41 protein-coding genes (1 of these 41 running past the window's edge) are annotated in these 57,671 nt (G+C 71.0%); 20 read left to right on the top strand and 21 right to left on the bottom strand.

The window, feature by feature from the left end; all coding sequences use genetic code 11:
* From HV826_RS18420 to HV826_RS18400, 5 genes are all read left to right on the top strand, one after another.
* A protein-coding gene (locus tag HV826_RS18420) for an ABC transporter permease (protein WP_176418340.1) crosses the window boundary here: on the top strand, positions 1-157 show its 3' end. 1,952 nt of this gene lie to the left of the window's left edge; 157 of the gene's 2,109 nt are visible here — the last part of the coding sequence; the start codon falls outside the window, past its left edge; its stop codon occupies positions 155-157.
* Positions 158-161: 4 nt separating this feature from the next.
* Positions 162-1,463 carry an ABC transporter permease gene (locus HV826_RS18415; protein ID WP_176418339.1) on the top strand — a complete coding sequence of 434 codons (1,302 nt, stop codon included), beginning with the start codon at positions 162-164 and terminating at the stop codon, positions 1,461-1,463.
* Between the two features lie 4 nt (positions 1,464-1,467).
* Positions 1,468-2,250 carry an outer membrane lipoprotein-sorting protein gene (locus tag HV826_RS18410; protein ID WP_176418338.1) on the top strand — a complete coding sequence of 261 codons (783 nt, stop codon included), beginning with the start codon at positions 1,468-1,470 and terminating at the stop codon, positions 2,248-2,250.
* On the top strand, positions 2,247-3,851 hold the full coding sequence (locus HV826_RS18405) for a hypothetical protein (RefSeq protein ID WP_176418337.1): 1,605 nt from the start codon (positions 2,247-2,249) through the stop codon (positions 3,849-3,851). The genes HV826_RS18410 and HV826_RS18405 overlap by 4 nt, the downstream gene beginning before the upstream one ends.
* A 180-nt stretch (positions 3,852-4,031) precedes the next feature.
* On the top strand, positions 4,032-5,582 hold the full coding sequence (locus tag HV826_RS18400; protein WP_176418336.1) for a hypothetical protein: 1,551 nt from the start codon (positions 4,032-4,034) through the stop codon (positions 5,580-5,582).
* Here the strand turns inward: HV826_RS18400 and HV826_RS18395 are convergent.
* Together HV826_RS18395 and HV826_RS18390 are read right to left on the bottom strand one after the other, a co-directional pair.
* Positions 5,572-6,666 (bottom strand): EAL domain-containing protein, encoded by a 1,095-nt coding sequence (locus HV826_RS18395; RefSeq protein WP_176418335.1) that lies wholly within the window; start codon positions 6,664-6,666, stop codon positions 5,572-5,574. The genes HV826_RS18400 and HV826_RS18395 overlap by 11 nt on opposite strands.
* A 9-nt stretch (positions 6,667-6,675) precedes the next feature.
* Complete coding sequence (locus tag HV826_RS18390; protein ID WP_176418334.1) at positions 6,676-8,127, bottom strand: LVIVD repeat-containing protein; 1,452 nt, start codon at positions 8,125-8,127, stop codon at positions 6,676-6,678.
* A gap of 183 nt (positions 8,128-8,310) precedes the next feature.
* Between HV826_RS18390 and HV826_RS18385 the strand changes: the two genes are divergently transcribed.
* Complete coding sequence (locus HV826_RS18385; protein WP_176418333.1) at positions 8,311-12,024, top strand: PD40 domain-containing protein; 3,714 nt, start codon at positions 8,311-8,313, stop codon at positions 12,022-12,024.
* Between the two features lie 7 nt (positions 12,025-12,031).
* On the opposite strand, the gene HV826_RS18380 is transcribed toward HV826_RS18385, so the two are convergent.
* Positions 12,032-12,502, bottom strand: coding sequence for a hypothetical protein (locus HV826_RS18380; protein ID WP_217917345.1), 471 nt, complete (start codon positions 12,500-12,502; stop codon positions 12,032-12,034).
* Between the two features lie 288 nt (positions 12,503-12,790).
* Between HV826_RS18380 and HV826_RS18375 the strand changes: the two genes are divergently transcribed.
* Complete coding sequence (locus tag HV826_RS18375; protein WP_176418332.1) at positions 12,791-14,599, top strand: CotH kinase family protein; 1,809 nt, start codon at positions 12,791-12,793, stop codon at positions 14,597-14,599.
* 16 nt (positions 14,600-14,615) lie between these two features.
* Here the strand turns inward: HV826_RS18375 and pbpC are convergent, their stop codons facing one another.
* A complete protein-coding gene (gene pbpC / locus HV826_RS18370) occupies positions 14,616-16,985 on the bottom strand; it encodes a penicillin-binding protein 1C (RefSeq protein ID WP_176418331.1) in 2,370 nt (789 codons plus the stop codon).
* Between the two features lie 34 nt (positions 16,986-17,019).
* Between pbpC and HV826_RS18365 the strand changes: the two genes are divergently transcribed.
* A complete protein-coding gene (locus tag HV826_RS18365; protein WP_176418330.1) occupies positions 17,020-17,703 on the top strand; it encodes a phospholipase D-like domain-containing protein in 684 nt (227 codons plus the stop codon).
* A 22-nt stretch (positions 17,704-17,725) separates the two neighbouring features.
* On the opposite strand, the gene HV826_RS18360 is transcribed toward HV826_RS18365, so the two are convergent.
* Positions 17,726-23,461 carry an alpha-2-macroglobulin gene (locus HV826_RS18360; RefSeq protein ID WP_176418329.1) on the bottom strand — a complete coding sequence of 1,912 codons (5,736 nt, stop codon included), beginning with the start codon at positions 23,459-23,461 and terminating at the stop codon, positions 17,726-17,728.
* A gap of 267 nt (positions 23,462-23,728) precedes the next feature.
* Between HV826_RS18360 and HV826_RS18355 the strand changes: the two genes are divergently transcribed.
* The gene (locus tag HV826_RS18355; protein ID WP_176418328.1) at positions 23,729-24,451 is read left to right on the top strand and encodes an RNA methyltransferase; all 723 of its coding nucleotides are present in this window, start codon (positions 23,729-23,731) and stop codon (positions 24,449-24,451) included.
* Here the strand turns inward: HV826_RS18355 and HV826_RS18350 are convergent, their stop codons facing one another.
* The gene (locus tag HV826_RS18350; RefSeq protein WP_176418327.1) at positions 24,452-24,724 is read right to left on the bottom strand and encodes a hypothetical protein; all 273 of its coding nucleotides are present in this window, start codon (positions 24,722-24,724) and stop codon (positions 24,452-24,454) included.
* 182 nt (positions 24,725-24,906) lie between these two features.
* Between HV826_RS18350 and HV826_RS18345 the strand changes: the two genes are divergently transcribed.
* Both HV826_RS18345 and sthA read left to right on the top strand, forming a co-directional pair.
* Complete coding sequence (locus tag HV826_RS18345) at positions 24,907-25,716, top strand: pseudouridine synthase (RefSeq protein WP_176418326.1); 810 nt, start codon at positions 24,907-24,909, stop codon at positions 25,714-25,716.
* A gap of 50 nt (positions 25,717-25,766) precedes the next feature.
* The gene (gene sthA, locus HV826_RS18340) at positions 25,767-27,170 is read left to right on the top strand and encodes a Si-specific NAD(P)(+) transhydrogenase (protein ID WP_176418325.1); all 1,404 of its coding nucleotides are present in this window, start codon (positions 25,767-25,769) and stop codon (positions 27,168-27,170) included.
* Here sthA and HV826_RS18335 read toward each other — a convergent pair.
* A complete protein-coding gene (locus HV826_RS18335) occupies positions 27,154-27,483 on the bottom strand; it encodes a hypothetical protein (RefSeq protein WP_176418324.1) in 330 nt (109 codons plus the stop codon). The genes sthA and HV826_RS18335 overlap by 17 nt on opposite strands.
* Positions 27,484-27,523: 40 nt before the next feature.
* Positions 27,524-27,886 (bottom strand): nuclear transport factor 2 family protein, encoded by a 363-nt coding sequence (locus tag HV826_RS18330; protein WP_176418323.1) that lies wholly within the window; start codon positions 27,884-27,886, stop codon positions 27,524-27,526.
* A gap of 158 nt (positions 27,887-28,044) precedes the next feature.
* On the opposite strand from HV826_RS18330, the gene fusA reads away from it, so the two are divergent.
* The 3 genes from fusA to HV826_RS18315 all read left to right on the top strand — a co-directional run bounded on the left by fusA (position 28,045) and on the right by HV826_RS18315 (position 33,304).
* The gene (gene fusA / locus HV826_RS18325) at positions 28,045-30,159 is read left to right on the top strand and encodes an elongation factor G (protein ID WP_176418322.1); all 2,115 of its coding nucleotides are present in this window, start codon (positions 28,045-28,047) and stop codon (positions 30,157-30,159) included.
* Positions 30,160-30,244: 85 nt separating this feature from the next.
* Positions 30,245-32,167: an ABC-F family ATP-binding cassette domain-containing protein gene (locus HV826_RS18320; protein ID WP_176418321.1), complete on the top strand. Its 1,923-nt coding sequence runs from the start codon at positions 30,245-30,247 to the stop codon at positions 32,165-32,167.
* Between the two features lie 228 nt (positions 32,168-32,395).
* The gene (locus HV826_RS18315) at positions 32,396-33,304 is read left to right on the top strand and encodes a flagellar motor protein MotB (RefSeq protein WP_217917347.1); all 909 of its coding nucleotides are present in this window, start codon (positions 32,396-32,398) and stop codon (positions 33,302-33,304) included.
* Between the two features lie 24 nt (positions 33,305-33,328).
* On the opposite strand, the gene HV826_RS18310 is transcribed toward HV826_RS18315, so the two are convergent.
* The 3 genes from HV826_RS18310 to HV826_RS18300 all read right to left on the bottom strand — a co-directional run bounded on the left by HV826_RS18310 (position 33,329) and on the right by HV826_RS18300 (position 37,161).
* Entirely contained in the window at positions 33,329-35,224 is a 1,896-nt protein-coding gene (locus HV826_RS18310; protein WP_176418320.1) for an OPT family oligopeptide transporter, read from the bottom strand.
* Positions 35,225-35,324: 100 nt separating this feature from the next.
* A complete protein-coding gene (locus HV826_RS18305; protein ID WP_176418319.1) occupies positions 35,325-35,810 on the bottom strand; it encodes a peptidylprolyl isomerase in 486 nt (161 codons plus the stop codon).
* Between the two features lie 73 nt (positions 35,811-35,883).
* Positions 35,884-37,161 carry a dicarboxylate/amino acid:cation symporter gene (locus HV826_RS18300; protein WP_176418354.1) on the bottom strand — a complete coding sequence of 426 codons (1,278 nt, stop codon included), beginning with the start codon at positions 37,159-37,161 and terminating at the stop codon, positions 35,884-35,886.
* 80 nt (positions 37,162-37,241) lie between these two features.
* Between HV826_RS18300 and HV826_RS18295 the strand changes: the two genes are divergently transcribed.
* Positions 37,242-37,880, top strand: coding sequence for a hypothetical protein (locus tag HV826_RS18295; protein WP_176418318.1), 639 nt, complete (start codon positions 37,242-37,244; stop codon positions 37,878-37,880).
* On the opposite strand, the gene HV826_RS18290 is transcribed toward HV826_RS18295, so the two are convergent.
* The 6 genes from HV826_RS18290 to HV826_RS18265 form a co-directional block, all read right to left on the bottom strand.
* Positions 37,859-38,641: a DNA methyltransferase gene (locus HV826_RS18290; protein WP_176418317.1), complete on the bottom strand. Its 783-nt coding sequence runs from the start codon at positions 38,639-38,641 to the stop codon at positions 37,859-37,861. The genes HV826_RS18295 and HV826_RS18290 overlap by 22 nt on opposite strands.
* Before the next feature lie 50 nt (positions 38,642-38,691).
* Complete coding sequence (locus HV826_RS18285; protein ID WP_176418316.1) at positions 38,692-39,606, bottom strand: DUF2381 family protein; 915 nt, start codon at positions 39,604-39,606, stop codon at positions 38,692-38,694.
* A gap of 50 nt (positions 39,607-39,656) precedes the next feature.
* Complete coding sequence (locus HV826_RS18280) at positions 39,657-41,714, bottom strand: serine/threonine protein kinase (RefSeq protein ID WP_368670948.1); 2,058 nt, start codon at positions 41,712-41,714, stop codon at positions 39,657-39,659.
* A 191-nt stretch (positions 41,715-41,905) separates the two neighbouring features.
* A complete protein-coding gene (locus tag HV826_RS18275) occupies positions 41,906-43,069 on the bottom strand; it encodes a TfuA-like protein (RefSeq protein WP_176418315.1) in 1,164 nt (387 codons plus the stop codon).
* Positions 43,066-44,235, bottom strand: coding sequence for a YcaO-like family protein (locus HV826_RS18270; protein WP_176418314.1), 1,170 nt, complete (start codon positions 44,233-44,235; stop codon positions 43,066-43,068). Before HV826_RS18270 ends, HV826_RS18275 begins: the two co-directional genes overlap by 4 nt.
* Before the next feature lie 38 nt (positions 44,236-44,273).
* A complete protein-coding gene (locus HV826_RS18265) occupies positions 44,274-44,852 on the bottom strand; it encodes a TIGR02265 family protein (protein ID WP_255217280.1) in 579 nt (192 codons plus the stop codon).
* A 171-nt stretch (positions 44,853-45,023) separates the two neighbouring features.
* Between HV826_RS18265 and HV826_RS18260 the strand changes: the two genes are divergently transcribed.
* From HV826_RS18260 to HV826_RS18245, 4 genes are all read left to right on the top strand, one after another.
* The gene (locus HV826_RS18260) at positions 45,024-45,665 is read left to right on the top strand and encodes an RNA polymerase sigma factor (RefSeq protein ID WP_176418313.1); all 642 of its coding nucleotides are present in this window, start codon (positions 45,024-45,026) and stop codon (positions 45,663-45,665) included.
* Positions 45,665-46,186, top strand: coding sequence for a zf-HC2 domain-containing protein (locus tag HV826_RS18255; RefSeq protein ID WP_176418312.1), 522 nt, complete (start codon positions 45,665-45,667; stop codon positions 46,184-46,186). The genes HV826_RS18260 and HV826_RS18255 overlap by 1 nt, the downstream gene beginning before the upstream one ends.
* Positions 46,183-46,668, top strand: coding sequence for a hypothetical protein (locus HV826_RS18250; protein WP_176418311.1), 486 nt, complete (start codon positions 46,183-46,185; stop codon positions 46,666-46,668). Before HV826_RS18255 ends, HV826_RS18250 begins: the two co-directional genes overlap by 4 nt.
* 107 nt (positions 46,669-46,775) lie before the next feature.
* Positions 46,776-47,357: a DUF4136 domain-containing protein gene (locus HV826_RS18245; protein ID WP_176418310.1), complete on the top strand. Its 582-nt coding sequence runs from the start codon at positions 46,776-46,778 to the stop codon at positions 47,355-47,357.
* Between the two features lie 52 nt (positions 47,358-47,409).
* Here the strand turns inward: HV826_RS18245 and HV826_RS18240 are convergent, their stop codons facing one another.
* From HV826_RS18240 to HV826_RS18225, 4 genes are all read right to left on the bottom strand, one after another.
* Positions 47,410-48,384: a DUF5996 family protein gene (locus HV826_RS18240; protein WP_176418309.1), complete on the bottom strand. Its 975-nt coding sequence runs from the start codon at positions 48,382-48,384 to the stop codon at positions 47,410-47,412.
* Between the two features lie 130 nt (positions 48,385-48,514).
* Positions 48,515-49,102: a glutathione peroxidase gene (locus HV826_RS18235; protein WP_176418308.1), complete on the bottom strand. Its 588-nt coding sequence runs from the start codon at positions 49,100-49,102 to the stop codon at positions 48,515-48,517.
* 35 nt (positions 49,103-49,137) lie between these two features.
* A complete protein-coding gene (gene uvrA / locus HV826_RS18230) occupies positions 49,138-54,441 on the bottom strand; it encodes an excinuclease ABC subunit UvrA (protein WP_176418307.1) in 5,304 nt (1,767 codons plus the stop codon).
* A 117-nt stretch (positions 54,442-54,558) separates the two neighbouring features.
* Positions 54,559-55,149: a DUF2378 family protein gene (locus HV826_RS18225; protein ID WP_176418306.1), complete on the bottom strand. Its 591-nt coding sequence runs from the start codon at positions 55,147-55,149 to the stop codon at positions 54,559-54,561.
* Positions 55,150-55,302: 153 nt separating this feature from the next.
* Here HV826_RS18225 and HV826_RS18220 point away from each other — a divergent pair, with 153 nt between their 5' ends.
* Positions 55,303-57,591, top strand: a complete 2,289-nt coding sequence (locus HV826_RS18220; RefSeq protein WP_176418305.1) for a PAS domain S-box protein — start codon at positions 55,303-55,305, stop codon at positions 57,589-57,591.
* The last annotated feature ends 80 nt before the right edge of the window (positions 57,592-57,671 follow it).

Below are 57,671 nucleotides of genomic sequence, written 5' to 3'. Positions count from 1 at the left end.
CTTCTTCTCCGGCCCTCGGCTGTTCCCCACGCTGAGCGCCAGCAACCTGGTGGCGGCGTTCGTGATCGTCCTGGGCGTCTCCGCCATCTCCACCCTCTATCCCGCGTTCCTCGCGACCCGGGTCTCGCCCCTCCAGGCGATGCAGACGGACGAGTGAGAACATGCTCCAGCTCTTCCTCATCGCATTCCGCAACCTCGGCAACCACCGCAAGCGCACCCTGCTGCTGGGCGGCGCCATCGCCAGCGTCACCGCGCTGCTCGTCATCCTCATGGGCCTGTCCACGGGCATGAAGGAGTCGATGCTCCGCTCCGCCACCACGCTGTCCACCGGCCACGTCAACGTGGCGGGCTTCTACAAGGTGACGGCGGGCCAGGCGGCGCCCGTCGTGACGGGCTACCCGGCCATCCTGGAGCAGATCCGCAAGGACGTGCCGGAGCTGGAGTTCGCCGTCCAGCGCGGCCGGGGCTGGCTCAAGCTCGTGAGCGAGACGTCCTCCATGCAGGTGGGCGTGGGCGGCATCGACATCCAGTCCGAGCCGGGCCTCCGCCAGGTGCTGCAGCTTCGCGCGGGCACGCTGGACGGCCTGACCGAGCCCGACACGGTGCTGCTCTTCGAGAAGCAGGCGAAGAAGCTGAACGTCCAGGTGGGTGAGTCCGTGACGCTGGCCGCCCAGACGCTGCGAGGCGCCAGCAACACGGTGGACGCGCGCGTGGTGGCCATCGCGGCGGACATGGGCATGCTGAGCGACTTCGGCATCTTCGTGCCGTCAGGCACGCTGCGCTCGCTGTACCAGTTCAAGAGCGACACCGCGGGCGCGCTGCTGCTCTACCTGAAGGACATCAAACACGTGCCGGCGGTGCAGGCCCGGCTGCGCCAGACGCTGACGGCCGCGGGGCACACGGTGATGGACCATGACCCGCGCGCGTTCTTCATGAAGTTCGAGACCGTCAACCGCGAGGCCTGGACGGGCCAGCGGCTGGACATCACGAACTGGGAGGACGAAATCTCCTTCATCACCTGGACGCTCACCGCGCTCAACAGCCTCACCGGTGTGCTCATCTTCGTGCTGATGGTCATCATCGGCGTGGGCATCATGAACACGCTGTGGATTGCCATCCGGGAGCGCACCCGGGAGATTGGCACCCTGCGCGCCATTGGCATGCAGCGCACGCGCGTGCTGCTGATGTTCGTCTTCGAGGCCCTCCTGCTGGGCACGCTGGGCACGCTGGCGGGCGCCAGCGCGGGGTTGGTGCTGTGCCTGGCCGTCAACGCCATGGCGGTGCATGTCCCGGAGGTGGTGGCGGTGTTCATCATGTCGGACACGTTGAATCTGGCCGTGCACCCGTCGTCCATCCTGGGTGCCATGGCCTTCATCACCGCGTGCACCACCGCCATTTCGCTCATTCCCTCCTTCCTCGCCGCGCGGCTCAAGCCGGTGACGGCGATGCACCACATCGGGTGAACTCATGAGCCTCAAGAACATGCTGTCCGCCGCGGCGCTGGCCGTGTCGCTGCTGGCCGCGCCGGCCGCCCTGGCCCTGGAGCAGGCCGAGCAGGTGAAGCTGCTGGCCACCATCGACGACCGCCAGCGCAACGGCGGCGACTACAAGGCGATGGTGTACCTGGAGCAGAAGGAGAAGGGGAAGGCGGACCTCGTCTACGAGCTGGTCGTCTACCGCCGCGACGAGGACGACAAGCTGATGATGCTCTTCACCAAGCCCAAGGCGGAGGCGGGCAAGGGCTACCTGCGGCTGGACAAGAACCTCTGGAACTACAACCCCAACGTGGGCCGCTGGGAGCGCCGCACCGAGCGCGAGCGCATCGCCGGCACCGACAGCCGCCGCGCGGACTTCGACGAGTCGCGGCTGGCCGAGGAGTATGACCCGTCCTACGAGGGCGAGGCGAAGCTGGGCAAGTACACGGCCCACCTGCTGTCGCTGAAGGTCAAGCCCGGCGTGGATGTGGCCTACCCCGTCCTCAAGCTCTGGGTGGACAAGGCGTCCGGCAACATCCTCAAGCGGGAGGAGTACGCCCTGTCTGGCCGGAAGATGCGCACGGCGCTCTACCCCCGCTGGAAGAAGATGTTCAGCGAGTCAAAGAAGGACGACGTCTGGATTCCTGAGGAGATGCGCATCTACGACGACATCGAGAAGGGCAACTCCACCACCATCCTCGTCAAGACGGTGGACCTGCGCTCGCTGGAAGCCAACCTCTTCACCAAGGCGTGGCTCGAGAGCAAGAGCCGATGACCCCGCGCACCCTCACCCTGGCCGCGGCGCTGTCCGCGGCCCTCACCGGCGCGCCCGCGTGGGCCCAGTCCGAGGAGCGGCCCGACGAGGACGCGCTCTTCGGAGGCGGACAGGAGGAGACGCCCGCGGGCGAGGACTCGGGCCGGCCCGACGAGGATGCCCTCTTCGGCGGTGACGGCTCGGAGCCGGCGGCGGACGTGGACCCCGGCACCACCGGAGGCGCCACGGAGCGGCAGCCGCCGCTGACCGAGCCGGCCGGGGGCCGGGACGCGGACGTGCTGAACGGCCCGGCGACCCGGAGCGCCTTCGACACCGAGGACGTGCTGGATGATCCGCTGAAGATTGGCGGTCAGTTCTACCTGCGCGGCTTCATGGCGGGCAGTGAGAACACCTCGCTCCGCCAGACGTCCTTCTCCGCCCCCACGCTGGTGGACGGCTACCTCGACGCGCGCCCGTCGGACCGGATCCGTGGCTTCGTCGTGGGGCGCTTGAACTACGACCCCGCCCTGCCGCCCCGGAGTACGCCGGACGCCCCGGCGAACCCGCGCGTGCTGCTGGACCAGGCGTGGCTGCGCTTCGACTTGGAGCACGCGGTGTTCTTCACCGTGGGCAAGCAGCACGTGAAGTGGGGCACCGGGCAGATCTGGAACCCCACCGACTTCCTGTCGCCTCAACGCAGGGATCCGCTGGCCTTCGTGGACCTGCGCACGGGCGTGTCCATGCTGAAGGTGCACGTGCCCTGGGAGTCCAAGGGCTGGAACGTGTACGGCATCCTCGTCATGGATGACCTGGGCACGGACGTGGGCGCCATCACCGACCCGAGCGGAAGCCCCACGTCCCAGGCCGGCGGCGGCGACCCGGTCAACCGGCTGGGCCGCCTGGGCGGCGCGCTGCGCGCGGAGGTCCTGCTGGGGCCCGCGGAGCTGGGCGCCAGCGCGGTGGCGCAGAACGGACGCAAGCCCCGCTTCGGGCTCGACGTGTCCTCGCCGCTGGGGCCGCTGGATGTCTACGCCGAAGTGGCGCTGAAGGAAGGCACGGACCGGCCGCTGTACCGCATCCCGGAGGGGACGACGCTCGAGGACATCGCGCAGGACGGGGTCCAGGTGGAGGCGTACATTCCATCCGGGCTCACGCCGCAGATGACGGCGGGCGCGACCTACAGCTTCCCCTACGGGGAGAACGACCTGGCCGTGCTGGGCGTGGAGTACTTCTTCAACTCCACGGGCTACACCGGCTCGTTCGGGTATCCGTACCTGCTGCTGAAGGACGCCTTCAACCCGCTCTACCTGGGACGGCACTACGGCGCCGCGTACGTCTTCCTGGACCGGCCGGGGCCGCTGGAGCGGACGTCCTTCAACCTCTTCACCCTGGGCAACCTGTCGGACCGCTCGTTCACCACGCGGCTCAACGTCATGCACCGGGCGCTCACGTATCTCACGGTGGAGGCGTACGGCTCGGTGAACTACGGACGGCGCGGCGGTGAGTTCCGGCTGGCCATTGACGTGCCGGAGGGGCTCGTCGTCGACGGGCAGCCGATTCCGGCCTTCTCCGTGCCCGCGCCGACGTTCCAGCTAGGCGCGGGGCTCCGCATCAGCCTCTAAGGCCATCCAGGCGTCCTGACGTGCCCGAGGGCCGTGCTCCCCTGCTGCTGGGAGCGCGGCCTTCGGTGTCTTCAGGGATTGAGCAGGCAGGTTCGGAGTGCCCGCCCTGCGAGCGGCCCTGCGAGCGCCGCACAGGCGGTTGGGGTGTCCGAGGCCAGACGGATGGACAGATTTCCCCCCATGCGCCTCTGGATTGCCATCGCTGCTGGGTTGGGCCTCGGCCAGTCGCCGAGCGCGCCGGTCTTGATTCCCCCCGAGGACCCCTCCATCCGGGACCCGGCCGCCGCGGCGCTCCAGGACGCGAACCAGCAGGCGGCGGAAGAGATTGAAGGGCTGCGGCCCCCGGCGGGCTACGTCTACGAGCTGCCGGAGGATGCCTCGCGGCTCGACTTCGTGCTGACGCCCGTCCTGCCTGATGGTGCGCCACCGCCGACGACGGGACAGGTCGCCGCCGAGGAGGCCGCGCAGACCTACGAGCCGCTTCCCTCGCCCCTGGAGGCGCTGCAACAGGAGCAGGCCGCGCTGGGTGGGAGCGGACAGCAGACGGTGGATGACGGCACGGCGACGGGCCAGGACACCCCGGGTGGGACGGCGACGGGTGGCTCCGGTGTGGCCGGGCAGCAGGACGTGAGTGGCACTGGCACCGTCGGCCAGCAGGGCGTTGGGACGAGTGGTTCTGGCTACGCTGGTCAGCAGGACCTGAGCGGCACGGGCACGGGCGGCGCTGGTGACGTCGGTCAGCAGGACCTGAGCGGCACGGGCACGGGCGGCGCTGGTGACGTCGGGCAACAGGACCTCAGTGGCACGGGGTCAGGTGGCTCCGGCACCGTGGGCCAGCAGGACCTCAGTGGCACAGGGACCAGCGCTGACAACATGGGCACTGTCGCGCCTCAGGACCTCAGTGGCACCGGCACGAACACCGGCACCATCGGCCAGCAGGACGTGAGCGGAACCGGCACGAGCATCGGCAGCACCGGCACAGGTGGCGGCGGCGGCACATCCAGCGCTCAGACGGCCCCTCCGCAGGGCACCACCACGGACCTGAGCGGCACAGCGCCCTCCCTCGCCCCCGTGACGCCGGCCTTCATCGGCGGCTCCGAGCCCATTGGCCGCTCCGAGCCCATTGGCCGCTCGGAGCCCATCGGCCGCTCCGAGCCCATTGGCACGCCGCCCACCGTGGCGCCCGTGAACAACCAGCCGGGCACCGGCGGCGCGGGCGCACCGGCCACAAACCCGCCGCCGCCCGCGCAGCAGTTGGAGCAACTGCGCGAGCGAATGAAGCAGATTGAAGCCCAGCTCAACGAGCGCGACGCCGACCTCACCGTGCGCAACCAGGCCGTGCAACTCCAGGTGGACACCTACGGCGACCGCGCGGTCGACGTGGAGCAGGCGCGACAGGACCGGCTGACCCAGATTCAGACCGCCAGCCAGTGGATGCTCGCGGCGGACACGGCGCTGGAGCAGGGAGAGCTGGACGTCGTCAATGCGCTCGACATCGCCGACAACGCCTTCGCCGACTTGCGTGACAGCGCGGAGGAGGACGGCCAGGGGACCGTCGTCGTCCACGCGGAGCGCCTGCGTGCGGCGCTCAATCTCGCCCGCGGCTTCGTCAACAACCGCGACGGCTACAATGCCCGGCTCGCCCTCCAGGAGGCGGGCGCCCAGTTGAGCCTCCTCCGCGCCGCCAACCTGGAGCGGCAGGCCACGGGCAACGTGCTGCTCAATCCGTGAACGACGGCGTCGCCGCCACGGGGGGACTCTGCGGCCGGGCGATGAGATAGCCCTGCACGAAGTCCACCCCGTGCGCGCGGACCCAGCGCAGCTCCTCGTGCGTCTCGATGCCCTCCGCCACCGTGCAGATGCCCAGCGTCCGCGCAATCTCCAGGAGCTTCTCCACGATGGAGCCCTTGTACGGGTCCAGGTGGACGTCACGCACCAGCTCCATGTCCAGCTTGATGATGTCCGGACGCAGCTGGTGGATGAGGTTCAGCGACGAGAAGCCCGCCCCCAGGTCGTCCAGCGCCACCTGGAACCCCGCCTTGCGGTAGAAGTCCACGATGCCGCGCAGATGCTCCGCGTCCGCCGTCTGGTCCGTCTCGATGATTTCAAACACGACACGCTCCGGCGGAATGCCCGCCGAGTGGATGGCCTCCACCGTGGAGCGAAGACAGAACGTGGCGTCGTAGATGGCCGTGGGCGTGAAGTTGATGAAGAGGTGCGTGTCCAGCCCGTGCTTCACCGCCTGCCGGATGGCCGTGGTGCGCGCCGCCAAATCCAACTGGAACAGCAGGTCCGCCTCGCGCGCCGTCTGCATCATCCGTCCGGGCGACACCAGCGCGCCGTCCGGCTCCAGACCCCGCATCAACGCCTCGTGCGCGAAGATGCGGCCGGTGTCCCGCGCATGGACGATGGGCTGGAAGTGCGTGGTGAGCCGCTCTTGGGAGAGCAGGTCCACCAGCCACCCCGCCCGCGTCCGCGTGACGAGCCGCAGGAGGGAGTCCACCCGGGGATAGTCCCCCAGCCCAGGCTCCGCCTCCCCCGGCATGAACAGCGCCCGGGTGGCCCGCGTCTCCTCCTGCGTGAGCGCGGCCAACAGGTTCGATGCCAGAGGCGACAACGCCGCCTCCGGCACCCGCACCTCGACGCAATGGGCCTCGGCGCGCACCTGGACCTCGTGCCGCGCCTCCCGGAGGAAGGACAGCAGCCGCCCCTGGCTGTGTCCCACCGGGCTCCACAGGAACAGTCGCCCGGCGCCCTCCGTGGTGGGAGGAAGCGTCTGGCACCTGCCGCAGGACCGCGTCGGGGTGTCGCTCATCCAGACAGCCTACTCCGTCGTCTCGCGGAAGATGAGCAGGCCTCGCGAGGAATCCGTCGCATACACGAAACCGTCGCCCGGCACATGCACCTTGCTCAGGCCTTCCAGGAACGCGACGCCGTGGCCCGCGTCCGTCTCCCGCCAGGTGTTGTAGTACCCCACCTGCTGGGGCGAGCCGGGGACGGACACATCCACGATGCGCAGGCCGTCCTGACCATAGGCCAGGTAGACCTTCGTCCCGGCGAACGCCACCGCGCGGATGGACACCTCCGGGCGCATCCGGAACTCCCCCGTCCGGGCCACCGTGGCCGGCGCGCTCACGTCCAGCACGCTCAGGTGCGCGCCCCAGTCCTCGCCCGCATCGAACGCGTAGGGCCGGTCTCCCACCATGCCGACCGCCGTGGCGCGCGACGGGGTGTTGGCGAAGCGGCCCAGCAGCTTCGGGCGCGACGGGGTGGTGACGTCCGAGACGGACATGCCGAAGGACCAGTTGCTCACGTAGAGCCGGCCGCCCATCGCCGCGACGTGCAAGGGCACCTCACCCGCCAGCGGCTCCGCGCCCTCGACGAAGTACCGCGTGAGCTGCTTCGGCTCCGCGGGCGTGGCGACGTCGTAGACGTACACCTCCGAGTTGGGCGCCGGAGACGCCGCGTACAGGACGGCTCCGTCCAGCGCGAGGGAGTTCACCTCCACCACGGACTCGGGGACGGAGCGCAGGCGGACGGGCACCGCCGGGTTGGTGATGTCGAACACGATGACGCCGCTGCGGCGGCTGCCCACGTAGAGCGTGCTCCCGTTCACCAGCGCGTCCGTGAAGAAGTCGTTGGACGGCTCGGACAGGCGGACCTGGCGCGGCTGCGCGGGGTCGCTCAGGTCGAACACGATGAGGCCCTTGGCCCCCGCCGTCACGTAGGCGTGGCCATGGGCCACCGCGACGTTCGTGGCCGTGGCGTCCGTCAGCTTCACCTCGCCGACCAGCGCCACGCCGGAGCGCTCCTCTTCACCCGCGCGGCGGCCCACCCGGACGGCATCGAAGGTGCCCTTCAGGTCCGCCGTCCCGTTGGCGCAGCGCCGGAAGATGCCCGACATCTGCCCGGGCCCGGTCGACGAGCACCCGGCGGCGGCGAAGCGGATCGTCAAGCCGTTGGCGTCCTGGAACTCGCTGGCCAGGAAGAACGACTCCGGGGTGCTCTGCCGCTCCGTGGCGGCGACGCCCAGCAGCATCTGGGTGTTGCTGCCCCCTCCCGACAACCGCATGGCGGCCGCGGCACCAGAGCCGTCGTTGAGGTTGATATTGAGGTTCCAGATGCCCTCGGGTTGTACGGCCGCGAGGCTTGAAAGCTGGCAGGCCGACACATCGATGGCCTCGACCTGACACTCCGCCTTGGGAGCGGACGGATTGTCATTGCCGCAAGCGGTGGCGAGCGCCAGGGTGCTGGTGAATGCGAGGAGGCGTTTCATGCCCCCTGCATATCATCCGGCGCCAGCACCCGACGAAACAGCGCGCTCCTCCGGCCTCCAAGGGAGCGATGCCCACCGCCCGTCAAGTAAACGGAAAGAAATCGTCGGGGCGCTTGTATACCCGGGCCGCTGGGAGGCAGCCTCCCAGGCAGGTGTAGTCTTGCCGGTACCCCACCCACAGAGGTGCCTTCAGTGAACCCCCGTCCCCTCGCCGCAGCCCTGCTCGTCCTGCTCTTCCCGGGGCTCGCGCTTGCCCAGTTCTACGTCGTGCCCCGACGGCCCGGGAAGACGGCGGTGAACAGCTACGTCTTCGAGTGGCGACACACGGACATCCTCGTCGGCCCGGGGGCCACGGGTCTGGCGGAGCCTGCCGAGCGGACGGCGCACGAACAACCACCGAAAAGCCCAGGCGGCGCCAACCCGGGCGCGCCCACCACCTCGCCGGACGTGGGCGACACGAAGGCGCCTCCCGCCGGTCCGCCCTCGGAGGCCACGGAGGGCCCATCCGAGCCCCAGTCCCAGACGGGGCTGCCCGGCAGCACGCCGGTGGTGATCGGGGGCGCGACCGACGCGGGCGTACCGCCCTTGACGACGGGTGAAGACGGGGGCGGCCCGGAGCGGGGCCTGGCGGCCTCGGACGCGGGGACGGAGGACGGCGGCGCCCTGGCCGCGGCCGACGCGGGGACGGCGGATGGCGGCGCCCTGGCCACGGCCGATGCGGGGGCGGCGGATGGCGGCTCGCTGGCGGCCGGTGGCACCGACGGCGGCGAGCAGGACGCGGGCGCCACCTACCTGATGGCCAGCGACCCCGATGACGGCGGGACGGTGCTGGGCGGCGGCCAGTCGGTGTTCGCGGGCGCGGACGGTGGGTTCAACTACACCTACGCGAAGTCGCTGGGGGACAAGTCGGGCGGTGTGCGCTTCTACTTCTATGAGCGTGAGCGCATGGTGGCCGAGCGCGCGGCGCCGCTCATCGAGGAGGCCTACCGGTACCTGGTGGACCAGTTCAAGTACGTGCCCACCAAGACCTTCCCCTACATCCTCTACAGCAGCTACCAGGAGTTCCTGCAGACCAACCTCTTCGCCGTGTCCGAGGGCACGCTGGGGCTCACCAGCACCGGCGAGGACCTGAAGCTGACGCTGCCGTACCTGGGTGACCACCGCCTCTTCGAGGAGGTCAGCACGCACGAACTGGCGCACCAGTTCACCATCCAGAAGGTCCGCACCGTGGCCGAGCAGGCCAAGATGTTCGGCGACCCGCTGCAGGCCATCCCGCTGTGGTTCATTGAAGGCCTCGCCGAGTTCTACGCCAAGCGCGGCATGGACCCGGAAGCGGAGATGCTGGTGCGGGACCTGCTGGTGAACCCGGACCTCTTCAAGGGCTACGCCTTCCTCGACTTCTTCTCCCCCGGGCCCTACGGCTACCTGTGGATCTACAAGGTGGGCCAGGTCCGCGTGTCCTTCCTCGAGGAGGAGTACGGCGCCGGCTTCATCCAGCGCGTGCTGGAGGAGTCGCCGCGGCTGGCGGGTGGCTCGCGCGACTCACCGTCGCTCAAGTTCGAGGAGCTGCTGGAGCGGCTCACCGGTGACAACCCCAAGCGCATCTCCGCGCGGTTCGAGAACTGGCTGAAGCGCCGGGCCTTCAAGACGTACCTGGCATCCGAGCAGTCCGCGCCGTCGCTGGACCTGCTCGACAAGGCGCCTGGCTACACCACCGCCATGGCGTCCTCCCCTTCGGGCAACGTGCTGGGGCTGCGCACCATCGTCCCGGAGACGGGTGAGAGCCGGCTGTACATCATGGACCCGCGCGTGCCGGACAAGACGGTGAAGGTGGTGGGTGACGGCGTGCCGGGCGTGGAGTCGCTGCACCCCATCTCCGGGCGCAGCTTCGCGCTGACCAACGACAAGCTGGCCTTCATCGCCGAAATCACCGGGCGCGACGTCATCTACGTGCAGGACTACACGCACAAGTCGGAGCAGCGCGGCTCGGACGTGCTGGTGCGCCGCAACGCCATCCGGACCGGCATCGACCGGGAGGTGGGCCTGGTGGTCGACCTGAGCCTGGGTGGCCGGACCGCGTACCGCATCGACAGGCACGGGCTGCTCGCGGCGTACTCGCCGGCCTTCTCGCCCGACGGCCGGTGGGTGGCGTTCATCGGCATCAACGACGCGGGTCTGCGGGACATCTACGCCATCGACCTGCAGGCGGGCCCGGACGCCCCGCCGCTGCAGCTCACCGACGACGTGTTCTCCGAGCGCGAGGTGACGTGGGGGCCCTCCGGCGTCATCTTCACGTCGGACGCGACGTCCCACCGCCAGTTCAACCTCTTCCGCGTGCGCCCGGACGCGCCCCGGCAGGTGGAGCGCCTCACCAGCGAGGAGCGGGACCACACGGCCCCGGTGGCCCTGGCGGACGGACGCCTCTTCTTCACCGCCTTCAACAACAGCAGCTCCGATTTGCACGAGCTGACGAAGGACGGCCGCATCGTGCGGCGCACGGACCTGACGACGGGCGTCTTCGAGCCCGGCCCTGGCCCGGACGGCGGCCTGTGGATGCTGTTCCACGTCTCCGGTGAGCGCCGGCCCGCGGTGCTGCGCCCGCCGCGCATGCTGGCGCTGGACGTGCCCGCCGAGCCGCCGCCGGAGCCGCCCAACCCGCTGGCGGTGCGGCCCCTCACGGACGCGCAGAACTACGAGCCCTTCACCCGGCAGAACCTGGAGTTCGGGCCCTTCTTCGGCTTCGCGGGCGCGGGCGGCGGCGGCTTCGTGGGTCAGCTGTTCGCGGCGGCCAGTGACCGCATGAAGGACCACCAGTTCCTGCTCACCCTGGCGGTGTACGGCAGCTTCGACCTGACGGACGGCTACCTGCTCTACGTCAATGACAAGTCGCGCATGACGTGGGGCGGCGGCCTCTTCCAGTCCCTGCGCTTCCGCGTGGACCGCACCTTCGAGGGCGAGGAGGGCTCGCAGAACGCCTTCTTCACGTCGGGTGAGCGCTTCTTCGGCGCGCTCGGCAGCGTGCGCTACCCGCTGAGCACCTTCCTGTTCGTGCAGGGCGACCTGGCCATCGGCGGCACCCGGTACTTCCTGGACGACTACACGGAGTTCGAGCTGTTCTTCCCCGAGCGCAACGCGGCCAACCGGGAGCTGCTGACGGAGTGGAACGCGCGCAACCGCTCCATCCGCTTCCAGACGGAGCTGAGCGGGCAGTTTGGCTATGACAGCCTGAAGTACCACTACGCCACCGGCCCGCTGTCCGGCAGCGCGGCCATGCTGGAGACCACGGTGGGCGTGCAGCCCTTCGACAACCAGGCCTACGGCAACGTGCGCGTGGACGCGGAGCGCTACTTCCCCATCTACGGCCGCGCGAACATCTTCATCCGCGGCGGCCTGGGCACCACGCTGGGAGGCCAGTACGCGCGCTCCTACTTCCTGTCCTCGTTCGACACGCTGCGCGGCGTGAACTTCGGCGACATCCAGTGGCTGCTCGGCCGACACTACGTCTACTCCACTCTGGAGGCGCAGCTGCCGCTCAACGACATCATCCGGGTGGCCTTCCTCAGCGACCTGGAGGCGATTGCCGCCATTGACGCGGGCGGCGTCGGCGAGGGCCGGGATGACCTGTGGAACCACCGCGTGGTGAACGGCGTCGTCGGCTTCAACCTCGCGCTGGGGCCGCTGCTGCTGCGGCTGCACTTCGCCCGGCCGTTCGACGTCGGCGCCGCGGCGGGCCAGCCGGACCCGGGCTGGGTGACGAACTTCTCGCTGGGCATCGCGGGCCTCAACGGCTTCTTCGACCAGGCGAACACCGGGAAGAGCGTCGGCCCGGCGCCGACGCCCATGTCACCGGCCCTGATGCCCTCCCTGGGAGGCGGCTACACCGCGCCGCGCCGCTGAGGCGGCGTCAGGACTGCGCGGCGACGAGGGCGGCGTTGGCTCGGGCCATGGGCCCTCCCTCCATGGGGATGCGCTCGAAGTCGCCGCGCAGCGCCTTGATGGCGAACTTCTCCAGGTCGATTTCCCGGCGGGTGCGCACGCCCAGCACGCGCAGCAGCTCCGACAGCGGGCTGAAGCCGGACAGGCTGTGCTGGAGCAGCATGCCCCCCGCCACCGCGGTGAGCCGCCGCCAGCGGCCGCCGTCCCGCCGGCCCAGCAGCAGGCCCAGCAGGCCCAGGGCGGACGTACCCACGGCGAGGGCGCGGTTGATGTCCCACTCGCGCTCCAGCCGGGCGAGGTAGCGCGTCATCTCCGCGCGGTCCCCCTTCTCCGCCATGTACCGGACGCAGCGCTCCACGTGCTCGTCGATGCGCCGGTTCACCACCAGCGGCGTGTGGACACGGACGGTGTCGGACGACGTCTGGTTCCACGATTCCATATGAGGCCCTCTCTCCCTGAAGCGGCGCGCCCCCTCTTCTCTAGAAGCTAGGACCGCCGCCCCACGCCGTGCACAGCCCACCCGAGGAAAGAGGCCCCGTTCAGCCCGGCCGCCTGCCCCGCCAGGGACCCCTTCGCGTCCCATTCCCTCCAGGGAGGGACAAGCAGCCAGGTTGGGTAATCCGTTTCCCTTGCACGCGACGGCGAGTGCCTGCGCGCCGCCTCGAGCGTTCACTCGCCACCAAAGGGTTGCCCAGGAGGCGGGCACAACCGTTGCTTTGGGCCAGGGGTGATGACTTCTTCTCGATTGCTGCTGTGCCTGCCGCTGCTGAGCCTGTGGGCTTGTGATGGAACCCAGGCGGAGCGGCCCCCGTCCCTCCAGGACCCTCCGGGCGTGGAGAATCCGCGCCTTCCGCCTGGCGAGGAGGAGCCGCCGCCGACGCAGCCACCGCCTCCTGTCGACCCGCCTCCTGTCGACCCGCCGCCGGTGGAGCCGCCCCCCGAGCCGCCGCCGCCCGTGCCGGAGACGGAGCGGCCCTTCGCGATGCCGCCCGCGCAGACGTCGGTGCCGCGGTACGAGCTCATCATCCCCGAAGAGACGATGCGGATGTTCGAGGCGGACCCTTGGACGCCGGAGCAGGACGGCCTCTTCAAGGCGAACGGGACGACGTACCGCGTGCAGGTGCGTCTGCGGGGCGCCTCCGCGCGCTTCTTCCCGAAGAAGAGCTGGAACGTGAGCTTCGAGGACGGCGTGCGCTTCGAGGGGCGGACGTCACTCAACCTCGTGGCCGAGTACGCGGACGCGACGCTGCTGGCGGAGAAGCTGGCCTTCGACCTGCTGGAGGCCATGCGCGTCCCCGCGTCGAAGGGCACGCTGGTGCGGCTCGACGTCAACGGCGTGTACCAGGGCGTGTTCCTGGAAATCGAGCAGGTGAACAAGGCCTTCCTGCGAGCGCACTCCTACGCTGACACGGATGCAACCATCTACCGGTGCGGCTGGAAGGACTGCGAATTCAAGATGGTGAAGGTGCCGTACCAGGGTGACTGGGCGAAGAAGACGAACGAGTCCCAGCCGGACGACAAGCTCTGGGAGATGGTGGGCGCCATCAACCACACGCCCGAGCCCCAGCTCGTCAGCGAACTGGAGAAGCGCTTCGAGCTGGAGCACTACCTGCGCGCCATGGTGATGGACGCGCTGATGTCCAACAACTTCGTGGAGGACTCGGAGAGCTACTTCATCTACGACCGCGCGGTGGCCAGGTGGTCCTACGTCCCGTGGGACCTCAACAACGTGGACTCGCGCTGGTGGTACCCCATCAGCGTGGAGGACATGAGCCAGAGCACCAGCAACATGCGCCACCCGCTGTTCAGCTTCACCCTCACCGACGCCTGGGTGGCGAAGATGTACGAGCAGCGCAAGCTGGAGACGGCCTCGTACCCCGGCTACCTGCCGGTGTTCTCCAACCTGGCCACCCGCGTGGTGATGAACCCCGTGCTGCGCGAGCGGCTGGAGGCGCGGCTGGACAAGGCGATGGAGGAGCTCTTCACCAGCGAAGTCATGGACGCGCACATCGACACGCTGCACGCGCTCATCGACCCGTACATGCGTGACGACCCCTTCATGGACTACGGCCGCTTCTCCGCGGGCCGCGCCTACCTGAAGCGCTACGTGCGCGAGCGCCGCGGCTTCATCTTCAAGGAGCTGGAGCGGCTCGCGGAGCAGCGGCCCACGCTGGTGCTGGAGGCCGTCCACCCGCGCGAGGGCTGGGTGGAGGTGGGCAACCGCACCTCGGCGCCCATCTCCCTGGCGGGCATGGTGCTGACGACGCAGCTGCGCATCAGCCTGGCGCAGAGCCCCAGCCACCTGCCCACCCAGGTGCGCGCGCCCATCGGCGCGGTGCTGCCGGCGCTGACGGTGGCCCCGGGGCAGCGCGTCCGCCTCGACACCGCGCAGCTGGGCATCCAGATGCCCGCCAACGGAGAGATTGGCCTCTTCGACGGGCGCTCCGTGGTGGGCGTGAAGGACCTGCTCTTCTACGGCGACCTGGGCGCGGGCAAGCGCTACGAGCGCGGCGCGAAGGGCTGGGAGGTGCGCTGAGCGCCGCGCGGGTGGTTCAGGGCCGCATGCGGACCTCCAACGTCCGCTTCGCGCTCAGTCCCCGGTCATCGGTGACGAGAATCTCGTGGGAGCCCACGGACGGCGTCCACCACACGCGCTCATCGGCGCGCGCCGTCCCCAGCAGGGCCCCGTCCACGAACCACGTCAGCGCCCGCTCGTGTGAGGCCTCCGCCTCCAGCGGCACCTCCTGTTGCGAGGCCGGGACGCCGGGAATCAGCACGGCCACCTGTCCCGGCGCGGGGGAGACGATGGACGGGGCCGCGCGCGCGCCACCAGGTTCGCAGCCAGGCGCGGCGGCGGGCGGCTCCGGCAGGCGCCGGTGCTGCTCCTCCAGCCAGCGGCGGATGGTGGCCGGCCACGTCACGTACACCCGCGTCTGCGTCTTCCGCCCCGTCCGGCACATGGGGCCCACCGACAGCCCCGTGGCCACGTCCACCTCCACGTGCTGGTGGTACGGGCAGCGCGCCGTGGGCACCGCCGAGCGCCGCGCGTAGACGTGCTTGCGCTGCACGCAGGCGTCCGTCGGCAGGTGCCCCGAATAGGCGCAGACCTCCACCACGGCCAGGTCCTCGGGTGCATTCATGCTCTCGTCCGGCAGGTTGAGGCCGCGCGGGCCCACGCCCTCCAGGATGTCGAACAGCACCGGCCCCGCCGCATCCGCGCCCACCAGGTGCACGCTGGGCGTGTGGTCGAAGTTCCCCAGCCAGACGACCGCCGTGTGCCGGGGCCCCGAGCCCGCCGCCCACGCGTCGCGGTGGCCAAAGCTGGTGCCCGTCTTCCAGTGCACGCGCGCCGGCATGCCCGTCAGCCGCCGGCGCGCCGGGAAGTCTGGCCGGTCCTTCAGCGACAGCGCCCGGCGTGTCAGCCACGCCGCGCCGGGGGACAGCACCTCCACCGGAGCGCCCGCCTTCTCGTCCAAGAGGAGCCGCAGCGGCGGCGCGCGCCCGTCCTCCGCGAGCGCGACGTAGATGCCCGCGAGCTCCAGCGGCGTCAACTCGATGCCGCCCACCGCCGCGGACAGGCCGTAGTAACCGGGCTCCTGTACCAGGCTGGTGACTCCCGCCGCTTGCAGCGCGCCCAGGAAGCGCTCCACGCCCACGCGCTCCAAGAGCCGCACGAAGGGCATGTTGAGCGACTGGGACAGCGCGTACTCCAGGCGCACCAGCCCCTGGAAGCGACCGTCGAAGTTGCGCGGCGCATAGCCGCCGTAGGCCGTGGGCACGTCCGCCACCAGCTGCTCTGGCCCCACCATCCCCAGGTCGATGCCCATGGCATACAGCAGGGGCTTGAGCGCCGAGCCCGGTGAGCGCGGCGTGGCGAAGCCGATAATCTGTCCGCCGTGCTTCGGGTCGAAGAAGTCGAAGTTGCCCACCAGCGCGAGCACCTCCGCCTGCTGCCGGTCCACCACCACCGCCGTCCCGTTGTGGATGCCCCGCGGCGCCAATCCCAGCGCCGCGTCCCGCATCAACCGCTCCACCATCCGCTGCGTGCCGGCCTCCAGCGTGGTGCGCAGCCGGGCCTGCACCGGGTGCTGCGTGCGCAGCCACACCGCCACGTGCGGCGCCTCGCGGGGGAAGGGCGTCAGGTCCGTGGGCACCGGCGTGTCTCGCACCTCGCGCAGCACCGTCTCCGCTGACACGCGGGCCGCCTCGGGCCCTCGGGGAAGCGCCTCCACGTCCAGCAGCCTGCGCGCCACGCCGTCCCGCGCCGACTTCAGCCGGGACGTGTTCCGCGCCGAGGGGAAGCGCCGGTTCGGGTTCTGCGGCACCGCCAGCAGCGTGGAAATCTCCGCGGGGCTCAGGTTCGCCGCGGTGTGGCCGAAGTACGCCAGCGCGGCGGCCTCCACGCCCTCCACGTTGCGCCCATACGGGACGAACTGGAGATAGGCCGCGAGCACCTCCTGCTTGGACAACCGCACCTCCAGCTGCATCGCCCGGAAGGCCTCGATGACCTTCGACGTGAAGGTGCGGGGCCGCGGCTCCAGCACGCGGACCAACTGCATCGTCAAGGTCGAGGCGCCCGACACCCGCCGCCCCGTGGACAGGTTGCGCGCCGCCGCGCGCAGCACCGCCAGCGGGTCCACGCCCGGGTGGTGGAAGAAGCGCTTGTCCTCCAGGGCCAGCAGGGCCTGGACATAGTCCGGGTCCACGCGCTCCACCTGCGTGGGGATGCGCCAGCGCTCATCCGGGGCCAGGAAGACATGGGCCGGCGTGCCGTCGCGGTACTCCATCACCACCGACGCGGGCGCGAAGAGACGGGCCGGCAGGGGCACGCGCCAGGCCGCCGCCCACGCGGCCACGGTGAGGCCCAACAGCCCCAGGCCCGCGGGCAACAGCTTCCGGATGATTCGACGGGCACGGCTCATGAGGCGATGAATCCCTGGCATATGCTACGCGCCGATGAATGCCTTTGAAATCGACGCCATCCTGACGTCCATCCTCGACGACCGGCGGCTCACACCCACCGAGCGGCAGGCATTGCAGGCCGTCCTGGCGGAGCGGCGGGCAGGCGAGGCCCTGCTCACCCTCTTCCGCTCCCGGGCCTTCGCCCTGGCGCGCGCGTCGATGAAGGACGCGCGCTCCCGGGAGGTCATCTCCTGGCTGGAGGAGACGGTGCAGGCGCTGCACGCGCCCACGCCCAAGGAGACCTCGCGCATGGAGGCGCACTTCTCTCCGGGCGAGGGCCCGCTCAACGCCATCGTCCAGCAACTCCAGTCGGCGCGCGGCTCCATCGACGTCTGCGTCTTCACTGTGACGGATGACCGCATCACCCGCGCGCTGCTGGAGGCCCACCGTCGCGGCGTGCGGGTACGAATCGTGAGTGACGATGACAAGGCCATGGACCCGGGCTCCGACATGGAGCGGCTGGGGGACGCCGGCATCCCCGTCCGCCTGGACAGGACATCCGCACACATGCACCACAAGTTCGCCGTGTTCGACCGGCTGCGGCTGGTGACGGGCAGCTACAACTGGACGCGCTCGGCCGCCGAGCACAACCACGAGAACGTCCTGGTGTCCGATGACGCGCGGCTGGTGCAGCCCTTCAGCCGCGCGTTCGACGCGCTGTGGGAGACGCTCGGCTAGGAGCGTCTCCCCACGCCGCGCGCTACAGCAGGTTGTCCTTCCACGGCCCGGACACCTGAATCGTCCGCCCCGGCTCACGCGCCCACAGGCGCGGGTCATACATGGCCTCCGCCTCCGCCGACGGCAGCGTGAAGGCGCCCGCCGTCACCGCGCGCACCGCGTAGACGACCTTCTTCGACTCGCGAGGCCCCAGGCTGCCGAACACCTCCATCCGGTCATCGCGGATGTTCACGTAGTCCGCGGACCACAGAGACGCCGGGTCCACCCAGTCGGTGGCGCCCCCCCGGCCCAGGCGCGCGTTCTCGATTTCCCAGCCCGCCGGCAGCCGGTCCACCAGGGCGATGTTCTGCACGCGCTCGGCCGTAGTGTTGCGGAGTTCCAGCTCCACGTAGACGAGGTCCGCCAGCGCCACCGGGGCCTGCCCCATGGCCAGCACCGTGCCGTCCAGCTTGCGCCAGGTGCGGGTGAGCGCCAGGCCGTCGCCGCCCGTGCGGGGCTTGCTGTCCGAGCGCACGCCCTCGCTGCTGAGCACGAGGTACAGCCGCCCCTCGTCCTTGGACGTCACCTCCAACTGGAGCCCCTGCCGCTCGCTGGCGCGGGCCAGCGCCCACGTCCGGTCCGACGCGCGCACCGTCTTGTCCTGCACCGGCGTCAGCACCTTGCCGTCCGCCTTGAGCACCGGCGCGGAGAACTGGGTGGACGTGCCCTGCAGCCGCTTGCCCAGGCCGGTGATGCCCCACACCAGCTCCTGCGTCGTGTACCAGCTGCTGTGGTGCGCCTGGAGGGACTCGGCCACCATGCGCGCCAGCGGCTCGCCCGCCGCGTCCTTGCCGAACAGGTCCTGGAAGGTGCTCAGCATGAAGCCGCGGCGGCGCCGGTCCGAATAGAAGGACCAGTTGTTCTTCCGCTCGTCGGTGACAGGCGACAGGTCGGGGCTGCGCAGCTCCTTCTCGTAGCGCCGGTCGCCCGCCAGCCACAGCGAGGCCTTGAGCATGTAGTCCCGCTCCTGCTCCTCGCCCGTGAGCGCCTTCTGCTGCGCCTGCTTCGCCAGCGCGTCCACCATCTTCTGCACGCGCGCCTTGCGGCCCTTGCCGGCCACGGAGAGGACGTAGTGCATGTAGGCCTCAGCGCTGTCCGTGTACATGGCGTCGCGGCCCTGGCGACCCTCGAGCTTGTTCAGCTCTGTGGACATCCACGTCAGGGCGTCATCCAGCCGGTCCTGCGGCACGGGGTACTTCAGCTTCTGCGCGTCCAGCAGCATGTGCGTGGCGTACGCCGAGCCCCAGCCCACCGGCTCCGTGGCGCCCGGCCAGTAGCCGAAGCCGCCCGACGGCGTCTGCATGGACAGGACGCGGTTGATGCCCGCCAGCACCATGTCTCCCACGGACGCGCCCTGGGTCAGCGTGGGGTCCACGTCATTGACCAGCTCGGACACGTACAGCAGCGGCCGAGTGGAGGACGTCGTCTGCTCCACGCAGCCGTAGGGGTATTGCACCAGGTACGAGAGGTGCTGCAGTGAGCGCGCATACGGGTTGGCCGTCACCCACAGGGTGGAGCGCTCCGTCGTGGGCACCCAGCCCTGGAGGTACTGAGAGACGTCCGTCGTCCCCTGCGCCAGCTCAAGCTGCTGCACCTGGCGCTCGCGCGGGCCCGCCGGAGACAGCGGCACGTCCAGCGACTCCCGCGAGGTGTGGCCGCCGCCCTCCACCGTCACCGACAGCCGCGCCGCGCCCACCGCCTGCACCGCGCGGGCCTGGAAGACGAAGGTGTGGGACTTGCCGTCCGCTACCCGCGCCGTGCCCTCGCTCTTGCCCAGGAGCTGAAGCGGTGACGTGGCCACCGCGGGCATCACCAGCCCCGGCACCGGCAGCGACTCCGCGTGGAGCGTCACCTTCACGTCCTGCGCCTTGCCGGACAGGTTGGTGACGAAGACGGGCACCTGGATTTCGTCGTGCTGCGTGAGGAAGCGCGGCAGCGTCGTCTGGAGCACCAGCGGATCGCGCACCAGCACCTGGGCGCTGGCGCGGCCGATGCGCTGTGGGCCCGCCGTCACCGCCATCACCCGCACCGCGCCGCGGTACTGGGGCAGCTTGAAGGGCACGCGCAGCTTGCCGTTGGCCGGCACCGGCAGCAGGCCGCTCCACAGCGCCACCGGCTTGACGGGTTGCACGCGGCCGTCCGCGCCGCCCTCGCCGTCACCGCCCGTGGAGCGGGACGCGCCCCCCGGCGGCACCAGCAGCGTCCAGCCCAGCGTCTCGTAGGTCTCCACGCCCAGCGCCCGCCGGGAGAAGAGCTGCTTGAGCGGGTCCGGGCTCTGGAAGCGCGTGAGGGAGAGGATGCCCTCGTCCACCACCGCGATGGTGGCGAAGGTGGGGCCTTCCTGCGGGCCCAGCTCCAGGTCCACCGTGAAGGTGTCGTTGGAGCGCACCTCCTTGGGCACGTTCATCGTCACCGCCTGCGTGTACGCCACCGGCTCCAGCGTGACGCTGCCCACGCCGAAGGCGCGGTCCGGCATGAAGGCCTCGGCGGACTCCAGGTGCGGGTCCTTCACCAGGAAGGCGCTCACGTACACGTTGGGCGCGAAGGCGGACGGCGTGAAGCTCCACGAAACCTCGCCGGGCTCCACCGCCACCCATTGGGAGGCGAGCACGCGGTCCGTCTCCGCGGTGAAGAGCACGCGGCCCTTGTAGGGCGACTTCAGCTTCACGGTGATGGCCTGCCCCACGCGCCCCTTCGCCGGCAGCGCCAGGTCCAGCGAGGTGGGCTTGAGCGGGCGCGGCGTCTGGTCCACGCGCGAGCCCTCGCCCCACCAGTAGTACCGGCCCTCCCCCTCCAGCTCCAGGTCCGTCTGGGCCCCGCCCGAGCGCACGCGCACGATGTAGCCCGCGGCGTTCGCGCCCGGCGTCACGTCCAGCGAGAAGCGGCCGTCCTTCACCGTCACCGTGGAGCGGCCCTCGCGCACCGGGCGCAGGTAGCGCTGGTAGCGCTCGTAGCCCTCGTCCTCGTCGTAGAAGGAGCCGTACTCCTCCTCCAGGCGCAGGAACTCCACGTCCACCGACTTGGGCGCCTTGTCCGCGGCGGCCAGCAGCTTGCCGTCCCAGTCCACCACCACGCCCTTCACCGTGAAGGGCTTGCCGGCCTTGACCTTGTCCGTGCTGCCCTGGAGGCCCACGTAGTACGCCTCCGGGTGCACGGGCACCGTCACGCTGCCCAGGGTGGAGCGGCCGCTGCCCGACTCGAAGACGCTGGCCAGCGCGCTCAGCGCCCCGGCGCCCCGCAGGGCCCCCATGGCGCCCTGCGCCGGGCAACGAAGGACGGCCTGTCCCTTCGCGTCCAGCGTGCCCTGCACCTGTCCCAGCGTGACGGGGCGGGGCTCGCTGCCGTCCTGGCGCCACAGCCCGTAGGCGTACTGCGCGTTCTCCTTCGGCTTGAAGGCGGACGGAATCAGCCGGCACGTCAGCTCCACCGGGCTGCCCTCCGCCGAGCCACCGAAGAGGTACGCGGCCTCCACGCCCACCGGGACTTCCTCGCCCTGGAGGTAGCCGGCCTGCGAGGTGCGCGCCTCCACCTTCATGCGCTCCGGGACGAACTCCTCCACGCTGATGCTGTAGATGGCCACGTCGCGGTCCGCCACCTTCAACACCACGCGGTAGCTGCCCGTGTCCTGGAACGCCTCGAAGGGCAGGTCCAGCGTCACCAGGCCCGCCTCGTTCGTCTTCAGCGACACCTTCTTCAGCTCGCGCTCGCGCGGGTCCACGACCACCAGCTCCACCGGCATGCCCGTCGGCGGCGCCTTGTCGTCCTGCCCCCGCAGCACCGCGGCGAGGTGCGCCGTGTCGCCCGGGCGGTATACGCCCCGGTCCGACCACACCGACGCGCGGTAGGCCTTCTCGGAACGGTAGGGCTCGCCATGCACGTCCGCGTTGGCGATCTCCGTCTTCAGCTCGCTGTACTTGAGGTACGTCAGCTCCTCGCCGTCACGGGCGATGAGCGCGAAGGGCGCGCTGTCGTCGATGCCGGGCGCGGGCACCTGCAGCCGGCAGCCATCCGCCGCCACCGTGGTGCAGCGGGCGACCGACTCGCCGCTCTTCTTCACCAGGGAGACCTCCACGCCCGACAGCGGCTCGGTGCTCTCGATGCCCAGCGCCCACACCCAGACCTCGCCGGCGCCGTTGGAGCCCGGCTCGGACGCACCGCGCTTGGCCACCAGGCTCAGGTTGGTGAGGAGGATGCGGCTGGCCGCCGCGTGGTGGCTCTGCCTCGCGGTGATTTCCACCAGGCCCTTCGTGTTCGCCGGCACCAGGCTGGCTACGTCCACGTAGGTGGTCGTCAGCGTGTCCGGGGCCGACTTGAGCGCCAGCGTGCGCTTCGCCACCACGTTGGAGGTGCGCTCGTCCGCGCGCTCGCGGTGGTCGTCGCTCATCCAGAAGACGAGGTTCTCCGGCGGCACGTTGCGGACGGTGAGCTCCACCGAGTCCAGGTTGAGGTGCTGCAGCGGCAGGTTGCGCCACGCGCCTCGCGGCAGGTAACGGCCGGTGGTGGCGAAGGACAGCTGCGGCGAGCGCGCGGGGACGGCGAAGGCGTCCTCGTAGGTGGCCAGCAACATGCCGCCGCCCATCGAGCTCGTGCCCGCGTCGATGCGCAGCGCGTAGGAGCCGCGCTTGAAGTCACCGAAGATGCGGAAGCCTCGGCGCGACGGCGCGACCGAGACCTTGACGGCGGGCGTCAGGTGGATGGCCTCCGCGGCGACGCCGTCATCCAGCGTGCAGCCCTTGTTGCGGTGGTCCCAGTAGTACGGGTCATACCCATCCGTCTCGCGCGGAGAGGGCGGCGCGGCGCCGTCCACGTCCCGGCAGCTCACCTCGAGGTAGAACCCGGTGCTGCCCTGCTCCACGGAGACGCGGGTGATGTCCATGCGCTTGCCGGCGCGCAGCTCGAACGCGCCGCGCGCGGCGGGGGCCGTGGCCTTCGCCTGCGACGCGGCGGGCAGCCCCGCCTGGAGGCTGAAGTCCACCGTGCGGCCCTGCTTGAGCAGCCCGCCGGAGAGCTGCGCGCTGACGACGTTGCGCGTGGTCGGCAGGGTGCGCCACTTCACGTCGCCCACCACCTGCCCGCCCACCCGGAAGCTCGCCCGCGAGCGCAGGGCGGCGACGTCCACGGGGCCGGAGAAGACGGCCTCCACCTCCACGCGGCCCTTCACCGTGTCGAGCTGGCGCGGCACCATCCGGACGAACTGGAAGGGCGGCGTGGTGAACGCATGGGACCAGTCCCCTGCCGCGGGCGGCTTCACCACGCCCGAGTCCAACCCCACCGACGACACCGAGACGACGTACTTCGTGTCGAAGGCGAAGCCCGCGCCCGACGGCTTGAACGTCAGCGTGGACAGGGAGGACCAGGAGAGGTTGCCCGGTACGTCCGGGGTGATGGTGACGACGGTGTCCTTCGTCACCGAGCCGTCGTTGGGGCGCACCTCCCGCGGGAACTCAATGACGAGCTCCTCCGGCAGCACGTCACCGGTGGAGACCGCGCGGATGACGGGCGTCAGCGCCTCCGGCGAGGGGGGCGCCAGCGCCACGGCCGTCCCCGAGTCCGCGGGCTGCGCGGCGATGGGCGCCTGGGGCGGCGTCGCGGGCGTCTCCGTGGACTCCTGTTCCTTCTTGCAGCCTGCGAGCGTGGCGCTCACCAACATGGCCGCGAGGAGCCAGCGCGAGCGCTTCGCCCACGGTGGCTGCTGCGTGACGACGGACTGCGAACCCATGATTCCTCCAGAAGATGACGCGTGTTCTTCACGCGGCGTGCCGGAACCGGGCGCGCCAGGGAAGAGAGGGCTGTGGTCAGGCGCCCGCGGTTCTGACGCGTCCCCCGCGCGTCAGCGGACCCGCAGGGTGTCCAGGGTGCCACACCGGCCGTGGCCCCTGGGCGCCTGCGAAGGCTTTCAAGGCCCCCAGGCTATCGGAGTCCGCGGCGCAGCGGGACCTCCATCCGCGGTCATCGCGACGCGAGAAGGCGCTAAGGTGCCCCGCGCATGGTGCTGCCCGTCCGATTCGTCCTCATGCGCCCCCGCAACGCGGAGAACCTGGGCGCCGCCGCCCGGGCCCTGAAGAACTGCGGCCTGTCCGACTGGGTCTGGGTCCGCCCGGAGGTGGAGGACCTGGAGCCGGCGCGGAGGCTCGCCGTCCACGCCGGGGACGTGCTGGACGCGGCGCGGCGCGCGGACACGCTGGAAGCGGCCGTGGCGGACTGTGTCTGGGTGGTGGGGACCAGCTCGCGCAAGGTCGAAGGCAAGCGCCGGCTTCCTCCACGCGCGGTGGGCGAGGAGCTGGTGGCCCGGGCGCCCCAGGGGCCCGTGGCGCTCGTCTTCGGGGATGAGCGCAGCGGGCTCACCAACGCGGAGGTGGAGCGCGTGCATGACTTGTCCGCCGTGCCGACCGCGCCCGAGCAGCCCTCCATCAACCTGGCGCAGGCCGTGCTGCTGTACGCCTACGAGGTCCGCGTGGCGATGCTGGAGGCCGCCGCCACGCCGCCCGGCCCGCTGCCCGCGGCGGCCACGGACGTGGAGCTCGCGCAGGTGGAGTCCACGCTGGAGTCCGTCCTCACGACGGGAGGCTTCCTGGTGGACGCCCAGCCGGGCCGCACGGCGGTGCGGGACTTGTTCGCGCCGCTGCGGCGCTCACGGCTGACGCGGAAGGAGGCCCGCTTGTGGCTTGCCGCGCTGCACAGCCTGCGCAAGCGGCAGCCCGCGCGCTGACTAGACAGAGCGTGGCTTCTGGGGAATTCCCGTCCCCTTCCCCACGCCAATCCCGCCGGGCCCGGAGGTCGGCGGCCCCTTGCGCCCCGCCATGCGCATGGCGCTCCAGGCGAAGGCCGCGGCGACCACCACCAGCAGCAGGACCCACAGCCAGGTGGACGAGGAAGGGCCCGTCGTGGGCTCCCGGCCGATGGGCAGGGGCGCCTGCGCCTGTGACTGGGCGAGCGCGAGAACGGGGACCAGGAGCGTCAGGTATGGAATCCGGGTGCGCATGACGGGAAGGTGTCCACCGACGCACGTCCCCGCCCGTACTCCCAGAGGGCCACGCCGGCCGCGCGGGCACTGGCTGGCCGGCCGGGCGCCCCCCCACAAGCCGGCTCCAGCGCGCCGGGGTTCCATGGGCCTCCACAACTCCCGCTCCCGCCCCAGGCCGGGCCGGGTACAGTGCCGCGCCCATGCCTCGCAAGCCCGACAAGTCGAAGCCGCCGCCACAGCAACACAAACGCTGGGAGGGCAAGGAGAAGCCGGACTGGCTGTCGCGCGCGCTGGCCCGCGCGGGCGTCTTTCCCCAGAAGGAAGCGGAGGACGCCATCCGCGCGGGCCGCGTCAGCATCAACGGCCGCGTGGCGAAGATGGCCCTGGCGCCCGTGCCGCCGGGCGCCACCGTGAAGGTGGACGGCCACGTCGTGCCCCTGGAGGCCCCGTCCACGCGGGTGCTGGCCTTCCACAAGCCCGCGGGGCTGCTGTCCTCCACGGAGCGGCAGCACCGCACCGGCACCGTCTTCGAGGCGCTGCTGCCCCAGCTCCCGCCGGAGCTGGCCGGCTACACGTGGCACGCCGTGGGCCGCCTGGACGTGGACTCCACGGGCCTGCTGCTCTTCACCAACGACGACAAGCTGGTGGCCCACGCCACGTCCCCGGACACGCGCCTGCCCAAGCGCTACGTGGCCACCGTCTTCAGCACCGCGGATGACGACAAGGTGGAGCCCCTGCGCCGGGGCATGACGTTGGATGACGGCCTCGCCCGCCCCGCGAAGGTGAGCGTGCGGGACGAGCACACGGTGGAGGTGACGCTCACGGAGGGCCGGCACCACCAGGTGAAGCGGATGCTCGGCGCCGTGGGCCTGCCCGTGCGCGCGCTGCACCGCGAGGCCGTGGGCGGCGTGGACCTGGAGGGCATCCCCGAAGGCACCTTCCGGCTGCTGACGGACGACGAGGTCCGCGAGGGGCTCCGCTACGAAGGGCGCGCGCCCTCGGTCCCCTAGCCGCTTGCATTGGCTTCAAACGACCGGCCCGGTCGCGTACCGTCGCCCCCATGGCGGACTTCGACCTGGTGGTGATTGGCTCCGGCCCGGCGGGTGAGTGGGGCGCGGTACAGGCGGCGCTGGCGGGCAAGCGCGTGGCGGTGGTGGAGCGGGAGCCCGTGCTGGGCGGCACCGCGGCGAACACGGGCACCCTCCCCTCCAAGACGCTGCGCGAGACGGCGCTGCACCTGTCCGGCTTCCGGGCGCGAGGCCTCTACAGCGTGGAGACGACGCCGCGGCACGAAGCCACGGTGTCCGACTTCCTCTTCCGCGAACGGCGGGTGAAGGACATCGAGCGCGAGCGCATCGCCCGCAACCTCCAGCGCCACAAGGTGGAGATCATCCAGGGCACCGGCGCGCTCATGGACGCGCACACCGTCGTCGTCCAGCGCCAGGACTCCCCGGAGCGGCGCCTCACCGGCGGCACCCTCCTGGTGGCCACCGGCTCGTCACCGTACCGGCCGCCGCTGTACCCCTTCGAGGACCCGCGCATCCACGACTCGGACGAGGTGCTGGAGCTCGAAAGGCTGCCGCGCTCGCTGGTGGTGGTGGGCGCCGGCGTCATCGGCTGTGAGTACGCCTGCATGTTCGCCGCCATGGGCATCCCCGTGACGCTGGTGGAGTCGCGCGCGGAGCTGCTGCCCTTCCTGGACGACGAGTTCTCCGCGCTGCTCGGCCAGCGCATGGAGGCGCTCGGCATCCAGCTGCGCTTCGGGCAGACGGTGGAGAAGGTGGACGTGCCACGGGACGCGGACACCCCCATCCGGCTGCTGCTCTCCTCCGGCGCCGCGCTGGAGACGGACCAGGTGCTGGTCGCCTCCGGCCGCACCGCCAACACCGCGGGCCTGGGGCTGGAGGCCCTGGGAGTGAAGGTGGGCCCGCGCGGCCAGGTGGAGGTGGGCCCCACGTACCAGACGGCCCTGCCCCACCTCTATGCCGTGGGGGACGTCATCGGCTTCCCGGCGCTGGCCTCCACGTCCATGGACCAGGCGCGCATCGCCGTGGAGCACGCGTTCGGCCTGGGCGGCGTGCGCACCATGGCGCCGGTGCTGCCCTACGGCATCTACACCATCCCCGAGGTGTCGATGGCCGGCGAGACGGAAGGCGCCCTGCGCAAGCTGAACGTGCCCTACGTGGCCGGCCGCGCCGCCTTCGCCACCAACCCGCGCGGCCAGATTCTGGGGGACACGCACGGGCTGCTGAAGCTGCTCTTCCACCGGGAGAGCCTCAAGCTGCTGGGCGTGCACGTCATGGGGCCCCAGGCCTCCGAGCTGGTGCACGTGGGCCTCACGGCCCTGATGACCGGCTCCGGAGCCCGGCTCTTCGTGGAGACCTGCTTCAACTACCCGACGCTATCGGAGGCCTACAAGGCGGCCACCTTCGACGCGTTGGACCAGCTCAGCGGTTGCTCCTGAGGCTCCCCACCGTGAGGCCCGTGGCGAAAGGGGCCGCTTCGTGCAGGTCGTCCGCCGAGCCCCGCGCCAGCCGGGGCGCCTCGGCGGGCGCCTCCCGGGCCGGCGTCGGCGCCGCGGCGCCGCGGCCCCCTGCCCCTCCGAGCAGCTCCTGGATGCGCTGCCAGCGCGCCTTCTCCTCCACCATCAGCCGGGTGAGCTCCGCGCGAGCGGAGCCATCCTCCAGGTCGGAGGCGGCCGCCGCCACGCGGTCCAGGAACGGCATCAGGTAACCGAAGTCCCTGTCGAAGGCGCTGGAGTCTGGGTTCTTCGCCATTGCCGGGCACGCTAGCCCACTTCCCGGCAAGTGGGTGACTTCAGCCGTGGTACACGCGCGAGGCGACAATCTGGCCGTCGCGCACCTCGAAGACCTCCGCCACCGGCATGGGGGCCTCCCCTGGCGCATGGCGCAGGTACTCCATGAACACCCGGTCCTCGTCCGCGGTGAGGGCCACCAGCTCATACCGCAGCCCCGGCAGCCGGGCGTTGGCCGCCTTCCACCAGGCGGACAGCGCCTGCCGCCCCACCAGCCGCCCGCCCGTCTCCGGGTGCAGCACCCGGATTTTGGGTGACGTATGGGTGGCATCCTCGGCATAGAGCGCCACCAGCGCGTCCACGTCGTAGGCGTTGAAGGCGTCCAGCCAGGCTCGGGCCAGGGAGAAGTTTTTCGTCGCGCTCATCGTTAGAAACCCCAACTGAAAACGGCGCTGAGTAGGCGGAGGTAGGCTCAGGTGAGTCAACCTCCATGCGGATTTGGCTGGAAACTACGTCCTGTGGGAAGTAGAGGCCCCGCCTGCTCTGTTCCGTCAGGCACTTTCAAGAAAAGAAGGACCGGATCGTGGCCGCCAACGCACCCATCGAGAAGATTCGAAACATCGGTATCTCCGCCCACATCGACTCGGGCAAGACGACGCTCTCTGAGCGCATCCTGTTCTATACGGGTCGGATTCACGAGATCCACGAGGTCCGCGGCAAGGACGGCGTGGGCGCGATCATGGATTCGATGGACCTGGAGCGTGAGAAGGGCATCACCATCCAGTCCGCCGCCACGTTCGCGATGTGGGGCGAGTACAACATCAACCTCATCGACACCCCGGGACACGTGGACTTCACCATCGAGGTGGAGCGCTCGCTCCGCGTCCTCGACGGCGCCATCCTGGTCCTCTGCTCGGTGTCCGGCGTGCAGTCACAGTCCATCACCGTGGACCGCCAGATGAAGCGCTACCGCGTTCCGCGCATCGCGTTCGTCAACAAGATGGACCGCGCCGGCGCGAACTATGACCGCGTGGCCGCGCAGCTGAAGGAGAAGCTGAACCACCACCCGGTGAAGCTCCAGATGCCCATCGGCGCCGAGGACCGCTTCAAGGGCCTGGTCGACCTCATCACCATGAAGGCGTTCTACTTCGATGGTGAGAACGGCGAGAACATCCGCGAAGAGGAGATTCCCGCGGAGATGCTCGAGGAGGCCAAGGAGCGCCGCCAGCAGATGATTGAAGGCGTGGCCGAGGTCGACGACCAGCTCGGCGAGCTGTTCCTGTCGGACGTGGCCATCCCGCACGACGTGTTGGTCGCCGCCATCCGCCGGGCCACCATTGGCCTGAAGATGACGCCGGTCATGTGCGGCTCCGCCTACAAGAACAAGGGCGTGCAGCTGGCCCTGAACGCCGTTTGCGCGTACCTCCCGAACCCCAAGGAGGCGACGAACGAGGCGCTGGACCAGAAGAACAACGAGGCGAAGGTCATCCTCGAGTCCGACCCGGAGAAGCCCTTCGTCGGTCTGGCGTTCAAGCTGGAAGACGGCCGCTACGGGCAGCTGACGTACATGCGCATCTACCAGGGCCGGGTTTCGAAGGGTGACTTCATCATCAACCAGTCGAACCAGAAGAAGGTCAAGGTTCCGCGCATCGTCCGCATGCACTCCAGCCAGATGAACGACATCAACGACGCCACCGCCGGTGACATCGTTGCGCTGTTCGGCATCGAGTGCGCGTCCGGCGACACGTTCACCGACGGCGCCGTGAGCTACACGATGACGTCCATGCACGTGCCGGACGCCGTGATTTCGCTCGCCGTGGCCCCCAAGGACCGCTCCGCGCTGGCCAACTTCTCCAAGGCGCTCAACCGGTTCACCAAGGAGGACCCCACCTTCCGCGTGCACCGCGATGAGGAGTCCGGGCAGACCATCATCCGCGGCATGGGTGAGCTCCACCTGGAGATCTACATCGAGCGCATGAAGCGCGAGTACAACTGCGAGGTCCAGGCCGGCAAGCCGCAGGTGGCTTACCGCGAGACCATCAGCCAGAAGGGCGAGTTCGCGTACACGCACAAGAAGCAGACGGGTGGCTCCGGCCAGTTCGCCCGCGTGTGCGGTTACCTGGAGCCGCTGCCCTCGGACGCGGTGCAGCAGTACGAGTTCGTGGACGACATCGTGGGCGGCTCCATCCCCCGCGAGTTCATCCCGGCCTGCGACAAGGGCTTCACCGAGGCCGTGAAGAAGGGCAGCCTCATCGGCTTCCCCGTGGTGGGTGTGCGCGTGGTCATCAACGACGGCGCCTTCCACGCGGTGGACTCGTCCGAAATGGCGTTCAAGACGGCCGCCATCATGGGCTTCCGTGAGGGCTACGCCGCCGCCAAGCCCATCATCCTCGAGCCGATGATGAAGGTGGAGGTCCAGGCCCCCGAGGACTTCCAGGGCTCCGTCGTGGGTCAGCTGAACCAGCGCCGTGGCACCATCCTCTCCACCGAGACGGCCGAGGGCTACGTCACGGCGGTGGCCGAGGTGCCGCTGAACACCATGTTCGGCTACTCCACGGACCTGCGCTCCGCCACCCAGGGCAAGGGCGAGTACACGATGGAGTTCTCCCGCTACACGCCGGTGCCCCGGAACGAGTCCGAGGCCCTGATGGCGGCGTACAAGGAGCGGCTGGCCGCCGAGCAGGCCGCGCGCAAGTAGTCCGCGCATCCGCCGCACTCTGGCGGTAAGGAAGGCGTCCCTCTTCAATGAGGGGCGCCTTTCGCCTTTCCAGGAGTCCGATACCGTGACGCTGCTCCGCGCCGCCAACGTTCAGCTCAGCTTCGGAAGCCGCACCGTCTTCCAGGACCTCACCTTCACGATTGAAGAGGGAGAGCGGGTGGGCCTGGTGGGCGTCAACGGCTCCGGCAAGTCGTCGCTGATGAAGATCCTGGCCGGGGCCTCCCGCGCCGACACGGGCGAGCTCCAGCTGCGCCGCGGCGCCCGCGTCACCTACCTGCCCCAGGAGCCGGAGTTCCCCGAAGGCGCCACGGTGGCCTCCGAGCTGTCCGTGTCCCAAGGGCCGCTGAAGGAGACGCTGGCCGCCCACGCGGAGCTGGCGCAGCGGATGGAGTCCGCCCCCGCGCAAGAGCAGGACAAGCTGATGGCGCAGTTCTCCGCGCTCAGCGACCGCATCGAGCAGATGGGCGGCTGGGACACCGAGCACCACGCCAAGACGCTGCTGGACAGGCTGGGCGTGAAGGACTGGGACCGGCCCGTGGCGCAGCTGTCCGGCGGCCTGCGCAAGCGCGTGTCCATTGCCCGGGCGCTGCTGACGCGGCCGGACCTGCTGCTGCTGGACGAGCCCACCAACCACCTGGACGCGGACACCGTGGACTGGCTGGAGGAGGAGCTGGACAAGCTGCCCGGGGCGCTGCTGCTCGTCACGCACGACCGGTACTTCCTGGACGGGCTGGTGGACCGCATCGTCGAAATCCAGCCCGGCGCGGGCGTGACGTCGTATCCCGGCAACTACCAGGCCTACGTGGAGCAGAAGCTGGTGGCGCAGGAGAACGCCGCGCTGGCGCAGCACAAGCGCGAGCGCTGGATTGCGCAAGAAGTGGCGTGGCTGCGCAAGGGCCCGGAGGCCCGCCGCACCAAGAGCAAGTCGCGCATCGACCGGGCGCAGAAGCTGATGGCGGAGAAGGGCTTCGAGCGCCCCAAGGTCGCGGACCTGCGCGTGGCGGCGGCGCCCCGGCTGGGCCACACCGTCATCGAGGCCGAGGGCGTGAAGAAGGCCTTTGGCGACCGGAAGGTGCTGGACGGCGTGGACTTCCGCCTCCAGCGCGGCGAGCGCGTGGGCCTGGTGGGCCCCAACGGCGTGGGCAAGACGACCTTCCTGCGCGTGCTGCTGGGCGAGGTGGAGCCCGACGGCGGCAAGCTCGTCATCGGGAAGAACACGAAGGTGGCGTACTACGACCAGAGCCGGGCGCAGCTCGACCTGGAGGCCACCGTGTACGAGTCAGCCTCGCAGGGCGAGGACTGGGTGGAGCTGGGCGACCAGAAGGTGGCCCTGCGCGACTACCTGGACGACCTGCTCTTCCCCGTGCCCATGCAGCGCATGAAGGTGAAGGCGCTGTCGGGCGGCGAGCGCAACCGGCTGCTGCTGGCGCGCCTGTTCCTGGAGGGCGCCAACGTGCTGGTGCTGGACGAGCCCACCAATGATTTGGACATCGTCACCCTCAACATCCTGGAGCGGCTGCTCCTGGACTTCGGGGGCAGCACCCTGCTCGTCACGCATGACCGGTACTTCCTGGACAAGGTGGCCACCAGCATCCTCACCTTCGACGGTGAAGGCCGCGTCACCCGCTACGAAGGCAACTACGCCATGTACCGGCGGCTGAAGGAGCAGTCGGACGCGAAGGCCGCCGCCCCCGCCACCCCGAAGCCGGCCGCCAGGCAGGACGAACCCGCGCCCGCCAAGGCCGCGCGCAAGCCCGGGAAGCTCTCCTACAAGGACCAGCGCGAGCTGGACGGCATGGAGACCACCATTGAGGCCGTCGAGTCGCGCAAGGCCAGCCTGGAGGCCCAGCTCGCCGACCCCACCGTGTACAGCAACGGCCCCAAGGTGGCGGAGGTGCAGAAGGCGCTGGATGCCACCGTCGCCGAGGTGGACCGGCTCTATACGCGCTGGCAGGAGTTGCAGGACCTGGCCGCCGCCAGCGCGTAGGCCGGCGCGCGTCTGTCCATTCCCAGCCATGTCTGGGAATGGGACTTCACGGAAACCCAGGGAGAATCCGGACGGCTGGCACGTCAAGCCAGTGCGTTGTTTGGAACCTCAATACTTGCTGGACGCAAGGGACGGCGGGCGGCCCTTGCATGGGACTGGCGCGTCGTGCGACTCGTGCGGGACTTCGGGGCCGTCGCACTCACGTCGTGATTCATTGGAGGCGTCGTCTTGCCGTCCCGGCTTGTGCTTGTCTCTGCGTTGTCCTCATTGGCCCTGCTCCTCGGCCCCGCTGAAACGCGGGCCCAGGGCCGTTCGCTCCCCTCCTTCAACCTCCAGCGTCTGGAATTGGACCCGGCGGCGCTAGGCTCGCTAATGGTGGGCACGGGCCGCACGCTGCCCCAGGGCGCGCTGCGCATGTCCGTCCAGGGGCACTACGAGCAGCTCCCCTTCCACTTCCAGCGGCGTTGGGAGCCGGGCGGCGGCAGCGGCCTGGTGGAGGACCGCTTCACCATGGACCTGACGGCCGCCTACGGCGTGCTGCCGTGGCTCCAGGTCGCCGCGGAGGTGCCCTTCATCGTCAGCCAGGGCGGCTCGCGCTTCCGGGACTTCAACGCCCCGGAAGGCTCGGGGATGGGCACGCCGTGGCTGGGCCTGCGCGCGGCGCTGCTGCGTCAGGACTTCGGCTTCCAGCTGGCGGCGGACGTGTCGGCCGCGCTCCCGGTGGGCAGCGCGGCGCTGCTGGCCCGGGACGACTACGCGGTGCACCCCCGCCTGCAGGTCGGCTTCCTGGCGGAGACGTGGCAGGTGGGCGGTGAGGCCGGCGTGCTGGTGCGCAAGAAGCACGAGCTCGTCAGCGTGTCCGGCTTCTCCCAGGATGTCATCGGCAGCGAGCTGCGGCTGGGCGCCACGGTGACGTCGCGAGCCGGAGAGAGCACGCGCGGCGAGGTGAGCGTCGTGGCGGGGCTGCCGCTGCAAGGCGGCCGCCCGGGCGGCGAGCTGCTGCTGGCCATCCGCAAGCACGCGCTGTCCTGGATGGACCTCTACGTCATGGGCGGGCCCGGCGTGGGCGCTGGCATGGACACGCCCACCTTCCGCTTCATGGCGGGCGCCTCGTTCTCCACCTTCAAGGTGGACTGAAGCGCCCCGCCCCGCCGCGGCGTCCTATTTGGGCATCACTCCGAAGGCCTTCGCCATCGCGATGCCGATGCCCAGCAGGCTCTCTCCGGCGATGAAGCCGGAGGACACCGGCAGCACCATGTCGTCCGCCAGCTTCGGCTTCGTGCGGCGCAGCAGCGCGGCGATGGCCGAGCCCAGGAAGAAGGCGATGGAGCTGGAGCCCGGAATCACGATGGCCAGCCCGAAGCCCGCGGGGGACGGCACGTAGGCCTTCGCCTTCGCCGGGGCCCAGCGCTCCAGCAGCACCAGGAAGATGCCCAGCGTGGCGCCGCACAGCGCGCCCACGCGCGCCGAGCCTGGCAGCGCGGCCACGCCCGTGGCGAGCAGCTTCGACACGCCGGCCCACACCATGGAGGCGGGCGCGGGGAACTCCTCGGAGCCCAGCATGCTGGCGTCCGGTACCAGAATCTTGAACACGGGCACCACCACCGCCGCGCCGGCCACCACGCCGAAGAGCTGCGCGACGAACTGCTGGCGCGGGTTGGCGCCCAGCAGCCACCCGGACTTGAGGTCCGTCAGCAGGTCCGCCGAGTGGAGCCCCACGCCGCCCGTCGCGTTGGCGCTCATGACGTTGGCGGGGATGTTGCCCGGCGCCAGGCCGCCGAAGATGAGCTGCGTGACGGGGCCCAGCGCCTTGGTGGGCGTGGTGTCCGTCTCGCCCGTCACCCGGCTGGCGATGACGCCCATGACGACGGCCAGCGGCATGGCCAGCACGCCCGCCCACCACGGAATCTGGAACAGGTAGGCCATGAGGAACACGGCCACCGGGCCCAGAATCGCGAAGCCCAGGGGGAACCACGAGGGCGGGCATTCAATCCCGGCCAGCGGGTCCGCCTCCTCCACCTTCGCGTTCTTCCCCTTGAACAGGCCGGACAGCGACTTGAAGGAGCGCGCCACGCTGCGCCACTGGAAGGCGAAGGAGAGCAGGCCCGAGGACACCAGCACCGCGGAGCCCGTCCACACCATCCAGCTGTTGATGGAGCGGTAGCTGACCTCCGCGATGGCGCCCTGGCTCACCATGGCCGGGGCGAGGAAGCCGTAGGTGAGCACCGCGCCCAGCAGCATGGACCAGCCCGTGCGGAAGCTCACCAGCGCGCCCGCGCCCACCAGCAGCAGGCTGAACTCGAAGGACAGCGACCACGCCGATGCCTTCTTCCCCAACATCGTGAAGGGCAGACTCACCTTCTCCGGGATGTTGGCCAGCCACGTGAAGCGCGCGTCGCGCAGGGCCACGACGAACGCGCCAATGGCACCGGAGATGCCGAGCAGCCGCGACTTGCGCCGGGCCACCTCACCGTGGCCGTGCAGCGCGCGGATGGTCTCCGCGGTGGCCGTGCCGGTGGGGAACGGCAGCGCCTCGATGTTGATGAGCTGGCGCTTGATGGGGATGGCCGCGAAGACGCCCAGCGCGGAGATGACGGCGAACCAGACCATCAACCAGCCCGAGGACGGCAGCGTCCCCGTCAGCATCAGCAGCGCGGGCACCGCGGCCATGTTGCCGCCGCCCGTCATGTAGCCCGCGGCCGAGGCCACCGAGCCCATGGCGTTGTTCTCCAGGTCGGTGAACTCCGTCTTCAGCACCCGAATCGAGCGCAGCGTGCCGAACACCGCGAAGGCCAGGATGCAGGCGGTGATGGTGACGCCCAGGCTCCAGCCCGTCTTGAGGATGACGTACAGGTTGGACAGGCACATCACCGCGCCAATCGCCATGCCGGCGATGACGGCGCGCACCGTGAGCTGGCGCGCTCCCCCCTGGTAGACGTGCTCCAGCCAGTAACGCTCCGGGTCATGGGCCGCGGAGGCGCCCGCGTCCCCCGGTGCGTCGGGCGGTTGGATGCGGAGGTCGCTGGGGCTGGGCGTCTGCGAGGGGGACTGGCTCATGGGGGCCGCGACAATAATCCACGCCACTTCCCCTCGCGAGCGCGACGTGTGACGGGCGGGCCCACCTCATGGGCTGGCCGCGCCGCGTCAGGGCGGCACGTCAGCCGTGCTCATGCCCGCCCGGCCCGTGGACGTGGCCGTGGGTGAGCTCCTCCTGCGTGGCCGTCCGCACGCCCTTCACGATGACGTCGAAGTGCAGCGTCTTGCCAGCCAGGGGGTGGTTGAGGTCCACCACGACGCCGTCCTCGCGCACCTCCTGGATGCGCAGCGGGATGTCGCCCTGGTCCGTCTGCGCCATCAGCGTCTGGCCGGCCTGCGGCGAGAAGCCGGGCGGCAGCATGTCGCGCGGCACGGTGCGCACGCCCGCCGGGTCGTGCTCGCCGTAGCCCTGGCCGGGCGCCACCACCACCTGCTTGCTCTCCCCCAGGCTCATGCCCTCCAGGGCGCCTTCGAGCCCCGGGACAATCTGCCGGTGCCCGTGCAGGTAGGAGAGGGGCTGCTCGGGCGCGCTCTGGTCGATGACCTGACCGTCTCCCAGGTGCAGCCGGTATTCGAGCGAGACGACGGAATCCTTGGCGACCCTCATGCGGGGCTCCTTGCCGATGACTGGGTTGGGACTGCGAGTGCTGCGAGGAAGGTGCGGCGGGAAATGCCCGGCGTCAGGAAGCAGAGGGGTCCACGGCTCCCTCTGCGGCCGGGCTGTCGGCCGGCTCCCCGCGCGCCACGTAGACGGCGGCGGCCAGGTCCCCGGTGACGTTGAGCGTGGTGCGGCACATGTCCAGGAAGCGGTCCACGCCCAGGATGAGGCCCAGGCCCTCCACCGGAATCTTGAACATGCCCAGAATCATCGCGATGACGGGGATGGAGCCCGCCGGCACCCCCGCGGTGCCGATGCCCGCCAGGATGCAGATGAACATGATGAGCGCCTGGTCGGACAGGCTGAGCGGCACGCCGTAGACCTGGGCGAGGAAGAGCACCGTGACGCCTTCGAAGAGCGCGGTGCCGTTCTGGTTCATGGCCGAGCCGGCGGTGAGCACGAAGCGCGACACGTTGCGCGGCAGCTTGAGGTTCTCCTCCGCCACCTTGAGCGCGGTGGGCAGCGTGGCGCTGGAAGAGGACGTGGAGAAGGCGGTGACGATGGCCAGCCGGCTGCCGCGGAAGAACTCGATGGGGTTGCGCCCGCCCAGGAAGCGCACCGACAGCGAGTAGACGATGAACATGTGCAGGCCCAGCGCCAGCAGCACCGTGCCCATGTACGAGGCGAGCTGCACGAAGATGCCGAAGCCCAGCCGCGCCGTCATGGCGAACAGCAGCGCGGCCACGCCGAAGGGCGCCAGGCTCAGCACGCCGTCGATGAGCTTCATCATCACGTCGTAGAGGCCCTGGATGGTTTCCCGCAGGCGCAGCACGGGCTCCGTCGGCGTGAGCGCCACGCCCAGGCCGAAGATGAGCGAGAAGACGATGAGGCCGATGAAGTCTCCATCCGCCGCGGCCTTGATGGGGTTGGTGGGCACCATGGAGATGAGCACCGCGCCGAACGAGGACGCCCCTGGCGCGGCGGCCGCCTGGATGGTCATCCCGCCCTGGGCCAGCGCACGGGCCTCGTCACTGAGGCCCGCGCCGGGCTGCAGCGTGTTGACCAGCACCAGGCCGATGAGGACGGAGATGGAGGACAGGACGACGGTGTAGCCCAGCGTGCGAGCCCCCAGCCGCCCCACCTGCTTGAGGTCCAGCTCCGCCACCGCCGCGACGATGGCGGAGAACAGCAGCGGCACCACGAGCATCAGCAGCAGGCGGATGAAGATCTGCCCCACCGGCGAGGCGACGTTGTCCACGACGAAGGTCAGCCAGGGCGCGCCGCCCGCGACGACGTTGGCGACAAGTCCCGCCACCGCGCCGGAGGCAATACCGACGAGCATCTTCTGGTGCGCCTTCATCAAGTCTCCGAGCCCTCCTCGCCGGAGGAGAATGGTCCACGCCACCGGGCGGTAGGCGAAGATGGCATGCTGTCCTCCTCGTGGAAACCCTCGTTCGACTCACCGAGAACGCCGTGCCCCCCCTGCTCTTCCGCCGCCTGCTGCGGCGCTTGGGCGCCGTGGGCACGGAGCGCCTGCGCCAGACCTACCAGACGACCTTCTGGTACGACTTCGGCCCCGCGGCCAACGTGGTGGAGGACATCATCCTCACGCTGCGTCCGCACATCGCCGGCAGACGCCGCGTGGCCGGCGTGGAGTGGTGGCTGTCACGCATGGACCCGACGGACGTGCGCGTGGACTTCCACCAGGACCGCGACGAGAAGCTCGCGCTGCGCACCGGTGAGCTGGTGCACCCGCGCATCTCCTCGGTGCTGTTCCTCAACCGGGTGCGCGGCGGCGCGCTGGTGGTGACGCGCGAGCCGCCAGACGCGGCCAACCCGTCCCTGGCGCCCGCGAACCTGGACACCGCCGACCTGGTGACGCCGCGGCCCAACCGGCTGGTGACGTTCGACGGCACGCTCACGCACGGCGTGCTGGACGCGGACAACCAGATTCCCGACGGGAAGCTGCCCGGGAAGTCCCGCCAGCGCCGCACGCTGGTGATGAACTGGTGGGGACACCGTCCCACCGACATCCCCGCGTGGGCGGACACGCGCATCTACCGGGCGCTGGCGCGCTGAGCCTCCTCGCGGGCCGTCTCGCGCAGGCGGTGGGTGACGCGCTCGGCCCACTCCGGCTCGATTTCCAGGCACGCGGGCCGCCGGCCCAGCAGCAGCGCCGCCGACGGCATGGAGCCGCTGCCCGCGAAGGGGTCCAGCACCGTGTCCCCCGGGCGGCTGTACGTGCGCAGCAGCGGCTCCAGGACGGAGAAGGGCTTGTGGTGCGGGTGGCCGCCCCAGCGCTTCGCTTCGCCTTCATCGTCGTAGCCGCCGACGACGGCCCAGACGGTGGGCAAGTCTCCTGGCGCCAGCGGCGGCGCGGGCGTGCGGGCAATCACGAGCGCGACCTCATAGACGCGCAGCGTCTGCTCGTTGGCGTTCTTGTCGGTGGTGCGCTTGCCCCAGACGTACTCGCCGCGCAGGTGCGGATAGCCCAGCCCGCGCGCGGCGGTGAGGAGGGGCTCCTTGCCCAGCAGGTTCGTCCAGATGATGAGGGGCGCGTCCGGCGTCAGGTGCGCGGTGGCGCGCGACAGCCAGGCCTCGGAGAAGGCGCGGTAGTCGCGCACCGTCTCGAAGCGGACGATGGGGTTCTGGTCTATCTTCTTGTGCGCGCGCGTGTCTCGCAGGTCCCCGCCCTTGCGCCGCCGGGTGAGCAGGCAGTACGGCGGGTCCGTGTGGAGCAACGCGGCGCGGGTGTCACCCAGCGCGGCGCGGTAGCCCGCCGGCTCGCGGGAATCGGCGTTGATGCAGCGGAGGGACTCGGGCGGGGGGAGGGAGGTCATCGGCCTGAGCGGCACCCTACACGGCGGGGCGCGGGGCTCAAGTGGCGCGCTCACGGGGCTTGGAGTCCCTCCAGCTTCAAGGTCCGCTTGCGGCCCTCGTCCCACAGCTCGAGCGTGTACCGGCCGTGGTCCGCGGCCTCCGGCTCGTCCACGATGATGATGACGGGCTGGCTGCCGTCGGCGGCCACCGGGCCCTCTTGCCAGGGCGGGAGTGTCTTCAGCCGCTTGCCATGGACGTCCGTGAGCGTCGCCCCCACCGCGCTCCATCCACTCCACGCCCCTGCCTTCGCTGGCCTGAGCCTCAGCGCGGCCCACCGGGGGGACAGGCGGACGAACTCCACGCGCGCGGCGGCGACGTCCCCCGCCACCTTCCGGGGGACCCAGGACCGGGAGTGGACGATGCCCGTGTCCCGGAGCTCCGCGACCAGCATCTCCCGGGTGTACTCAGCCCCCGTTCGCGAACGCTGGAGCTGTTGCACCTGGCGCTCCAAACGGACCATCCCCGCTCGGAGCTCCTCCACCTCCTGCCGGTAGGACGCCGCCGAGCGCGCGTGGCGGTAGAGTTCGATTTGACGCTCCGCCCGCGCGGCATCCACGACGAGCACCACGACGGCGCGATCGGGCACCGCGCCATCATGGAAGCGGACCTCCAACCGCAGCCGCTCGCCCTCACGAAACGTGGACGAGGGGACCACCACCAGGTGGTCCTCGGTCACTCCGAAGCGCTGGAACCGCTCACGGCCCTCCAGGACCAACTGCTCGGGGCGGATGCGCGCATCGAAGAACAAGGTGGTGGACAGCCCAGGGCTGATGCGGACCTCCGGGGGCGTCACCAGCATCCCCGCCTGGACGTCAATGCGCCGGACCGCGGTGCCAGTGCCTGGCGTATCCAGTGCCGCGGCCTGCGCCGTGGCGGCCCACAACACTCCCGACACGAGCACGATGAATGCGGACGAACCATTCAAGAGCGAGCCACCTCCAGCAAGGGCGCGTCCACACCATGACAGCGGGAGGCCTACTCAGGCGTCCCCAATTGACCGAGAACCTCTGACGTCATCAGGTTGACGCCCGAACTCATCAACAGTTTGTCGGGCGTGCTATCCCATTCGTAGAGCATCCCGACTCGCCTCGGAAAGGGCCCGTCAACGATGTTGGCGCAGACCGGCAGCCGCTGACCGTCGGGCGTCTCCACCTCGGTGATCCAACCGTAGACGTACTTCTTGCCCCGGAACAACGTGCCGTACATCCGGGTCCCCTTGGGGAACCGCCCCTCGTAGTGACTGACGACCTCGGCGATGGCGTGGAGGGTGATGGGCGAACCGTCTGGCGGCACGGGGATGGAGCCTTCGTTGGGGTCGATGTAGAGCGTCTCCCAGTTGCCCATCATCCTGGCCATCTTGAAGCCCCGCTTCCTCATGCCCTCCACCACCTCTGGCGGGCACTCGCGCTTGGGCGACGCCTCCCGCACCTGAGGCCCGCTGGCGCAGGCGGCGGTGAGGCAGGCCACGGCGGCGGCCTTGCCCAGGGCGCCTCCGGCCGGCTGGCGCTTCTTGGGCCGCGCCGCGGGGGCCGCTTCGCCCTCCGCGCCGGAGGATGCCACCTGCGCGGACACCTCGTCCCGCGCGCCCGTGTCGTGAACCGCGCCCGCGTCCTGAGAGGGCGGCACCGCCTCCAGGAGGGGCATTTCGGGGGGATTCGAAGAACGACTCGTCACTGCGGGACTTCCTTTCTCAATGGGAAGAGACGGGGCAGGAGCCGGGTCTCCCGCGGTGGGCAGCGCGAGGCGGCTCACCCCGAACGCCAACAACCCCACGGCCACCAGCGCGGCCCCCACCAGCCCCGCGGCGCCGCCGCGGCTCGGGCGCGGTGCCCGCGGCGCGGGTGTCTCCACGGAGGGTGTCTCCACGGAGGGTGTCTCCACGGAGGGCGCCTCCACCGCGGGCGCCGCCGGAGGCTCGGACGCCGCGGCGGGTGCGCTCGCGCTCGCCACGGGGGCCTCCCGGGGCTCCGGATTGAGGGGCAGCACCGGCGCGCCACCGGACGACTCCCGGGGCCGGACGGGCCGCGAGGACGTGGCGGCGTCGGGCACCATGCGCACCCGCGGGGCCTCCGCGTCCGCGCCCTCGGGAGGACGGTCCAGCGACACCTTCCAGGCCGGCTGCCGCTTCTCCTTGGCCACGTCCCAGAGGGCCTGGAGCAGGGCCTCCGTGTTGGCGTAGCGGTCCTCGGGGCGCTTGGCGAGCAGCCGCAGGGCGATGTCTCCCAGGGCGCGCGGCACCTTCGGGTTGACGACGTGGGGCGCGCGCGGCGTCACCGTCTCGATGGCCGGCAGCAGGCGGTCATACGGGAGCTTCGGGTCGAACGCGTAGCCGTCCGTGAGCGCCTCGTACAGCAGCGCGCCCAGCGCGTAGAGGTCCCCCGGCACGCCCGCGTCGAAGCTGGCGCCCTGCTGCCAGGAGCCTTCGCGCAGGAAGGCGACGCACTCGGGCGGCAGCAGGTGGGGCGAGGCGGGCGCCACGCCCACCGTCAACGTCGTGGCCGCGGGCAGCCGCACCGTGCCCAGGTCGATGAGGAAGGGGCGCTCGTCCTCGCGGCGGATGAGGACGTTGTCGCCCTTCATGTCCCGGTGGTGCACGCCCCGGCGGTGCAGGTCCGCCATCACGCGGACCACTTCCGTGAAGACGGACAGCAGGTGCGCCGCCGTGGGCTTCACCCGCCAGCGCCACTCGTGGAACGTCTCGCCATCGATGTAGTCGGTGACGAAGTACAGGTAGCCGTCGGGAGGCTCGGGCCAGCGGTCCACGGCGTGCAACGCCGGGAGGTTCGGATGGGGCGCGCAGGACAGCAGCGCCGCGACCTCATGCGCCAGCCGGCCGTTGATGTCCTCTTCCTCCGCCGCGTGGAGTCCCGCCGGACGCAGCGCCATCTTCAGCGAGTAGTGGCGGCCCGCCCGCTCCACCTGGAAGACCCGGCCAAAGCCCCCCGAGCCCAGCGACGCGACGACGCGCCAGGGGCCGACCTCGCTGCCCGGGACGAGCTGATCCGGATGGAAGGGAGGCGACCTCACGGCCACGGTCGCTGCCCTCCGCCCGCCCCACCCGCCACGTCACGCGCGGGACGCACGCCCCGTGGCGGCGCCATTCGCGCGGAAGACTCGGTAACCACCCAGGGAGCGGGGCTGGACAAGGGCAACCTCCAGGGTTGACCTTATCGTTTCCCCCGGGGATGTCACGTTTTCACTTACCCGCGAGGTAAGTCCACTGCTCAGGAAGACCCAACGCCCTCCGTTGGGTCCACCGCCTCGGCGGCGTCCGCCCAGGCCCCGCTCAGCCGCGCCTCGGAGGCCAGCGCTTCGTCCCAGGAGGGGCCGTCCGGCAGCAGGCGCGCGGAGTGCGTCAGGACGAGCCGCTCCAGCGCGAGCTCCTCACACAGCCGCCGCAGCCCCACCGCGTCCAATCCCAGGCGGGCGAGGTGGGCCTCACGACGCGAGGCGGTCACGCGCTGGGTCTGCCACCAGCGGGCCTCCTCCTCGGCCACCTCGGAGGGGGAGACGCCCAGTCCCAGGGTGCGTCCCCAGCCCGCGAGCAGCGCCCGCCGCAGTCCCGCCTCGGCCAGCGCCGCCGCGTCCGGGGACTCACGCAGGACGTCCAGCACCTGCCCCGAGGACACGGCGCCCGCCTGCGTCGCCGTCACGTCATCCACCAGCCGCCGACGCCGGACCAGGGACGACGGCTCACGCGGAGCGCCGTGCGGCGCGGGCGCACCCGAGGCCACCCACTCCGCCGCCGTCCGGAGGCACGCGAGCGCGTCCCGCCGCTTCAGGTCCTCCGCGCCGCGCGGAGACCACGCGTCCCACGCGGCCCGGGTGGACGCGGACCAGCGAGGCGCCACGGCCTCCAGCACCCGCGCCCAGGTCCGCTCCTGGTAGAAGACGGACTGGCCCTCGTCGACGAGCGCCCGGGCCGCCTCGCGCGTCAGCACCCGCGCCTGGGCCGCGCACTCCGCCGCGTGCCGGACGTTGACCAGGGGCACCGTGAGCGAACGCCAGCCGTGCTCACCGTCCGCGTGCAGCAGCGCCACCTCCGAGTCATCCACCACCACGCCATCGCGGTACCACTCGAAGATGCGCCCCACGCCCACCACGCCGTGCAGGGCCAGCTCCGCCGCGCGCAGGGCCCCCATGCTGCCGCCCCCGAAGACGGCCACGCCCGCCTCCAGCGCCGCCAGCAGCTCGTGGTGCCACACCGAGGGCTGGGCCTCGAAGACGCCATCCACCAGGGCGATGGCCCGGGGCCGCAGCCGCAGCGCGCGCCACACGTCCCCCTGCCTCGCGGGCGGCAGCACCGTGCAGGGCGCCAGCCGCTTCGCTTCGGCCTCCGGGAGAGAGGGCCCCAGGAAGACCACGAGCTGGTCCGCGCGCCGCTTCATAGGAGCTCCGAGATGCGCATGCCCGGCACCACGACCTTCTGGACGTGAAGGCCCTCCACCGGGGACGACAACGCCACCGCCGCCGCTCGCTTGAAGCCCGCGCGCCGGAGCAACGCCAGCACCTGGCGCACCTGCCCCGCCGCGGCGCCCTTCGCCTTCGCCCCCAGGTCGGGCATGTCCGCGGCGCGCCGCCGGGGGCGGGCCTGGGCACAGGCCTCCGCGAAGCCCCGCGCCGCCTCCCGGTCCGCGGCGGCCACGTCCTCGCGAGCGCCGTGGATGTCCGTCAGCCGCGACTGCGCCGCCTCCAGCAGGGCCTTCAGCAAGGCCGCCTCGCGCGTCAACGCGCACGCATAACCCGCGGTGAGGGGCACCGGGCCCTCCTCCAGGTCCACCAGCACCGCCGCGCCCACCGGCAGCCCCACCGCGCCCCGCGTGCGCGCGGCGGGCGTGGCGTCGAAGAGGTACACGCCAAAGCCCCGCTCGCGCAGCGGGCCAGCCAGGGCCTCCACGGCGGGCGCGAGCTCGCGCAGCTCGGGCGTTCGCAGCAGCCGGCGCTGGACGACCTCTTCCGTCCACCCTTCGGGCATCATCCGCGCGAGCTGGTCCCGCTCCGTCGCCTCCAGCAGCGCGTGCAGCAGGGCCCGCCGCGCGTCCGGGTGCGCGCCGGAGCCGTTGCTCGTCCACGCCACCGCCACCGGCCCCACCCCGGCGCTCCCGGCGGGAGGCACGTGCACGCCCTGCGCGGGCACCCACACCGGCGCACCGGAGTACAGCTCCCGCGCCTCGCGCCAGGCACAGCGCACATGCGGGCTCCACAAGCGCGGCGCCACCAGCGCCCCCGCCGAGCCCAGTTCATCCGCGCCCCACAGCTCGCCCAGGTGGCCCTCCAGCTCCGCGCGCGAGCCCCACACGAAGGCGTCCAGCACCACCGTCTCCGCCGCCCACAGCTCCGCCGTCTCCAGCAGCGCGCCCCAGGCCGCGTCGTCGTAGGAGAGGCCCTTGCCGTTGCACACCTGGAGGACGTGGCCTCCCGGCCGCACCGCGCACGCCACCTCCACGCCGGTCCGGTCCAACCCCGTGACGCGCGCCACCCGCGTCACGCCCATCGCCTGGGCCAATCGTTGTTGAAAACGCCGCGAAGACAGCTCGTCCGTGGGAGCCTGCACGGGCGCGGACCTTAGCCTGAACGCATGTCGGAGGGTGCTCACTCCCACGCGCAGTGGTACTCGCAGTGCGGTGCGCCCCGGGCGCGGCACATGGGGTGGGTGACGCGCACGGCGCGGCCGCCACACAGCTCGATGGCGCGCTCGTGCCAGCCGATGATGGTCAGACAGTCCGGCTCGGTGACGTTCTCCGCGCCGAAGGTCCGCAGCACCGCCGCACATGGGCCTGTCTGCTCATAGGTGCGCGAGCCCACCGCGTAATAGAAGCGGTAGATTTTCGGCGCCTGGCTCAGCAGGAAGTGCGGTTCGCCTGCCTTGACGAAGACGTGCTGCGGGCCGCGCAGCGCCTCGTGGGCGGAAGCGCGCCCCATCTCCAGGAAGGCCCGGTCCTTGTCCTCGGGCGACATCACCCCCGCGATGGCCGCGTCCAACCGCAGGTTCAGCTCCAGGGGGTACCAGCCGACGGGGAGCAGCATCTTCCGCAGCAGCGCCTGGTCCTCCGCGGGCAACCGCCGCAGCACCGCGTCCACCCCGACCTGCCCACCGTGCTGGCGCAGCATGTTGAGCCGCGAAATGAGCACGCCGCCCTTGATGCGTGAGCCAGTTCCTTGGGTCAACATGCCCCCGTCCCAGGTAACAACCGCCCACCCATTGTCCCCGCGTGCCCTACCCACCATCAACCCTGGAAGGCATGTTTCCTGGATTGATAACTTGAAATCCAAGGACAACCGGAAATCATTGTCGAAAATCGGCCGAAATTAACCTTTATCTCCGTCCGGGGTTGGAGCCACGTGAGCATCAGGGAGACAGGCGGCCGGGTGGTGTCCCTCCCCGCGCGCATGGCCCGGGCGGGTCTGGAGCGCGCGCCGGACGAGGCGCTCTGCCGCGCCTTCCTGGAGGGTGAGCCGGCGGCCTTCGAGGTGCTGGTGACGCGGCACCGCTCGCTCGTCTTCTCGCTGGTGCGCCGCTACGTGACGCGCCCGGAGGACGCGGCGGACCTGGTGCAGAGCGCCTTCCTGCGCGCGCTGGAGGCCTCGCGCCGCGTCTTCGCGCGCTTCACGCCGTCGGGGCCGGCGCCCTTCCGGGCCTGGCTGGTGCGCATCGCGCTCAACCTGGCGAAGAACCACGTCCGTCAGGGCCAGCGGTGGCGCCCGATGCTGGTGGCCTCCGGGCCGGACGACGTGGTGGAGGATTCGTCGGAGTCCGCGCAAGAGCGGCTGGAGCGGGCCGAGCGCGAGCGGCAGGTGCGCGCCGAGGTGCTCGCCCTGCCCCGCCGCCAGCGCGAGGTGCTGACGCTGCGCGTGGACGGCGGGCTGGCGTTCAAGGACATCGCCGAGACGCTCGGCATCACGGAGAACAACGCGAAGGTGCAATTCCACCATGCGATGAAGCGCCTCAAGGCGCGGGTGGGCGCGCCCGAGGAGAAGCACTGATGACTGCGTGCCCTGACCAGGAGCAGCGGCTGGACCTGCACGCCGCGGGGGCGTTGGAGGACGACGAGGCGCTCGGACTCATTCAGCACCTGGAGGGCTGCGAGGGGTGCCGGCAGGCGCTCGCGTCCTCCAGGGAGCTGCTCTCGCTGGTGGCGCTGCCCGCGCTGTCGCCCCAGGAGAAGACAGAGCTCCAGGAGCTGCCCCGGCGCACGCTGTCGGAGTGGCGGCGCGGCGCCCGGCGCCAGGGCCTGGGCTTGAAGACGATGGGCGCGCTGGTGGCCACCGCCGCGGCGGTGACGGTGGTGCTGCTGGTGCCCGGCGCATGGCGGCTGCCAGGCCTGGGACTGGAGACGCCCGTGACGGCGACGGCGGCGCCCGCCGCCCACGTCGAGGAGCTGGACGCGGAGACGATGGCCGCCATCGAGGCGTGGGCGGGGCTGGAGCCGCTGGACGCGGTCCTGCTCGAGGACTCCGCCGGCTGGGACGATGACATCGACTTCGACGTGGGAGAGACGCTGTGAGGACGACGGTGCGGACGCGGATGGCGATGATGATGCTGGCCCTGCTGCCCTGGGTGGCGGTGGCCGCGCCCACCGGGCGGGAGGCCCGCTTCGAGGAGCGGCTGGAGCGCGCGGAGCAGCGGCATCGGCTGCGGCAGGTGCTGGAGCTGTCGGAGGTCTTGGGGCTGGACAACGCGCAGGCGCTGAAGCTGGAAGAGACGCTGCAGCGCTTCGACGAGCGCCGGCGTCCGCTGCGCAAGCAGGTGCGTGAAGCAGCGCGCCTCCTCCACCGGGCATCGCGAGGCGACAGTGAGGCCCTGGCGCAGGTGGACGCGGCGGCGCTGGGGGCCTTCGAGGCACGCGAGCGCATCGCGTCGCTCGACAAGGAGCTGTACCTGACGCTGGCGAAGACGCTGCCTCTGGAGAAGCGCGCCCAGCTCGCGCTCACCCTGGCGCGCGGTGAGGGCCGCCAGAAGATGAAGCGAGCGCCCGGGAAGGATTAGCACCGCGGCCGGGGAGGACCGGGCACCCCGCCCGGCGGACCCCGCCGTGCCGTGGCTACCGTCAGGGAGGCAGCGGCGCGCACCGCGCCGCCACCGAGGAGGCTTCCTTGCGGCTGCTCACCCGAATCGCCCCATCGCTGCTGGCGCTGGCTTTCGCCGCGTGCTCCAGCATCGACGTGAACACCCACTATGACCCCTCCGCCACGCAGGCGCTGGAAGGGTTCCGCACCTATGCCTGGCTCCCGCAGCCCACGGGCAAGGACGCCCGCGTCTACAACCCCATCGTCGGCGCGCGCGTCGAGCAGACGGTGGACCGCTACCTGCAGGCGCGCGGCTACCAGAAGGTGGAGTCCACCGCCAACCCGGACTTCCTCATCGGCTGGCACGGCGCCATCCACAACGCGCTGAAGGCGGAGACGGTGGACGCCTACTACGGCTACCCCTGGGGCGGCCCCTTCACGGACCCCTTCTTCGCGGGCGGCGCCGTCACCATGCCGCAGACGGAGCTGCGGGAGTACGAGGAGGGCTCGCTCATCCTCGACATCGTCGACCCGCGGTCCAGGCAGCTCGTCTGGCGCGGCACGGCCCAGGCGGAGCTGGACGAGAACGCCAGCACGGCGCAGCAGCAGCAGCGGCTGGAGGAGTCCGTGAAGGACGTGCTGGAGCGCTTCCCGCCCAAGGCGAAGTAGAGGCCCTGCACGCGCACCGACCTCGCGGTGACGCGCTCCGCGAGGCCAGGCGTCAAGGGGCTGGCTGCTCGGCGACCGTGCCCTCCTCCACTGCGCGGGACACGCGCTGGGACTCGGGGACGATGAGCGGCCGCTCCAGGCGCTCCCGCTCCCAGCCGCCCAGGTCCGCGCAGGCCTCATAGGTGCTCTGGAGGAAGTCGAGCAGGTACGCCTTCGGGTCCTCCGCGCGCCGCACGTCGTCGTAGGACAGCAGGTACTCCTTGATGTTGGCGTCGTACCGGGCCTTGGCCGGGCGCACGCGGGCGCGCGCGAAGCCCTCCGGCGCTGGGGCCGCATAGCTGTAGAAGGCCGCGCCGCCCGTGGCCTGCATGCCGGGCCAGAAGCCCGCGCTGCTGACCTCCTCGCAGTACGCCTCCTGGGTGATGGGGTCCGCCCCGGGACGGTCCGGCGCGGGACGGCCGGAGAAGCGCGTCACCGCCAGGTCGAAGCTTCCCCAGAAGAAGTGCACCGGGCTGCACTTGCCGGTGAAGCGCGCGCGGAAGTCCTCGAAGACGAGCGTGGCCTGCAGCAGCGCCCGCCACCAGCGCTCCACGGCTTCACCGTCATAGCTGGCGTGGTGCCAGTCCTCACCGAAGGGCGTGGTGTCGTCGGGAATCTCGACGGGCTGCTCCCAGATACGCGCCTCGATGCCCATGGAGCGCAGCGTCGCCATGAAGTCCCGGTAGAACTCCGCGACAGGCCGGGGCTCCAGCGCCATCACCCGGGAGGTCCCACGGTTGGCGTGCACGTGCAACTCGTGCGAGCGGAAGTCGAAGTCCACCTCGAAGGCGCCAGCTCCGAAGGGGATGAGCCCCGTCGTCATGCCCCGCGCCGTCACGCGGAACGCGACGTTCCACCAGTGGTTCTGCGGCGGCGTCAGCGCCAGCTTCACCTTTCCGACGACCTGCGTGTACCGGTGCAGCGTGGAGTAGGTGTCCTGCCACGCCTCCAGCGGCAGCGGCGGCCACGCCGTGTCCCGGGTGTCCATGGGGCCTCCCTTCAAGCCGAGTCGGCATTCAGGGTGAGCCCCCACCGGCGCCCATGCCAGGGCGCCAGCCAGGGCCGCATGCCACCAGGGCGGGGACCAGAGGGCCAGCCCCCACGCGCCCTCTCAGGGACTACGGCTGCGCGAGCGCGCTGTCGATGGCCGCCTTCAGCTCGGCGCTGTCCGGCGTCACCGCGCTGGGGAATCCGGCCTTCACCTGACCGTCCTTGCCCACCACGTACTTGTGGAAGTTCCACTTGGGCGCGGGGTGGTGCCGCGACAGGAACGCGTAGACGGGCGCCTGGCCGTCCCCCTTCGTCTTCACCTTCTCGAACATGGGGAAGGTGACCTTGAAACGCAGCTCGCAGAACTTCTTGATGTCCTCCGACGAGCCCGGCTCCTGGCCGCCGAAGTCATTGGACGGGAAGCCCACCACCACCAGGCCCTTGTCCTTGTATTCCTGGTGGAGCTTCTCCAGGCCGGCGTACTGCGGCGTGTAGCCACACTCCGACGCGGTGTTCACCACCAGGACGACCTTGCCCTGGTAGCCGGACAGCTTCTCCGGCTTGCCATCAAGCCGGTTCGCGGAGAGGTCATGGAAGGACATGGGCTTCTTCTCGCTCGTGGGTTCGGACTTCGCGGGGACAGGCTTCGGCGCCGCGGCCAGCGCCGGGGAGAGGACCAGCGCCGAGGCCAGGGTCAACAAGGGGAGGGTTTTCATGCCGCTCCCCAGGATGCCTCAGTCGCCCCCTCGTTTCACGCACGCCGCGCCGCGGCACGCGAGCGAGTGTCCTCGCCCGAAAAGAGCGACTTGAGCACCCGGCCGGTGGGCGTCTTCTGCTTCGCCACCTCGCGAGGCGTGCCCTCCGCGACGAGGTGGCCCCCCGCTTCACCACCGTCAGGCCCCAGCTCCACCACATGGTCCGCCGCGCCAATCACGGACGGGTGATGCTCGATGACCACCAACGTGTCGCCGCGGTCCACCAGCCGGCCCATGAAGGTGATGAGCTTCTCCACGTCGCCCAGGTGCAGGCCGGTGGTGGGCTCGTCCAGCACGTACAGCGTGGGCTCGTGCCGGGCGGAGGCCGTCAGCTCGGCCGCCAGCTTCAAGCGCTGGGCCTCGCCGCCAGACAGGGTGTTGGAGCCCTGCCCGAGCTGGAGGTAGCCCACCCCCAGGTCGGCCAGGCACTCCAGCGGCGCGGCCACGCGGGGCAGCGCCTTGAAGACGTCCTTGGCCTCGTCGGCGGACAGGCGCAGCACGTCGCCGATGGTGAGCCCGTGGTAGCGCACCTCCAGCGTGGCCGCGTCGAAGCGCGCGCCGTTGCAGGCCTCGCACGGCGTCACCACGTCCGGGAGGAAGGACATCTCATGGGAGATGGCGCCCTGCCCATCGCACGCGGTGCACCGGCCGCCGCTGGCCGAGTTGAAGGAGAAGCGCGTGGGCGAGAAGCCCTTGATTTTCGCCTCGGGCGTGGCCGCGAACACGCGGCGCAGCTCGTCCCAGATGCCCAGGAACGTCGCCGGCACCGAGCGCGGCGTGCGGCCGATGGGCGACTGGTCCACCGACAGCACGCGCTTCACCGCCTCCGCCCCGTGCAGCGAGGCGAAGGGGCCGGGCTTCGCCGTGACGCGGTCCAGCTTCTCGCGCAGCGCCGGGTACAGCACCTGGCGAATCAGCGTGCTCTTCCCGGAGCCCGACACGCCAGACACCACGTTGAGCCGTCCCACCGGCAGCCGCAGGTCCACGCGCTTCAAGTTGTTGGCCCGCGCGCCCTTGAGCTCAATCCACTGCTTCGCCTCGCCCCGGCCCGAGGGAGGCCGCACCTGCGCCTCCTTCAACGCGCGCGCGGTGGGCGAGTCACTCTCCAGCACCACGTCCGGCGGCCCCTCCGCCAGGATGTGCCCGCCGCCCCGGCCGCCGGTGGGCCCCAAATCCAGCAGGTGGTCCGCCGCGCGGATGGTGTCCGAGTCATGCTCCACCACCAGCACCGTGGAGCCCGTGGCCACCAGGGCGCGCAGGTTGTCCAGCAGCCGGTGTGTGTCACGCGGGTGCAGGCCGATGGTGGGCTCGTCCAGCACGTACATGGCGCCGGTGAGGCCCGCGCCCAGCTGCGCCGACAGACGCAGCCGCTGCATCTCCCCGCCCGACAGCGTGGCGGCGTTGCGGTCCAGGGACAGGTAGCCCAGGCCCACGCGCTCCAGGAACTCCATGCGGCGCAGCAGCTCCTGACGGGACGGCTCGCCCAGGAGCGCCCGGTCTCCCTTGAACTTCCAGCCGCGCACCCGCGTCAGCGTGGACGCCACGGACGCCTGCACCACCTCGTGGTAGCGCGCGCCCTCCAGCCGCACGCCCCGGGGGACGGGGGCCAGCCGGCTGCCACCGCACGCGCGACACGGCGCGACCTCGCCCTCGGCCATCGCCTCGGCGCCGCCCTGGATTCCTGTGCCCTCGCACGACTCGCAGCGGCCCTGCTTCGTGTTGAAGGAGAACCAGCGCGGGTCCAGCTCCGGCACGGCGGCGGCGCACCTGGGGCAGGTGCGCTCGGTGGACAGCAGCGTCTCGCCCTTGCCGGCGTCCACCTTCACCGCGCCCTGGCCCCAGCCCAGCGCCTTCTCGAAGACGTCACGCTCCAGCTTCGACAGCCGGCCCTCGTACATGACGAGGTCGATGTCGTGCTCACGCGTCTTCGCCAGGCGCGGCGGGTCATCCGTGGGCGCGAGCTTCCCGTCGACGATGGCCCGCGAGATTCCCGCGCGCGCCGCCGCCGCGAAGACGTCCAGGTAGGTGCCCTTGCGCGAGCGCACCGCCGGCGCCAGCAGCGTGCCTTCGCCCTTCATCGCCGTGAGCTGCGCGAAGAGCGCGTCCGGCGACGTGGAGGTGATGGGCGAGTCGTCATTCGGGCAGTGCGGCTCGCCCAGCTTGGCGAACAGCAGGCGCAGGTAGTGGGCCACCTCAGTCACGGTGGCCACGGTGCTCGTGGCTCCCGCGCGCGAGGTGCGCTGCTCCAGCGCCACCGACGGCGGCAGCGAGCTGATGCGCTCCACGTCCGGCCGCGGCATGGAGGGCAGGAACTGCCGCGCGTACGGGCTCAGCGTCTCCAGGAAGCGGCGCTGGCCCTCCGCGAACACCACGTCGAAGACGAGCGAGCTCTTGCCCGAGCCGCTCGGCCCGGTGACGACGGTCATCTTCCCCAGCGGGATGCGGCACGACACGTCGTGGAGGTTGTGCTCGCGCGCGTGCTCCACCTCGATGGCGGGCACCTCGCCCTTGCCCGGCTTGCGCGGCTTCACCACGCGGCCCAGCGGCTTGCGCTCGCCCCGCAGCGCCTGGGCCGTGGCGCCCTCGCCGCGCGCCACGTCCTCCGGCGCCCCTTCGGCCACCAGCCGGCCACCGTCGCGCCCGCCCACCGGCCCCAGGTCGATGACCCAGTCCGAGGCCTTCATCACCGCCACGTCGTGGTCCACCACCAGCACGCTCGCGCCCAGGTCCACCAGCGCATGCAGCGCGGCGATGACGTGGCGCACGTCCTCCGCGTGCAGGCCGGCGCTGGGCTCGTCGATGAGGAACAGCGTGCCCCGCGCCTCGCTGGCCAGCGCCCGCGCCAGCTTCAAGCGCTGCGCCTCGCCGCCGGACAGCGTGGACAGCGGCTGCCCCAGCGGCAGGTAGCCCAGCCCCAGCCGCGCCACGGGGCCCAGCGTGCGCTTCAGCGCCGCGTCGCCGCCGAAGTGCTGGAGCACCTCGTCCACCGTCATCTCCAGCACCTGGGCCACGCTGAAGCCCTGGTGGCGGACGGCCAGGACCTCTTCCTTGAAGCGCCGGCCGCGGCACACCGCGCACAGCAGCGCCACGTCGGCGAGGAACTGCATCTCCACCGTCTCGTAGCCCTCGCCCGAGCAGGCCTCGCAGCGGCCCTTGTCGACGTTGAAGGAGAAGTGCGCCGCCGTGAGGCCGCGCACCTCCGCGTCTGGCTCGGAGGCGAAGCGCTCGCGCAGCCGGTCCCACGCCTTGGTGTACGTGGCCGCGTTGCCGCGCGAGGTGCGCCCCAGCGGGGACTGGTCCACCAGGGTGACGGCCTCCACCGCCTCCATGCCCTCCACCTCGTCCACCGCGCCGGGCGCCTCCACGTCCTTCACACCCAGCCGCCGCGCCAGGTGCCGGTACAGCACCTCGTCCATCAGCGTGCTCTTCCCCGAGCCGCTGGGCCCCGTCACCGCGCACAGCACGCCCAGGGGCACCTCCACCGTGAGGTCCTTCAGGTTGTGCTCGCGGGCGCCCCGAATCACCAACGCGCCGGTGCGCGAGCGCGGCGTGCGCGGCGCTTCCTCCGCGCCCGCCAGCAGCCGCCCCGTGGGCAAATCGCGCTTCTTCGCCAGCGCCTCCGGCGTGCCGTCGAACACGAGCCGCCCGCCCTGCTTCCCCGCCCCGGGCCCCAGCTCCAGCACGCGGTGCGCCGAGCGGATGACCAGCGGGTCATGCTCGATGACCAGCGCGATGTTGCCCCGCTCCGCCAGCTCCGCCATGGCCTCCGTCAGCGGCGGCACGTCGCCCGGGTGCAGGCCCACGGTGGGCTCGTCCAGCACGAAGAGCGCGCCGGTGAGGGACGTGCCCAGCGCGGCCGTCAGGGACACGCGCTGCGCCTCGCCGCCCGACAGCGTGCGCGCGGGCCGGTCCAGCGTGAGATAGCCCAGGCCCACCCGCTGCAGGTAGCGCAGGCGGCCGGCCAGCTCGCGCCGCGCCAGCTCGCCCTGCCCCGTGGTGGTGCGCAGCGCGTCCAGCCTCGCCAGCGCGTCCGTCAGCTCCAGGTGGTGCCACGACGGCAGGTCCAACCCGCCCACGCGGTACGCACGCGCCTGGGCGTTGAGGCGCCCGCCGCCACAGCTCTCGCACAGCGTATAGGCGCGATAGCGCGCCAGCAGCACGCGCACGTGCATCTTGTACGTGCGGCCCTCCATCCACCGGAACCACGCGCGCACGCCCGGATAGGCGCGGCCCTCGTCGTAGTCGCCCTCGCCCTCCAGCACCGACTCGCGCTGCGCGGGCGTCAGCAGGCCCCAGGGCTTGTCCCACGCAATCCCCCGCGCCTTGCACCAGCGCTGGAGCATGCCGCGCTCCCACGTGGTGGACTGGCCGGACCAGGGACGGATGGCCCCCTGGGACAGGCTCAGCTCGGGGTTGGGGATCACCTTGCCCCAGTCGATGCCAATGGTGCGGCCAAAACCCCGGCACGCGGCGCACGCGCCCACCGGCGACTGGTAGCTGAAGAGGCCGGGCCGCGCGGCCTCGAACTCCCGCGCGCACTTCGGACACACCAGCCCACGCCGCAGCCGCTGGGGCACGCCCTGGCCGGGGACGAAGAGGTGCGCCTCGCCGTCCGCGCGGCTCCACGCGTCCTCCAGGGCCTGCGTCACGCGCGACAACTGCGCGCTCGTCAGCTTCACGCGGTCCACCACCACGCGCGCGACTCCGGCCGGGTCGGTCGCCTCGGCGGGACGGAGCGACTCCAGCGCCTTCACCTCGCCCTGCACCATCAGCCGGTGGTAGCCGTCCTTCAGCAGCCGGGCCCGCGCGTCCAGGAAGGCCGCCGTGTCGGGGATGCGCAGCGGGAAGGTGAGGATGGCCTGCGCGTCCGCGTGCTCGCGGATGGCCGCGGCCGCCGCCACCCGCGCGTCCGTCCGCACCGCCTCCACGCCGCAGGTGCCACAGACGGGCACGGCTTCACGGGTGAAGAGCGCGGACAGGTACGGCTCCACGTCCGCCAGCGTGGCCACCGTGGAGCGCGAGCTCTTCACGGGCGCGCGCCGGTCCACTGCCACGCCCGCGGCCACGGGCTCCAGCGCGTCCATGGGCGGCCGCTCCAGCCGCTCGAGGAACTGCCGGGCATACGGGCTGAAGCTCTCCACGAAGCGCCGCTGCCCCTCCGCATACAGGGTGTCGAGCGCCAGGCTCGACTTGCCGGCGCCAGAGACGCCGGTGACGCAGACGAACTCCCCTTCCGAGAGGTCGACCGACAGGTCCTTCAGGTTGTGCGTCCGCGCGCCAACGAGGTGAGTCTTGTGCATACGGGTGGCAGGTTTAACGACTGGACACTTCGCCGCCAATCACAACTGAGGGAGCACCCGCGGGGACTCGCCTCCCTGGCTGGCGGTGAAGCGGACGCCCGGGGCCAGCAGGCCCGCTCAGGCGTCCGTCCAGCGCACCCGCAGGGCGTACCCTGTCGCCTGCCGCTCCAGCACCTCCACCTGGGGCAACACCTTGGTGCGCAGCAGGACGCCCTCCACCACGCCGGCGACGAAGTCCGGCAGCGGGTCCGGGTCCACGACGCGGATGCGCCACTCCCCCGTCTGCACCGGCTCCAGCAGCATCTTCATGTCCTCACGCCCCGCCCGCAGATACGTGGGCAGTCGCGTCAGACACCGCTCCGTCCCCAGCAGGGGCGCGGCGGTGGCGAAGATGCGGCCCACCAGCGTCTGGGCGAACCCCTCCACGTAGCGGTGCCCCAGGGCGCGGTTGGCGGCCTCGGGCGGCAGCCCCACGCAGACATGGCGGCGGGCCACCCCCAGCGCCGCCCGCCACACCGCCAGCGGGTAGTACTCCTGCGACGCCTCCATGTCGTAGCCAATGTCTCTCAAGGACTGGGCGAAGGACCCCGTGGGCTTCAGCGCATGGACGAAGAGCCCTTCGAAGTTCCGCCGAGGCACCTGCACCGGCAACGGGGGTGGCTTCCGCGGCTCGATGGCCGTCTTGTCGTCCAAGCCCCGCCGTTCCATGAGTTCCCCCTGTCTCCACCGGTCCACCCCGGTCCTGAAGCCAGTGTAGCAGCCCGGGCGCTTCGTCACCTCCACGTCACACCGGCACGGCACCTTGCTTTTACAACAGCAGACGCCGTGTAACGATGAGCGTTCGTCGTCAAGAGGAGTCCCATGCGGGTCCTGATTGTCACCCAGGGGGGAGGGGCGGACCTGGCGCCAGTCGAGTCCTGGCTGCGAGCGCAGGGGCACACGGTGGTCACCGTGACGCGCGAGGCGGACGTGCCCGCCGCGTGGCGCAGCGGCACGTGCGCGCTGGTGATGGTGGATGCCCGGACGGACACCTCCCGCGTCCCGCTGGTGCGTGCGCTGCGCTGCCTGCCCGGTGGGGAGGAATCGGTGCTGCTGCTCCTGGGCCGCCGGGGCGCGCTGGGCTCACTGCGGCCCGCCCTGGACGCCGGCGCGGATGACTTGCTCGCGTGGCCCGCGGATGAGGAGGAGCTGGCGCTGCGGCTGGAGCTGGCCCGCCGCCGCTTCGTCCGGCGCGAGGGCCGCAAGGACCTGCCCTTCGGAGATGACCTGAAGGAGACGCTGCTGGCCGTCAGCCCCGTGCCCACGTCCATCACCACCATCACCGAAGGCCGCGTGGTGGCGGCCAACGAAGCCTACTTCGAGCTCTTCGGCTACACGCGCGAGGAGGTCATCGGGCGCACCACGGTGGAGCTGTCGCTGTGGGAGACGCCGGTGGACCGCTCGCAAATCGTGGAGAAGCTGCGCCGCCACGGCACGGTGCGCGGCGTGGACGCGCAGTACCGCACCCGCGAGGGCGAGCTGCGGCACACCTTGCTCTTCATGGGCCTGGTGCCCTACGGCGGCACGCCCCACATCATCGCCTTCTTCCCGGACATCACCCCGCTCAAGCGCGCGGAGGAGAGCCTGCGCCGCTCGGAGGTGAGCTTCCGCACCCTCATCGGCAGCCTGCCGGACCTGGTGGCCGTCTTCGACACCGGCGCGCGCGTGCGCTACGCCAACCTCAAGGTCGCCACCGCCCTGGGCTATGAGAGCGTGAACGAGCTGCTGGGCAAGCACATCTCCGACATCATCCCGAAGGACGACTTCGCCAGCGCCGACGCGCGCATGCACGAAGCCCTCCGCACCGGCCGCGCGGCCCTCCAGGAGCGGCGGCTCGTCAAGCGCGACGGCAGCGTGCTCCACGTGGAGTCCACCACCTTCCCCCTGCCCTTCGACGGCGAGGACTCCATCGTCTCCGTCTCCCACGACTTGACGGAGCGCTACCAGATGCAGGCGCGGCTGATGCTCGCGCAGCGCATGGCCTCCGTCGGCACGCTGGCCGCGGGCGTGGCGCACGAAATCAACAACCCCCTGGCCTACCTCACCGCCAACCTGGCCTTCGCGCGCGAGGAGCTCGCCAGCGTGCTGCCCACCGGCACCCGGAGCGTGGAGCCGCGCCTGGCGGAGGCGGTGGCCAGCGCCCAGGCCGCGCTCGCCGAGGCCCAGCAGGGCGCCGACCGGGTGCGCAGCATCGTCCGGGACTTGAAGACGTTCAGCCGGGTGGACTCAGCGGAGAGCGCGGAAGTGGACGTCCGGCAGGTGCTGGAGTCCACGCTGAACCTGGCCACCACGGAGATTCGCCACCGCGCCCGCCTGGTGAAGCAGCTCGACGCGGTCCCCACCGTGGTCGGCAACGAGTCACGGCTGGGACAGGTGTTCCTCAACCTGCTGGTGAACGCCGCCCAGGCCATTCCCTCCGGGGCGCCGGAGCGCCATGAAATCCGCGTCGTCACCCGCCATTCGGGGAGCGGCCGCGTCTGCGTGGAGGTGTCGGACACGGGCGCCGGTATCGCCAAGGAACACCTGCCGCGCCTGTTCGACCCTTTCTTCACCACCAAGGAGCCCGGCGTGGGCACCGGACTGGGCCTGTCCATCTGCCACAGCCTGGTGACGGCCCTGGGTGGGGAAATCCACGTGACGAGCGAGCCGGGCAAGGGCTCCACCTTCCAGGTGCTCCTGCCCCCCTCGCGGCGGGTGGCGGAGCGCCCACCGCCCGCGCCGCAGCCCGCTCCCGCGGAGAAGCGGGGCCGGCTGCTGGTGGTGGACGATGAGCCGCTCGTCTGCACGGCCCTGGGGCGCACGCTGCGTCCACACCATGACGTCACCCTCTCCACCCGGGCCCAGGAGGCCTTGGAGCGCATCGAGGCCGGCGAGCGCTTCGACGTCGTCTTCTGTGACCTGATGATGCCGGGCATGAGCGGAATGGACTTCTACTCCGCCCTCCAGGCCCGCCACCCCGAGCAGGCCCAGCGGGTCATCTTCCTCACCGGCGGCGCGGTGACGCCTCAGGCCCGCGCCTTCCTGGAGTCGGTGCCAAGCCCTCATCTGGAAAAGCCCTTCGCTGGCAGGGAACTCCTCTCCCTGATCCAGGAACGGCTCGCGCACGCATAGCGAATTGTCAGCCTGTGGAAGATTTGGACAGGCCGCCCCACCCCCTGCCCCTATCCCTCACTCTTATACACCTCTCCGAG

The sequence above is a fragment of the Myxococcus sp. AM010 genome, from assembly GCF_013372585.1.
Lineage (GTDB): Bacteria > Myxococcota > Myxococcia > Myxococcales > Myxococcaceae > Myxococcus > Myxococcus vastator.
Note: the sequence above shows the minus strand (reverse complement) of the source record. Positions and strands in the feature narration are given on the sequence as shown.

Bases quoted from the DNA above. Each gene is read 5' to 3' on its own strand.
- HV826_RS18415 (WP_176418339.1), top strand. From the start codon at position 162: ATGCTCCAGCTCTTCCTCATCGCATTCCGCAACCTCGGCAACCACCGC.
- HV826_RS18235 (WP_176418308.1), bottom strand. From the start codon at position 49,102: ATGAAAACCCTCCCCTTGTTGACCCTGGCCTCGGCGCTGGTCCTCTCC.
- HV826_RS18330 (WP_176418323.1), bottom strand. From the start codon at position 27,886: ATGAGCGCGACGAAAAACTTCTCCCTGGCCCGAGCCTGGCTGGACGCC.
- HV826_RS18365 (WP_176418330.1), top strand. From the start codon at position 17,020: ATGAATGCCTTTGAAATCGACGCCATCCTGACGTCCATCCTCGACGAC.
- HV826_RS18265 (WP_255217280.1), bottom strand. From the start codon at position 44,852: ATGTTGACCCAAGGAACTGGCTCACGCATCAAGGGCGGCGTGCTCATT.
- HV826_RS18360 (WP_176418329.1), bottom strand. From the start codon at position 23,461: ATGGGTTCGCAGTCCGTCGTCACGCAGCAGCCACCGTGGGCGAAGCGC.
- HV826_RS18395 (WP_176418335.1), bottom strand. From the start codon at position 6,666: ATGAGCGACACCCCGACGCGGTCCTGCGGCAGGTGCCAGACGCTTCCT.
- HV826_RS18255 (WP_176418312.1), top strand. From the start codon at position 45,665: ATGACTGCGTGCCCTGACCAGGAGCAGCGGCTGGACCTGCACGCCGCG.
- HV826_RS18275 (WP_176418315.1), bottom strand. From the start codon at position 43,069: ATGAAGCGGCGCGCGGACCAGCTCGTGGTCTTCCTGGGGCCCTCTCTC.
- HV826_RS18410 (WP_176418338.1), top strand. From the start codon at position 1,468: ATGAGCCTCAAGAACATGCTGTCCGCCGCGGCGCTGGCCGTGTCGCTG.
- HV826_RS18220 (WP_176418305.1), top strand. From the start codon at position 55,303: ATGCGGGTCCTGATTGTCACCCAGGGGGGAGGGGCGGACCTGGCGCCA.
- HV826_RS18355 (WP_176418328.1), top strand. From the start codon at position 23,729: ATGGTGCTGCCCGTCCGATTCGTCCTCATGCGCCCCCGCAACGCGGAG.
- HV826_RS18290 (WP_176418317.1), bottom strand. From the start codon at position 38,641: ATGACCTCCCTCCCCCCGCCCGAGTCCCTCCGCTGCATCAACGCCGAT.
- HV826_RS18405 (WP_176418337.1), top strand. From the start codon at position 2,247: ATGACCCCGCGCACCCTCACCCTGGCCGCGGCGCTGTCCGCGGCCCTC.
- HV826_RS18335 (WP_176418324.1), bottom strand. From the start codon at position 27,483: ATGGCGAAGAACCCAGACTCCAGCGCCTTCGACAGGGACTTCGGTTAC.
- HV826_RS18300 (WP_176418354.1), bottom strand. From the start codon at position 37,161: ATGAAGGCGCACCAGAAGATGCTCGTCGGTATTGCCTCCGGCGCGGTG.
- HV826_RS18380 (WP_217917345.1), bottom strand. From the start codon at position 12,502: ATGGAATCGTGGAACCAGACGTCGTCCGACACCGTCCGTGTCCACACG.
- HV826_RS18350 (WP_176418327.1), bottom strand. From the start codon at position 24,724: ATGCGCACCCGGATTCCATACCTGACGCTCCTGGTCCCCGTTCTCGCG.
- HV826_RS18305 (WP_176418319.1), bottom strand. From the start codon at position 35,810: ATGAGGGTCGCCAAGGATTCCGTCGTCTCGCTCGAATACCGGCTGCAC.
- pbpC (WP_176418331.1), bottom strand. From the start codon at position 16,985: ATGAGCCGTGCCCGTCGAATCATCCGGAAGCTGTTGCCCGCGGGCCTG.
- HV826_RS18310 (WP_176418320.1), bottom strand. From the start codon at position 35,224: ATGAGCCAGTCCCCCTCGCAGACGCCCAGCCCCAGCGACCTCCGCATC.
- HV826_RS18225 (WP_176418306.1), bottom strand. From the start codon at position 55,149: ATGGAACGGCGGGGCTTGGACGACAAGACGGCCATCGAGCCGCGGAAG.
- sthA (WP_176418325.1), top strand. From the start codon at position 25,767: ATGGCGGACTTCGACCTGGTGGTGATTGGCTCCGGCCCGGCGGGTGAG.
- uvrA (WP_176418307.1), bottom strand. From the start codon at position 54,441: ATGCACAAGACTCACCTCGTTGGCGCGCGGACGCACAACCTGAAGGAC.
- HV826_RS18240 (WP_176418309.1), bottom strand. From the start codon at position 48,384: ATGGACACCCGGGACACGGCGTGGCCGCCGCTGCCGCTGGAGGCGTGG.
- HV826_RS18345 (WP_176418326.1), top strand. From the start codon at position 24,907: ATGCCTCGCAAGCCCGACAAGTCGAAGCCGCCGCCACAGCAACACAAA.
- HV826_RS18390 (WP_176418334.1), bottom strand. From the start codon at position 8,127: ATGAAACGCCTCCTCGCATTCACCAGCACCCTGGCGCTCGCCACCGCT.
- HV826_RS18400 (WP_176418336.1), top strand. From the start codon at position 4,032: ATGCGCCTCTGGATTGCCATCGCTGCTGGGTTGGGCCTCGGCCAGTCG.